This window comes from Gimesia chilikensis, from assembly GCF_007744075.1.
GTDB lineage: Bacteria > Planctomycetota > Planctomycetia > Planctomycetales > Planctomycetaceae > Gimesia > Gimesia chilikensis_A.
Window position 1 is genome coordinate 6214386 of sequence record NZ_CP036266.1, and the last position, 57671, is coordinate 6272056.

The 57671-nt window shown below is 53.4% G+C and carries 43 protein-coding genes and 1 tRNA gene (1 of these 44 only partly in view); 17 read left to right on the plus strand and 27 right to left on the minus strand.

The window, feature by feature from the left end:
* Positions 1-539, plus strand: the 3' portion of a protein-coding gene (locus HG66A1_RS23350) for a DUF368 domain-containing protein (protein WP_145189782.1). 481 nt of this gene lie to the left of the window's left edge; the window shows 539 of its 1020 coding nt (coding positions 482-1020); its start codon lies off the left edge, out of view; the stop codon is at positions 537-539.
* Positions 540-552: 13 nt separating this feature from the next.
* On the opposite strand, the gene HG66A1_RS23355 is transcribed toward HG66A1_RS23350, so the two are convergent.
* The gene (locus tag HG66A1_RS23355) at positions 553-2889 is read right to left on the minus strand and encodes an FG-GAP repeat domain-containing protein (RefSeq protein ID WP_145189785.1); all 2337 of its coding nucleotides are present in this window, start codon (positions 2887-2889) and stop codon (positions 553-555) included.
* 78 nt (positions 2890-2967) lie between these two features.
* Positions 2968-4776, minus strand: coding sequence for a signal peptide peptidase SppA (sppA, locus tag HG66A1_RS23360; protein ID WP_145189788.1), 1809 nt, complete (start codon positions 4774-4776; stop codon positions 2968-2970).
* Between the two features lie 317 nt (positions 4777-5093).
* Between sppA and HG66A1_RS23365 the strand changes: the two genes are divergently transcribed.
* Positions 5094-5906 (plus strand): hypothetical protein, encoded by an 813-nt coding sequence (locus HG66A1_RS23365; RefSeq protein ID WP_145189791.1) that lies wholly within the window; start codon positions 5094-5096, stop codon positions 5904-5906.
* Between the two features lie 296 nt (positions 5907-6202).
* The gene (locus tag HG66A1_RS23370; RefSeq protein ID WP_145189793.1) at positions 6203-7402 is read left to right on the plus strand and encodes a pyridoxal phosphate-dependent aminotransferase; all 1200 of its coding nucleotides are present in this window, start codon (positions 6203-6205) and stop codon (positions 7400-7402) included.
* A 98-nt stretch (positions 7403-7500) separates the two neighbouring features.
* On the opposite strand, the gene HG66A1_RS23375 is transcribed toward HG66A1_RS23370, so the two are convergent.
* The 3 genes from HG66A1_RS23375 to HG66A1_RS23385 form a co-directional block, all read right to left on the minus strand.
* Positions 7501-12360 (minus strand): beta strand repeat-containing protein, encoded by a 4860-nt coding sequence (locus HG66A1_RS23375; protein ID WP_145189796.1) that lies wholly within the window; start codon positions 12358-12360, stop codon positions 7501-7503.
* A 544-nt stretch (positions 12361-12904) separates the two neighbouring features.
* Positions 12905-14275 carry a tetratricopeptide repeat protein gene (locus tag HG66A1_RS23380; protein WP_145189799.1) on the minus strand — a complete coding sequence of 457 codons (1371 nt, stop codon included), beginning with the start codon at positions 14273-14275 and terminating at the stop codon, positions 12905-12907.
* Between the two features lie 67 nt (positions 14276-14342).
* Positions 14343-15116, minus strand: coding sequence for a tetratricopeptide repeat protein (locus HG66A1_RS23385; protein WP_145189802.1), 774 nt, complete (start codon positions 15114-15116; stop codon positions 14343-14345).
* Positions 15117-15342: 226 nt separating this feature from the next.
* Between HG66A1_RS23385 and HG66A1_RS23390 the strand changes: the two genes are divergently transcribed.
* A tRNA-Gln gene (locus tag HG66A1_RS23390) sits at positions 15343-15413 on the plus strand.
* A gap of 156 nt (positions 15414-15569) precedes the next feature.
* Here the strand turns inward: HG66A1_RS23390 and HG66A1_RS23395 are convergent.
* The gene (locus HG66A1_RS23395) at positions 15570-15803 is read right to left on the minus strand and encodes a hypothetical protein (protein ID WP_145189804.1); all 234 of its coding nucleotides are present in this window, start codon (positions 15801-15803) and stop codon (positions 15570-15572) included.
* 243 nt (positions 15804-16046) lie between these two features.
* Between HG66A1_RS23395 and HG66A1_RS23400 the strand changes: the two genes are divergently transcribed.
* A complete protein-coding gene (locus tag HG66A1_RS23400) occupies positions 16047-17582 on the plus strand; it encodes a sulfatase (protein WP_145189807.1) in 1536 nt (511 codons plus the stop codon).
* Positions 17583-17705: 123 nt separating this feature from the next.
* Here the strand turns inward: HG66A1_RS23400 and cysC are convergent, their stop codons facing one another.
* Positions 17706-18320, minus strand: coding sequence for an adenylyl-sulfate kinase (gene cysC, locus HG66A1_RS23405; protein ID WP_145189810.1), 615 nt, complete (start codon positions 18318-18320; stop codon positions 17706-17708).
* Between the two features lie 368 nt (positions 18321-18688).
* On the opposite strand from cysC, the gene hisG reads away from it, so the two are divergent.
* Positions 18689-19567: an ATP phosphoribosyltransferase gene (gene hisG / locus HG66A1_RS23410; protein ID WP_145042916.1), complete on the plus strand. Its 879-nt coding sequence runs from the start codon at positions 18689-18691 to the stop codon at positions 19565-19567.
* A 42-nt stretch (positions 19568-19609) separates the two neighbouring features.
* Positions 19610-20260, plus strand: a complete 651-nt coding sequence (locus tag HG66A1_RS23415; protein ID WP_145189813.1) for a uridylate kinase — start codon at positions 19610-19612, stop codon at positions 20258-20260.
* Here the strand turns inward: HG66A1_RS23415 and HG66A1_RS23420 are convergent.
* The 4 genes from HG66A1_RS23420 to tadA form a co-directional block, all read right to left on the minus strand.
* Positions 20197-21105 carry a phosphatidate cytidylyltransferase gene (locus HG66A1_RS23420; protein WP_145189815.1) on the minus strand — a complete coding sequence of 303 codons (909 nt, stop codon included), beginning with the start codon at positions 21103-21105 and terminating at the stop codon, positions 20197-20199. The genes HG66A1_RS23415 and HG66A1_RS23420 overlap by 64 nt on opposite strands.
* A 6-nt stretch (positions 21106-21111) precedes the next feature.
* Positions 21112-21864: an isoprenyl transferase gene (locus HG66A1_RS23425; protein WP_145189818.1), complete on the minus strand. Its 753-nt coding sequence runs from the start codon at positions 21862-21864 to the stop codon at positions 21112-21114.
* A gap of 240 nt (positions 21865-22104) precedes the next feature.
* Positions 22105-22305 carry a carbon storage regulator gene (locus HG66A1_RS32685; RefSeq protein ID WP_145189820.1) on the minus strand — a complete coding sequence of 67 codons (201 nt, stop codon included), beginning with the start codon at positions 22303-22305 and terminating at the stop codon, positions 22105-22107.
* A gap of 318 nt (positions 22306-22623) precedes the next feature.
* The gene (gene tadA, locus HG66A1_RS23435; protein ID WP_145042926.1) at positions 22624-23139 is read right to left on the minus strand and encodes a tRNA adenosine(34) deaminase TadA; all 516 of its coding nucleotides are present in this window, start codon (positions 23137-23139) and stop codon (positions 22624-22626) included.
* A gap of 210 nt (positions 23140-23349) precedes the next feature.
* On the opposite strand from tadA, the gene HG66A1_RS23440 reads away from it, so the two are divergent.
* The 3 genes from HG66A1_RS23440 to HG66A1_RS23450 all read left to right on the plus strand — a co-directional run bounded on the left by HG66A1_RS23440 (position 23350) and on the right by HG66A1_RS23450 (position 28185).
* Positions 23350-24777, plus strand: coding sequence for a right-handed parallel beta-helix repeat-containing protein (locus tag HG66A1_RS23440; protein WP_145189823.1), 1428 nt, complete (start codon positions 23350-23352; stop codon positions 24775-24777).
* 190 nt (positions 24778-24967) lie between these two features.
* Complete coding sequence (locus HG66A1_RS23445) at positions 24968-26260, plus strand: Gfo/Idh/MocA family protein (protein ID WP_145189826.1); 1293 nt, start codon at positions 24968-24970, stop codon at positions 26258-26260.
* Positions 26261-26658: 398 nt separating this feature from the next.
* A complete protein-coding gene (locus HG66A1_RS23450; RefSeq protein ID WP_197996765.1) occupies positions 26659-28185 on the plus strand; it encodes a hypothetical protein in 1527 nt (508 codons plus the stop codon).
* A gap of 109 nt (positions 28186-28294) precedes the next feature.
* On the opposite strand, the gene HG66A1_RS23455 is transcribed toward HG66A1_RS23450, so the two are convergent.
* The 8 genes from HG66A1_RS23455 to HG66A1_RS23490 all read right to left on the minus strand — a co-directional run bounded on the left by HG66A1_RS23455 (position 28295) and on the right by HG66A1_RS23490 (position 37848).
* Positions 28295-28855, minus strand: a complete 561-nt coding sequence (locus HG66A1_RS23455; protein ID WP_145189829.1) for a hypothetical protein — start codon at positions 28853-28855, stop codon at positions 28295-28297.
* A 239-nt stretch (positions 28856-29094) separates the two neighbouring features.
* Positions 29095-29562: a hypothetical protein gene (locus HG66A1_RS23460; protein WP_145189832.1), complete on the minus strand. Its 468-nt coding sequence runs from the start codon at positions 29560-29562 to the stop codon at positions 29095-29097.
* Positions 29563-30073: 511 nt separating this feature from the next.
* Positions 30074-30676 carry a xanthan lyase gene (locus HG66A1_RS23465; RefSeq protein ID WP_197996766.1) on the minus strand — a complete coding sequence of 201 codons (603 nt, stop codon included), beginning with the start codon at positions 30674-30676 and terminating at the stop codon, positions 30074-30076.
* 289 nt (positions 30677-30965) lie between these two features.
* Complete coding sequence (locus HG66A1_RS23470) at positions 30966-32108, minus strand: SUMF1/EgtB/PvdO family nonheme iron enzyme (protein ID WP_145189835.1); 1143 nt, start codon at positions 32106-32108, stop codon at positions 30966-30968.
* 361 nt (positions 32109-32469) lie between these two features.
* Entirely contained in the window at positions 32470-34317 is a 1848-nt protein-coding gene (locus HG66A1_RS23475) for a polyprenyl synthetase family protein (RefSeq protein ID WP_145189838.1), read from the minus strand.
* An 83-nt stretch (positions 34318-34400) separates the two neighbouring features.
* The gene (locus HG66A1_RS23480) at positions 34401-36260 is read right to left on the minus strand and encodes a prenyltransferase/squalene oxidase repeat-containing protein (RefSeq protein WP_145189841.1); all 1860 of its coding nucleotides are present in this window, start codon (positions 36258-36260) and stop codon (positions 34401-34403) included.
* 45 nt (positions 36261-36305) lie between these two features.
* Positions 36306-37343, minus strand: a complete 1038-nt coding sequence (locus HG66A1_RS23485; RefSeq protein WP_145189844.1) for an ATP-binding protein — start codon at positions 37341-37343, stop codon at positions 36306-36308.
* A 52-nt stretch (positions 37344-37395) separates the two neighbouring features.
* Complete coding sequence (locus HG66A1_RS23490; RefSeq protein ID WP_145042946.1) at positions 37396-37848, minus strand: glycine cleavage system protein H; 453 nt, start codon at positions 37846-37848, stop codon at positions 37396-37398.
* 549 nt (positions 37849-38397) lie between these two features.
* On the opposite strand from HG66A1_RS23490, the gene HG66A1_RS23495 reads away from it, so the two are divergent.
* From HG66A1_RS23495 to HG66A1_RS23505, 3 genes are all read left to right on the plus strand, one after another.
* Positions 38398-39564, plus strand: a complete 1167-nt coding sequence (locus HG66A1_RS23495) for a GntR family transcriptional regulator (protein WP_145189847.1) — start codon at positions 38398-38400, stop codon at positions 39562-39564.
* Between the two features lie 151 nt (positions 39565-39715).
* A complete protein-coding gene (locus tag HG66A1_RS23500; protein WP_145189850.1) occupies positions 39716-40669 on the plus strand; it encodes a DUF1559 domain-containing protein in 954 nt (317 codons plus the stop codon).
* 54 nt (positions 40670-40723) lie between these two features.
* Complete coding sequence (locus HG66A1_RS23505) at positions 40724-41140, plus strand: carboxypeptidase-like regulatory domain-containing protein (protein WP_145189853.1); 417 nt, start codon at positions 40724-40726, stop codon at positions 41138-41140.
* Positions 41141-41325: 185 nt separating this feature from the next.
* Here HG66A1_RS23505 and HG66A1_RS23510 read toward each other — a convergent pair whose 3' ends face one another.
* From HG66A1_RS23510 to HG66A1_RS23530, 5 genes are all read right to left on the minus strand, one after another.
* Positions 41326-42132 carry a DUF817 domain-containing protein gene (locus HG66A1_RS23510; protein ID WP_145193883.1) on the minus strand — a complete coding sequence of 269 codons (807 nt, stop codon included), beginning with the start codon at positions 42130-42132 and terminating at the stop codon, positions 41326-41328.
* Between the two features lie 154 nt (positions 42133-42286).
* Positions 42287-42694 (minus strand): hypothetical protein, encoded by a 408-nt coding sequence (locus HG66A1_RS23515; RefSeq protein ID WP_145189856.1) that lies wholly within the window; start codon positions 42692-42694, stop codon positions 42287-42289.
* 195 nt (positions 42695-42889) lie between these two features.
* Positions 42890-43345 (minus strand): hypothetical protein, encoded by a 456-nt coding sequence (locus HG66A1_RS23520; RefSeq protein WP_145189859.1) that lies wholly within the window; start codon positions 43343-43345, stop codon positions 42890-42892.
* 1256 nt (positions 43346-44601) lie between these two features.
* On the minus strand, positions 44602-46677 hold the full coding sequence (locus HG66A1_RS23525; protein ID WP_145189862.1) for a hypothetical protein: 2076 nt from the start codon (positions 46675-46677) through the stop codon (positions 44602-44604).
* Positions 46678-46944: 267 nt separating this feature from the next.
* The gene (locus HG66A1_RS23530) at positions 46945-48378 is read right to left on the minus strand and encodes a sulfatase-like hydrolase/transferase (RefSeq protein ID WP_145189865.1); all 1434 of its coding nucleotides are present in this window, start codon (positions 48376-48378) and stop codon (positions 46945-46947) included.
* Between the two features lie 146 nt (positions 48379-48524).
* Here HG66A1_RS23530 and HG66A1_RS23535 point away from each other — a divergent pair, with 146 nt between their 5' ends.
* Together HG66A1_RS23535 and HG66A1_RS23540 are read left to right on the plus strand one after the other, a co-directional pair.
* A complete protein-coding gene (locus HG66A1_RS23535; RefSeq protein WP_145189868.1) occupies positions 48525-49658 on the plus strand; it encodes a DUF6263 family protein in 1134 nt (377 codons plus the stop codon).
* Between the two features lie 198 nt (positions 49659-49856).
* Positions 49857-50882, plus strand: a complete 1026-nt coding sequence (locus HG66A1_RS23540; RefSeq protein ID WP_145189871.1) for a hypothetical protein — start codon at positions 49857-49859, stop codon at positions 50880-50882.
* Positions 50883-50909: 27 nt separating this feature from the next.
* Here HG66A1_RS23540 and HG66A1_RS23545 read toward each other — a convergent pair whose 3' ends face one another.
* Positions 50910-51890, minus strand: a complete 981-nt coding sequence (locus tag HG66A1_RS23545; protein WP_145189874.1) for a class I SAM-dependent methyltransferase — start codon at positions 51888-51890, stop codon at positions 50910-50912.
* Between the two features lie 357 nt (positions 51891-52247).
* On the opposite strand from HG66A1_RS23545, the gene HG66A1_RS23550 reads away from it, so the two are divergent.
* Both HG66A1_RS23550 and HG66A1_RS23555 read left to right on the plus strand, forming a co-directional pair.
* Positions 52248-55700: a pyruvate carboxylase gene (locus HG66A1_RS23550; RefSeq protein WP_145189877.1), complete on the plus strand. Its 3453-nt coding sequence runs from the start codon at positions 52248-52250 to the stop codon at positions 55698-55700.
* 257 nt (positions 55701-55957) lie between these two features.
* On the plus strand, positions 55958-56245 hold the full coding sequence (locus tag HG66A1_RS23555; protein WP_145189880.1) for a hypothetical protein: 288 nt from the start codon (positions 55958-55960) through the stop codon (positions 56243-56245).
* Positions 56246-56265: 20 nt separating this feature from the next.
* On the opposite strand, the gene HG66A1_RS23560 is transcribed toward HG66A1_RS23555, so the two are convergent.
* Together HG66A1_RS23560 and HG66A1_RS23565 are read right to left on the minus strand one after the other, a co-directional pair.
* A complete protein-coding gene (locus tag HG66A1_RS23560) occupies positions 56266-56958 on the minus strand; it encodes a hypothetical protein (RefSeq protein WP_145189883.1) in 693 nt (230 codons plus the stop codon).
* Between the two features lie 118 nt (positions 56959-57076).
* A complete protein-coding gene (locus HG66A1_RS23565; RefSeq protein WP_145189886.1) occupies positions 57077-57424 on the minus strand; it encodes a histidine triad nucleotide-binding protein in 348 nt (115 codons plus the stop codon).
* Positions 57425-57671 lie beyond the last annotated feature (247 nt).

Below are 57671 nucleotides of genomic sequence, written 5' to 3' on the forward strand. Positions count from 1 at the left end.
TTAAGCCGCCTGAAGGGAATCTGTATGTTTTCTTCTGTGGCATGATCGCGATCTGTGCGATGATTCTCCCCGGCATCAGCGGCGCGCTGATCCTGATTCTGCTGGGCAAATATCACGATGTGACCGGACTGTTGAAGACGATTCCCAGGGAACTGCTCAAGGGGAACATCGACTGGAACGGCCTGCTGACGGTGCTGGTGTTCGTACTGGGCTGCCTGCTGGGACTGATTCTGTTCAGCAAGGTGCTCCGCTGGCTGCTGCACAACCATCACACACTGACGATGGCCGTGCTGTGCGGGTTGATGGTTGGTTCGCTGAGACGGATCTGGCCGTTCAAGGTGGATGTTACGCCTTACACCAGTGATCAGACTCCGGAAATGGTTCCGTTCAAGCACCGGATTTACGAAAATATCTGGCCGGAATCATTTGGCGGGATGTTCTGGTCATCGATCGCACTCATCGTCGTGGCGGCCCTGCTCGTCTGGGGGCTGGACCGCCTGTCGCAGAAATACGCGATGCACGATTCTTCAGAAATGTAAGCCGACGGGAATTTTACTTCCCATCATCCTGCGGGTAGAGCAGTACGCGGTCGTGGCAGAGCAGAATCAGATCTTTGCGATTGTCGCCCGTCACATCGGCGATGACTGCTTCGCGGGGATCAACGCCGGTTCGGTTGGAGCGGGAAAAGGTTTTCTCTTCGAAGATCTTGAAATTCAGTGCGTGGCGTAAGCCTGGTTTGTCTTTGAAATTCAGAATTTCCACCTGGTGCGTCCGCAGATCGAGAATGACCACGTCGGGAGCACCGTCGCCGTTCAGGTCTCCTGCAACGGAATCGGTAAAGTAGGCCTGGGGCAGTTTCGATTCATACGAGGCGACCTCTTTGAGAGTGGGCGGAGTCTGACCGGAGTACAGAATGCCGAACTGACCGCGACCGAAGAGAACCAGGTCGGGCCGCTGGTCTCCATTCAGATCAGCCACATGAGCTGAGAGCAGCGGAAACTCGCCGATTTCGACTTCCTTCCAGGGACGATAGACGTTGGCTTCTTTACGGAGGATCCGCAGTTTCTGGACACCCAGATCGATGAGCACGATTTCGTCACCGGGCTCTCCGTCGAGATCCATATTCACGGCGCCTTCCACGCGGGCCTTACTTTCGGGGGCATTGAACTGATCAACGACCTGCCATTGATTGTCGGAATTCAGAATCAGTCTGCGGGCGAAGTTGTTCTGAGCGGTGAGGATCCAGTCCCGTTTGGGGCCGCCGATAAAAATGGACTCGGGTTTGATTTCATCGAGGTTAATTCCGCCGGACGGTGTGATTAACTGGGGAGTCTGTTTCGGCGTTAACGTAATCATTTTGGGTGAGCGGGAGAGCCCGTAGAAGGCCATCAGCTCGTAGATGCCGTCGCCGTTGGCATCCAGTTTGACCAGCGACTTGGGGGAATCCAGATTTGGCGGGTCGCTGGGGAATTGATATTCGCCCCAGCTGCCATCCTTGTTCAGACGCAGGGCCTGGAGCTGGTAGCTGTAGCCGCGTTTATCGCCGACCTTCGCGACGTAGATCAGTTCGGGGGACTGATTCCCGTCGAGATCCGCCAGTTCGAATGCCAGCGGTTCGCCTTTAATGGGGAGCACTTTGGGGAATGAGAGCCGTTGTTTGTCCAGGGCACTGACGCCGATGATCTTTTCGCGCTCGCTGAGCACAAAGACTTCGCCTTTGCCGTCGCCGTTAACGTCTTCGACGCGGAGCTGTTCGACTCCGAGCAGACCGGGATAGGTCTGCCCCAGATCCAGGCCGCGGTCTTTGGTCTGCAGGTAGACGAGCATCTGTGCTGTTTCGGGATCGGAAACGACGACATCCGTTAATCCGTCGCCATTGATATCACCGAGGTCAAACCCCCGGTTGCGTCCGGAACCTTCTTCGCCGAACCCATAGAGTGTGAGCCGTTTGGAGATTTCACCATCTTTCGACTGGGCCTTCTCCAACTGCTGGACTTTAAGGCGACCGGTCTGGGAATCGATGGTGAGGATTTCCGAACCTGGTTTGCCGTCAATTTCTGAAAGTGTGACCGAGCGGGGGCTGGAGAGTTCGAAGCGGATTTCCGGTCCCAGGTGGCCATCCTGTTTCTGTAGACGGGCACAGAGGACCTGATCTTTGCCATCGCGCGTGGCGTAGGTGAAGTCGTTGCGGCCATCGCCGTTCAGATCGGCAATGGAAGCCAGGCCCAGCTTGGGTGACGTATTCAGGATGGAACGGGGGGTTGCGAAGTCGCCCTTCTCGTCCTGCAAAATGACATAAGTGTGATTGGTGCCGAGTACGATGAGGTCGGTCCGCTGATCGAAGTTCAGATCTCCGGCAGCGATCGTCCATTGCGTAGGCTGCAGGTCCGCCAGGCGAATTCGTTTCCGATCAGACCAGCCGCCATTCTCTGTCTGGTAGCGGATAATCAGTCGGTCAGGGAGTGCGAGGTATGCCAGATCGTTGCGGCCGTCGCCGTTAAAGTCGCCGACTGTGAGGGCGGAGATAGAGACATCTACGGGCACCTTGACGTGTTTGAAACGGGCATCATCGGGAATGAAGTTCACGCCATCGCTGACCTCTTCACTCATCGGATCTTCGTTGCCGGTGCGCTGCTGCAGGATATCGATGCGGCTGTTACTGTTATCGATCAGCACCAGATCATTCAGCTTGTCACCGTTCATGTCGGCGGCGAGCATATTGGAAGAACGATCGGAGAGCTTGAAGAGTTCCAGCGGCTTGAAACCGTAGTAGTCGGCGAGTCGGGGCTTCTCGTCTGCAGAGACGTATGCGGTCATGCCTCCCAGCAGAACCAGCGTGAATACCACCTGGAATGATTTTCCACCTGCGATTTTGAAGCCCTTAAACATCCTGTCTCCCTGCCTGCTGAATTCTGATTCTATAAGTAAGTTGATTTCGATTCGATCAACTGCTAAGTCTTCTCTTGCTTAATTTACGCGAAGATCGAACGGCATGATAGTCAATGTCTTCTCGCGTGACAGCAGATTGATCAAATCAAACTTTTTCAACTGCTGTGCCAGCTCCGGAGAGAGCAGATTCAGCATGTTTGAGAGCTGACTGGATTGACGGCTCTGAGTATCGGCGGTTCCGAACAGCTGTTCGAAGGGGCTGGTCGGACGCGGGAGAATCAGTTTTTCGAATTTCTCGCCCTCGGGAATCTTGCCGAGTTTACGGGCATAGTCGATGGCTTCTTCCAGGGTTCCCAGTTCATCGACCAGACCGATTTTCAGAGCCATCTCGCCGGTATAGACGCGACCGCGGGCAAGCTTCTCGAGCTGGTCGTATTTCATTTTGCGGCCCTCGGCGGCTTTCTCGGTGAACTGCTTGTAAACCGCATGGAGCAGTTTGGTGACCGCGGCCTTTTCCGATTCGGTGAAGCCGGTCATCGGACTGAAGGTACCGCTGTTCTTACCACGGGAGATCACGCTGGTGGTGATGCCGATCTTTTTATACAGGCCTTCCACGGCCAGTTTGCCTCCCACGACGCCGATAGAACCTGTAAGTGTTCCCGGTTCCGCGAAGATCCGTTCGGCTCCCATGGAGATGTAGTATCCGCCACTGGCGGCGACATCGCCCATGCTGACGACCAGTGGTTTTCCGGATTCTTCCAGGGCCCGCCACATCAGGTCGCTGGCCAGGGCACTTCCGCCCGGGCTGTCGACGCGAACGACGATCGCTTTGACCTGATCATCTTTAGCTGCTTTCTCGACGGCTTTGATGAATGTGTCCGAGCCGAGCACGTTGACTCCGAAGAGTCCTCCCTGTGAGCTGGAACCGGACATAATGGCACCGGTTGCATAGATCACGGCGACGCGCGGTCCGGAACCGATCCGCTGTGAGGAATCGATGCCGGCCAGCAGGTCCATGAGCTTGATCAGCCCCGCAATCCCGGAGAAGTCGGTATCGAGGCGTTTTTTCGCATATTTTTTGATGATTTTGACGTCTTTATTTTTGTCGCCCCCGGTAATCAGCTTGGGCAGCTGATCTTCGTATGCCAGGTGGTCGATTAATCCACGCTCCTTTGCATCCGCTGCCATATAAGGTCCGGCATCGATGGCGGCTTCGACTTTACTATCGGCCAGACCGCGGTCTTTGGAAATCGTGTCGACAATCTGTCCGTAGTAGTTGTCCAGGATCGCTTCCATCTCTTCGCGGAAGGCGGGGCTCATGTCGGTACGGGTATAGGGTTCGGCGGCCGACTTGTATTCACCGACGCGTAATACATCAGGTTTGACATTCAGCCAGTCGAACAGGTTTTTATAGAAGCTGACTTCCGCCCGCAGGCCGAGCAGAATCAGCGAAGCCGATTCGGGCATCACGATTTCATCGCAGGCGGTGGCGAGCAGATAATCCTTGGTCATGCCGGATTCAATCCAGGCGTAGACCTTCTTGTCATTCTTACGGACTTTCTGGATGGCCTGGCGGATTTCATTCAGCTTGGCCCAGCCGACCGATGTCCCTTTGATGTGCAGAATCACCCCGGACAGCGATTTGTCTTCGGATGCTTTTTCCAGCCGCTGTGTCAACTTGGAAAGTGACTCGGTGACATCGCCAAACAGCCCGGGCATCTGGGGGCCTTCGGGATAGTCTCCCTTGATGATGATGTGCGCCCAGTTTTCGCGGATGGGCTTCGATTCCTCTTCCGCGGCGGAGACCACATTCTGGAACAGACAGAAACAACATCCCCAGATCAGCAGGAGGGCAAACCAGCGTTTGTTTGGAAAAGTGGATGACATCAGAAATCTCCAATAGAGGGACGCATGTATTGTCTGTTGAACAGGCATGAGCAGCCGGGAGACCGGATACGCCTCACAAACATTAAAATCGTATTAATGACTATAAGCAGTCTAAGTCGAACAACGTACCACGGTCAAGAAAGAGTTGACTGATGCTCCCGTTATATGAGCTGAATCCGGTCTGGTTGTGAATTTTCGGGCAGGAAAAACTAAAAAGTGTTGTCAGCGGATGGCGCTTTTGTCACACTAAGATCTGTGAATGGCATGGTTCTCTGCCAGACCCGCTCCGATTCCTTAACAACTCTGGTTTACCCGCAATGATGTCTGTCCGAACATTTCTGCTCTCTGTCATCTGTGTTCTTTCCTTTTCCAGTGCGCTGCCCGCACAGGGACTTATCTGGGAACTGCCTCCCGATGGCTCCTGGGTTCGCTTTGAAGGCACTTATGAAAAAGAGATGCCGGGTCCTGAATCGAACGACCTGAATGTCAAGCTGCAGTGGACACGGCACCTGGTAATCAGCTCCGTTGGTTCGGAGATGGCCGAGTTCGCAGGCGAACAGACGGCCTGCCGCTGGCTGGAATTCAAAACCACCACCGGCAAAGCAACCGAGTCCGGCATCGCTCCCGGCGTATCCGGTCCGCGGATCTACAAAGTGCTGATTCCGGAAAAAGCGATCAACGGCGAGCTTGTCGATCAGAGCAAGATTCCGGTCACGTTCCTGCCGATCGTCAAGGGATACCGCAAAGTCGGTGACCGGGCCGTCGAACCACTAAAAACCAACGTGCTGCGGTTCTACCCCATGATCACCATGCTGGAGCATTACACTCAGTGGGATTCGGTCGGCGAACCGGCGATGGTTGATATTCCGACCGGCGCTGTCACCGCCCAGGCTTACAAAGGGACCTTCAGCAGCGAAAGTCCGACGACGCGATCCAAAAACGAAGGTACGATCTGGCGAACGAAACAGATTCCCTTCGGCGTCGCCAAGTGGACCGTGGATGTCACCCGCGATACCAAGGGGGGCACGCAGCCCCGCTCTGAATTCAAGATGACGTCCCGCATCCATGTCGAGATGTCGGCCCACGAAGTCGGACAGAACGCCGAAACCGAGCTGCCCGCTTCGCGCTAAGGGTTATCCAGACCTGTTTATCGGAAAAAAGACACTACCGGTATCTTTGTTCCCGCCTGTCGGCAGTTCTTTCGATCCAAGGCTCGAAATCGCTTTCACTGCGGCTCTGCGGCCTGAGATTCCTGTTCGTTTTGCAAACAGGGGCACCCGAGACTTGACGCTTTCCCCGTCGGTGAAAAGAATCAGGTGTTTACGAACTTTTTCGTTTCCCCGGTGTCGTGTGTGGGGAAAATTGAGATCTGACAGTGTATTCAGATCCACCAACTTTGATGTATTCAGATAAGAAGACCGCTATTATGCCGATGGAGCTCTCCTCAACTGTTCAGAAACTGAAACCATCCGCCACGATTGCCGCTGCTGCGAAGGCCAAGGAACTGAAAAGCACCGGGGTCAAGGTTTATGAGTTCACCCTGGGAGAGCCGGACTTCAACACCCCGGCCCACATTTGTGATGCTGCCAAAGCAGCCATGGACGCCGGCCAGACTCACTACACCCCGGCCGCGGGAACCCTGGAAGTCAAACAGGCGATCTGCGATGCCTACCAGCGGGATTACGGTTTGAGCTTTCAGCCGAGCCAGGTTGTGGTCTCCAACGGCGCCAAACACTCAATCCACAACGTACTGACCGCCTTGTGTGGCCCCGGCGATGAAGTGATCATCCCCACGCCTTACTGGGTCAGTTACAGCGCCCTGGTCGAACTGACAGGCGCGACTCCCGTGATGGTCGAAACCAGCGAAGAGAGTGGCTTCTGCATGAGTGCAGAACAGTTCGCTGCGGCGATCACTCCCAAAACCAAGCTGATGATGCTCAACAACCCCTGCAACCCGACCGGTGCCGCCTACCCGGTCGAGACACTGGAAGCGCTGGCTAAGGTCGCTGTCGAAAAAGATGTTGCGGTGATGTCTGACGAGATCTACGAAAAACTGATCTACGAAGGATCGGAATTCCGCAGCTTAGCGTCCTTCGGTCCCGAAGTCGCAGCACGGACGATTATCGTCAGTGGTGTAAGTAAAGCTTACGCGATGACCGGCTGGCGTATTGGCTGGGCAATCGCTCCGGTGGAAGTCTCCGCTGCGATGACCAAACTGCAGAGCCAGGAAACATCCAACCCGTGCAGTATCAGCCAGGCAGCGACGATTGCCGCGTTGGTGGGAACACAGGACAGCGTGCAAGAGATGCTGGCCGCGTTCAAAGAACGTCGGGCTTACGTGTTGGAACGGCTGCACAAGTTCCCGGACATCAGCTTCGCTGAACCTGGTGGTGCATTCTATGCGTTCTTCAACGTAAGTGCCCACTTCAATAAGCCGCTGGGCGGAGGCAAGGTTGTGAAAGACGCAACCGAATTCTGTACGGCGCTGCTGGAAGAAGCCCATGTGGCACTGGTGACCGGCGATGCCTTTGGTGCCCCCGGTTATGTGCGTCTGTCTTTCGCAACCGACATGCAGACGATTGAAGAAGGCCTGAACCGGATCGAGCAGTTCCTCTCGCCGGCTTAAGCGTTTTCAATTGACACATAAAAAAACACCATCCCGAATTGCTTCAGGATGGTGTTTTAGTTTTTAACAGGTGATGTTGTCAGCACATGCTGTTGATCTTAGTACTGTCCCCAACCGAAGGGCAGTTCGCCGACAATGTTGCCTGGCAGGAGCACCCCGTTGGCGTCCCCTGTGGTGGTGTAGGGATTGCCGTCCAGGATGAAGATCCCCAGGTCTCCCGAACTGTCGAGACGGAAGGTACTGGCTCCGGTACCGGAGTAGAAGAAGTTACCGGCACCTGGATCAATCAGGTTATTGATACGAGCTGCCTGACGTTGAGCGTTACGACGACGTGTGGTCGAGGTGAACGGTCCATCGAATGGCACACTGTTTGTATTCAGACGAGATTTGAAGGTATCAGCGTTGGCGTAGAAGGCACCAGTATTATTCACATCAGATGAGATAATGGTGTTGTTGTCCCACAACAGGTCCAGACGGGCGAGTGGATCTGTCTGGAAGGTGTTGATAACGGTCGGGTCAACAGTGGCTCCCCAGGTACCTGTGGTATTTGCGGGGTCATCCGTTGAGGTAAACGATGCGAAGTAGACATCGTCACCCAGGTTACCCGTGAGGGTGGTATTTGTGACCGACATGATCACACCAGAGGTTACGAAGTTCCCCAGGCCATCGCTGGCAAAGCCACCAGGGTTATTGATATTACCACCTCCGCTGAAGGAGCGAGTCGTACCAACTCGGACGACCAGGCCAGTTGCGTTGAAGCCGCTGTCACGACCGTTGTCGATGATCTGGTTGTTGTCCATATCCATTCTCAGATAAACATCCTGGAAGATACTTCCGTCTGCTGCCAGAGCCGTTGTGGAGGGGTCGGTCTGATTCTGCGTGAGTGAAGCGGTGTAGACCACATACACACCTTCCAGGCGGTTCTCGTTCACGATATTGTTGTTAAACGCGATGTCGATTGAAGAGGCAGATCCCCCCAGACCCGGTCGAGCCAGGACATCGAAACCACGACCTCCGTTGAAGTCGATCACGTTGCCAGTGATACTCAGATCGTAACTCCCTGAGAGCACATTCATGAATTCGATACCATCTCCTCCGTTCCGGGTAATATCGTTGTTGGAAATGGTCGTGTTATTATAGCCGAGCAGATCCATGTCGATACCGATGGCAGCGTTCTCTGCGATGTAGTTGCGGGCGATCGTGAGAGTTCCAGCATCTTCGACAGCGATACCGTCGACTCCGTTGTCCACGATCATGTTACCCAGTGACGAGTCGGCTGCATCCCCGATGACGAGGTTGTCAGTTGCCGCTTCGAGGTGAATACCGTCACCGGCGTTTTCCGCAATGTAGTTGCGGGTCCAGGCCCCGGTAACACCACGTGCATCGCCGGGTGAATTCACCAGCTCGGTGGTCATGATACCGTGCAGACCGTTTCCGGTAATCGTATTACTGTCCATGTTTGCTGAGAGGACTGCATCCGCCTCAACTCGGAGATCAACACCAGAGAGACCGTTATCGGTAACTGAGTTGTTGTTAATGGTATAGGTATCGGTCTTGTTGGCTGCTGAGGCCGTCAGGTCGATACCATTCAGGGTATTGGTAGTGAAGGTATTGTAGGTGATATCAATATTAGTCATGACACCATCTGAGGTGCGAGCCATTTCAAGACCGTTGCCGGTATTGTTGGTAAACAGGTTGCCGTAATCAGCTGTGCTGCCCCCGATGGTGATGTTGTTGATGGTACCAAAATCACCCAGGTTATTACCGGTAACAGTCATCAACAGACCGGATGCAGCACTGTTCTGGAAGACACTCCGCTGAATGGTGCTGTTGGTCAAAGTAGCTGTATCCCGTAAGATAAATCCGACGCCTTCACCAGTGAATTCGCTGTTGAGAGTCGTGTCAAAGGTGGTATCGAAGTTGTGCTGATCGATGTCAACCTGGTTGGTTGTGTTACCGATCAACAGCAGACCGATGTGGGCATCGCCGTTATTCTGGAAGGTGTTGGTCAGGGAGTTGTCTACCGCTCCCAGGTCACCAAATTCCAGAGTCACACCGCCGTTGCCGCCCACAGTCGTGGTACCATCCACGGTACCGCCGACACCGAAGCTGGCTCCATCATCGGCAGGCAGGTTGGGGGCCCGTCCGATGAAGGTATTGCTGGTGATGGTAGCGGTGGTGCGAACATCACTGGTATCAAACAGGATACCGGCGGTACCTGTTGTGGTCCGGTTGAAGTTGTTGGAAGTAATGCTGCCCAGGGTATTGGTAGCTGTGGTGGTTCCCCCCAGAGCATTGCCCCCCAGGAACATACCGGCTCCCGTATTGTTACTGAAATCGTTCGATGAGATTTCCGTTGCCGTGAAAGTACCCCCGGTATTGTTGGTGATACTCATACCGTTACCAGTGTTGCCGGTGAAGGCGTTACTGCCAATCGAGGTCGTTCCGAAACCGGTCAGGTCGATCGAACCGGAAGTGAGTGTCATCGCCAGACCATCTTCCGTGTTACCGGTTGCAGTATTATTGATAATGCTGCCGGTAATCGCACCGTCGTTCGTGGTATTCAGGCTGATACCATGCTGACCGTTACTGTTGAAGATGTTCGAAGTGACATTGATGTTACCGATATTCAGATTGATATTGGATCCTGCTCCATCTGAGGTGGCAACAAAACCATCCAGGGTATTGTTGCTGGCATTGATGTTAGTCATGCCCAGATTGAGTTCTCCGTCACCGTTCAAATCTTCACCCGGATCCAGGACTCCATTCTGATTTAAATCTTCAGAGAGAGCGGAGATCGAACCACCGGCGGTGGCATCGAAGGCGATACCTTTTCCGGTATTATTTGAAGCTGTGATGGTATCGAAGCTGCGGAAGGTGATTGTACCGCCGTTCGAGTTAACATGCAGTCCTGTGTTAGGATTGATGTTATTGTTGAAGGTGTTGTTCGAGAAATCGGTATCGATGTTACCACCGTTTTCCGTAATGATCATCCCGGTACCGTTGTTGTTAGCGGTATTACCGGTGATGCCCAGAGTGGTCACACCGTCAGCTGCCGTTCCCACCCCATCGATGGTGCTGCCGGCATTGGCAATGATTTCGAAACCGGTTCCCGTACCCGGTGGTACGACCCCCAGGTTGTTGGTTGCCGTGTTATCCATGAAGGAGAGTTCGAGTGTACCCGCATTCTGGTTGATGAGAGCCCCATGGAAGGAGTTAGCCCCATCACCCGAGAAGGTGTTGGTAGAAACAATACCGATACCATCAGCCGTGTTGGTGACATTCACACCGCGGTTGTATAGAACGAACGAGTTGTTGTTGATATTGAACCCGCGTGTTCCTGCGGAGTAAATACCATCGTTGTAAGGCAAAGCGCCTCCGGTCCGGGCACCGCTGATGTTGAAGCCGGAAACTTCCCATGCTCCACCCTGACCAATAACCACTGCACCAGCAGCACCGCCGCCGCCAGCAGAATAGCTCAGAGTCGGACGGCTGGCATCCGGATTGTAACCAGGCAGGTTCAGTGTGCTGACCGAACCATCGTTTAAGACGTTAATGGTGTGCTGGACTGCTTCACTCAACAACCGCTGACCGGTCACACCCACGCCTTTATCCAGCAGGGTGATCTGTCCGTCGAGGTTGAGCTCGTTACCATCCTGTACGAAGATGATGTCTGTTTCAGCCGTTGGTGGAGAAGCGTTATAGGCAGCAACAGAACCGAAGGGAGTTTCATAAGTACCATTACCTGCGGCACCATAGTCCGGATCGATGTGCTGTACGATGTACGGCATATTGTCATCCGGATTGATCGCCATTTCGCTGTTGATCTCTTCCTTGACGTGAGCCACAACGCGGTAGTTACGATTCATAGGCTGGTACATACGCTGCTGGAGAGTCTTGGGACGCATCCACTTGTTCGAACGACCATCGGGGATCGTCAGAATGACATTCATCCAGGCATTCGAACCAAAGACAGAGTCCTTGGCATAACTGACACTCATCTGCCACCAGTCATTGATATTGGCTTCCGCCCGGAACTTGGCACCAGCGGCACTCTTATCGTGGTCTGAGTTGTAGTAGTAACCGCCGACAAAACCGTCGATGCCGTACTTACCGAGAACCGGCAGCGGACCACCGATTTCTGCATCAACACCACCGTAGGAAGATTCAGACTTACGTGTGCGGTTCAGGAAGATATAGTTCGACTGGAAGTAGCCGCCACCGTTCAGGTTGTTCGAAATGACAACTTCATTATTATTGATCGGGAAGTATCCGTTGATCCGTCCGGTCAGGTATTGACCGATGACTTCACCACTGACACCAATCTGATGGTAATCCTGGTAGTGGCCGTCATCGTAGTCGTACCAGCCTGCGAGGGTGAAAATCTTATCGAGATTTTCGCTATAGGCACGCCATCCGGCACCGAGGTTCACACCGCCGGCTCCCTGGTCGGTAACCATGGCCCGGACATCCAGGAACAGCATGCTCTGTTCGGGGCGAATGGTGAAGGGAATCAACATGCCGAGGTTGGAGTACCCGTCGTCGTATCCAATCCCGCCGCCGATGCCTTTGTCGAGGCGGAAGATCGGATGAAATTCATCGACGGGCATCGGCTGATAACCGGCGCCGGTGTCAACGAATTCATTGACTTCCATCGTGCGGGGATCAGGATAGCGATAAGGAATGTATCCTTGTGGCACATCCTTGTAGCTGACATCCTTCATGGATGAAAAGCCGGGGACATCATTTCGTTGAACCTGGTTTGCAGGAGTGAAATCATGCCGGAACCCTCCGGACGAGACACTCCCCACAATGGCGGAACCTGCTGGCTCTCCAATCGTGGTCCGTCCCTCAGTTTGATCACTACCATTCTCATCAGGTGCTGCTGCTGATACCAAAGCCAGTAAATACTGAGAGGCTAAAAAGAAGCAGGCCAGGCTGACACGTAATTTGTTCATCGAATGCTCCAACGTCGATGTGTAACTCGTCTCTTACAATTTCAGACGATCAACTTCGTTCCTCTAAGATCTCCCCGATTCTGGAATCAGGAGCTTCATGCCCCCCTTTCAGAACCCGGTCAATCCGAACGATCAGGTAAAAACCTGATACTGTTCTCCCCCCTGGCCCCGGTCGGATGTGAAACTGTTCCGATTATCCGGGTACAAGCGGTTATTCTGATCTTTCGGAATAATCACGTTGTTAAGTTGAGACGAAATATGCTAATCGTAGGGGTGGTCCGAAATGCGGTGAGATCAACGCCCCTGCAGGGGAGAGCATTTTAAGACGTAAGTATTTAAATATATAAAACTTACTGCACGTGATGTGTGTTAATAACAACAGGTGTTTCTGGAGACGGCGATTCCAAAATTAATAGAAATAATTTTGGTGATTTACAAGGAAATCCGACGCGAGAATGTAAACATACGATCACATACCGTAAAGAACGCGTCTGAAAGAGAGACAGATGTGCCAGATTGGGTAAGCACAGCGATTTGTGTCAAATCACTTGAACCAGATGGTATCCGCTTCCCATTTTCTGTTGACGGGGACCAGCGTGGTGAGGGTGCGACCGTTTTTCATTTTGATTTTGGCCTGAATCCCGTCCCCGACCTCTTCGATCGTGACAGAATGGACTAATTCCTCAGGAGTTGCGCTCGCGGCCTGCTCTTGTGCCTCGGCCAGGGACTCTTTGGTAATCCGATCGCGGAGTCGTTCGGTGAAGAAGGGACGCATTGACTCCACATCGCCTGCCTGAATGTATTTGAGTTGCAGGGCGATGATCTCCCGGGATTTGGTGGTTAACTGCTTAACCAGTTCGGCTTTCTGTTCGGGAGTCAGTGGTTGTTTTCCCGGATTCGCGAGAACGACGCGAGCTGATTTTAACTCATCGATCCATTTTTTCCGATCTGCCTCGCTGAGCGGGAGCTTCCGCGTGACGTAAGCGAGCCGATGGATGTCCCGTTTGCCTCGGACAATGCGATTGATCTCGTGTTGTGCGGGCGTCTTGTCGCTGGCCGCCACTTTCCACTCGAAGATGACATCATCTTGACCATCGTCGATCACGGTCCAGGTTTCGACCTCATAAGACTGTTCAATCAGGGATTTCATGCGCTTCATCATGTCGTCTGCCGAGGTTTCTTTACCCAGCTTAAACAGTCGCTGTGTGGAAAAGAGTTGCTGGTACTTCTGAACGGTCTCCTCGGTGGTGACGTACTCGGTCAGGGCACTGGTGCCATTCATCAGCCGATAGCCGACTCGCCAGTCCGGTCCCAGTTCGAACTCCATTGTCTGCAGAGCTTTGGTGTATTCCGCTTCCAACCCCCGCGTATCGATGACCGCGAACAGGCTGGCATTCCTCAATGTCAGCCACATGAATCCGTAAGTCAGACGTGTATCTGCTCCCTGCTCCTGCTTTCTATCCGGAGGTCCCAGCAGTTTCAGCACCTCGACCTCGGGTGTTCCGACATTGAGAACGCCCTGCTTATCGAAAAAGCTCCAGAACTTCAGGAATTGCTGCATGGCATTCTGGTTTTTCAGATCCAGCAACACCGCTTTACGCACTTCAATCCAGGCGAGACTGCCTTGTGAATCTTCGAGGTAGCTGACGCTCAACAGATAATGCAGCATGCTGTTTTCGGGCTGCAGTTTTACGGCTGCCTGGAATTCAGAGATCGCCTTTTTCCAGTGTTTCTGCTTCAGATAGGTCTGCCCCTGCTTTGCGCGTTTGAGTGCTTCGGCTTTCTGTGCCTGCTCTGTCTCGGCTGAGGGTTGATTCTCCTGGTCTTGTGCCGGAAGCCGGGACTGATTCATCAAGCAGACAGAGAACAAGACTGTCCACAGACAAACGATTGAGAGCGGTGAATGCAGATTCATGATGCGCTTTTTCCCTCAGTCTAAGACGCTTTCGGCTGAACGTGAGCCTGCCGGAACAGGCAGAGAGCTATTTTTGATTCTCGGGAGTCGAAATTAATTGTAACTCCAGTCGCCCCGTGTGCCACATGTAATTGGGTCCGAAGCCGGCCCGGGGGCCCCACTGGTTGTCGACCGCCTGCTGCAGGTAGGTGCGTGCTTTCGCTTTACGGCCGTGCAACGATTCATTCAGACCGATATAGAGATTCGCATAAAACAGGCGTTTTTCCCGTTCCTGATCGCTGATCTCAGCCGCGTTGATGGCTTTCAGAATCGCGTCCGGAGTTGTTTTGCCTTCAAACAGGCGATACAGATCGGGAAAGGGTTCACGGTCATCCTTTTCGTACTTCAACAGTCCTTTTTGAGCCGCCTCGGGGCCCTTTGCCTGGAACTGGGAGAAAAACCGCCAAATCCCGTTCTCGCGATCGACGTTATCAAACGAGTGATAGATTTCGAACTGCCGGGCAGCATCGGCGTACTGTTTAGCGTAATAACAGGCAATCCCCCGTCGCCAGTGAGAGGTTTTGATCGAGGGATCGAGTTCGACCATCTTGTCGTAATCTGCGACGGCCTGTTTGAACTGTCCCAGGAAAAAGTAAGCGTCTCCCCGCCGGGAATAGAGGGCCGTCTCCCGGGGCGCTGCTTTGATGCGTTCCGAGAGTTCCTCAATCTGCTGCTCGAGTTCCTGCTGCAACGCGTTCGTCTGTGCTGATTTATCTGCGGACGCTGGTTGGGGATCTGCATGGACCGGCTGGATGAGTCCCGGGAGGCAGAGTATCAGGCTGCAGAGGATCCAAAATCGCATGGAGAATGCTTTCTGTGTCGAACTGGTGACTGTTACTTTATTCAGTGAACCTGCTGATCTCCTATAGTGTCATACTCTGAGCGCAGGTAAAAGAGCTAAGCAGACTGAAAAGAATAGAAAATTCTCGCCCGGATCGACTTGGCGTACAGAGAATTTTTCGTATAATGCCTGTTAGTGCTACAAGTGACGACGCCTGCACAGCTTAGCGAACTCACTCAGAATTTATTGCCTGATAGTGTAACGGTAGCACGAATGACTCTGACTCATTTAGTCTAGGTTCGAATCCTAGTCGGGCAACTTGAAAAGTCCTGAACCAGCAATGGTTTAGGGCTTTTTTTATTGGAATGAGGCAACGAGGCCCAAGCTGAACCTGCAAGCCTCGCCATTGTGCTTTCAACTGCATTCATTTCATACACAGAGCAGAGCCTCTGCTTCTAATCAAGAGTGTCCCCTTCACCGCTGCTGTGAAATGATGATCAGCTTCCACTGAATCGGTCCCAGGTTTTCTGCGTGCTGGTGATGGTTCTGGGGTGGAAAGGGATTGTCTTTGTTGGAAGCGATCTCGTCGCCGCAGGTTTCGCAGCGATAGATGCCGGAGTGGGGGCAGATTTCGCCGGGGTTGTGTAGCGTGTCGAATTCGGGCTGATCCGCGTGTTCGAGATACTCTTTGTACTTATAGAGCGCCATCTGATCTCTCCTTATTTAATAAGTAAGACTGAGATAAAAGGCAGCGGGCAACGTTGGTTGTGACTCTAATTAAAGCTTAACCGCAGAAATCAGACCTGCAAGATCGATTTGACAGTGGAGCGTGCCTCAGATGGTTTCGGGGAAACAGTCCTTGATTGACATTGCTCGATGCATTGTTGAAGATGAACTGTCCCGCTCAGGTTAATTACTCAATTCGAATTCTTTTGGTGAAGAGTCTCTATCATGCTCCGCTCTCTGCTTGCGCTTTGTCTGATACTCACGGCTGGTGTGTACTTTTCTCAGCAAGTCTCAGCCGCTGAACAGCAACCAAATATCCTCTGGATTATCGCTGAGGATATGGGTCCGGAACTCGGCTGCTACGGTACGCCTGAAGTCAAAACGCCTACGCTGGACCGACTGGCCGAACAGGGGATGCAGTTTCAGAATGCGTTTACCGTCACGCCCGTCTGTTCGACGAGCCGTTCGTCTTTCATGACGGGCATGTATGCGATGTCGATTGACGCTCACAATCATCGGTCCCATCGTGACGGCACCAACCCACTGCCCGAAGGCGTTCGCGTCATCACCGACTGGTTGCGTCCTGCTGGCTACACGACTGCGAATATTCGCAACCTGACGAAAGATCGCAAGCTGGCCAAGTTCTACAAAGGGACCGGTAAGACCGACTGGAACTTCACCTACCCTGAAGGCAAGCAGCCCTTTGATCTCAAAGACTGGGACGAACTCAAACAGCATCAACCCTTTTATGCCCAGATCAACTTTTCGGAAACACATCGGGGCGGTGCCTGGAACTCGGCTCATGAGTATCTCGACTACCAGGTCGATCCGGAGAAAGTTCAGATCCCCCCTTACTATCCCGATCACCCGGTGACCCGGGCGGTCTGGGCACAGTATCTGAATACCGTGATGGCCGTCGATAAGAAGGTCGCGTTTATTCTGGATCTGCTCAAGCGGGATCAGCTGGATAAGAATACGATCGTCGTGTTCATGGCCGATCATGGTCGCGCCATGCCCCGCGGCAAACAGTGGCCTTACGACAGCGGCCTGCATATCCCGCTGATCATTTACTGGCCCGAAGGAAATTCGGATCTGCCGGCCCCCGCCCAGTATCATCGAGGTGAGAAGAGCGATCAGTTGATCTCGTCCATTGACCTGAGTGCGACCACGCTGGCCCTGGCGGGCATTGAGAAACCATCCCGCATGCAGGGACAGGTTTTTCTGGGTAGCCAGACCGAGAAGCCGCGCAGCTACCTGTTTGGCGGACGGGACCGCGGCGACGAAACCGTGTTCCACATCCGCACGGTTCGTGACAAGCAGTTCCGTTATCTGAGAAACAAGTATCCCGAACGGCCGTTCCTGCAGATCAATCGTTATAAGGAAACCCAGTACCCAATCATCGGACTGCTGCGGGATCTGCATGCGAAAGGGGAGTTAAGCGGTCCGCCGGCTGTGCTGATGGCGGAGACACGTCCCCGCGAGGAACTGTATGACATCCGCAACGATCCCTGGGAGATCAACAACCTGGCTGAGAATCCCGCTTACGCCGAGACAAAACAGCGACTGTCTGCCGCTTTGGACCACTGGATGGAGGAAATCGACGATAAAGGTCGCACTCCTGAAGATCCAGCGATCCCTGAGTTCTGGGACGAACGGGCGATTCGCGTCTATTCCAAAAACCTCAAGGAGCGCCCCAAGGACTGGTTCAAGTCGGCTCCGGGACTGGGGCCTTATAAACTCAAAGAGAAAGCAGACAAGTAAATCAGCCGGAGTTGTCTGGCACAGCGCAATAAAAAAACTCAGGCAGCGAGCTGCAAGCCTGAGTTTTTTTCATTCACACATTTGTGTTATGAGCGATCACAACACAAGTTGTGTGCTGATCGATTACGGATAGGTCAGGTATCCGTTGGATTCGAGGTAGGCGACGACTTCATCAGCCAGCTCGTCGATGCCTTTTCCGTCAGAATCGAGAATCAGTTCTGCTTTTTCCGGTTCTTCGTAAGGAGCGTCGATACCGGTGAAGCCTTTGATTTCTCCAGCCCGTGCCTTCTTGTAGAGGCCTTTAGGATCGCGGCCTTCGCAGGTTTCCAGAGAAGCTTTGACGAAGATCTCGATGAATTCGCCATCACCCAGAATTTCGCGGACCTGATCACGGTCTTCGCGGTAGGGAGAAATGAAGGCGGTCATGACGAGGATACCAGCGTCGGTGTACAGTTTGGAAACTTCGCCGATACGACGGATGTTTTCGGTACGGTCTTCAGGAGAAAAGCCCAGGTTCTTGTTCAGCCCCATGCGGACGTTGTCGCCATCCAGCACGAAGGTGTGTTTGCCTTGCTCGAACAGTTTGTGATCGACGGTGTTGGCGATCGTGCTTTTGCCGGATCCGCTCAAACCGGTGAACCAGAGAACGGCACCCTTGTGTCCGTTCTGCTGACAGCGTTTTTCTTTAGATACGTGGTGTTCGTGCCAAGTCACGTTGGTGGCTTTTTGCTCGGCCATCGAGGAATTTCTCCTTACTCGTTCAAAAATATCTTTGGAAACAGGGTTTATCTGCAGATCTCTGCGGTGAAAACAGTGCAGAAATCGACTATTGTGAGTTGATGATTGCACGATCCTAGAGAATGTCCCCTGCCGATGGAAGCCCACAGATTGGGAATTTCTGCGAACATTCTCGTTCCGGACTACTGGAACTGCTGTTTTTGAGCTGTTAGAGTACGCGCAGGGAATGATTGCCGGCGAGCTCCGCAGTGGCAGGGTACATCAGTACCTTGCGTGTTCTGCCTGCATTCCAGTGACGGACCATACCTATAAATTGTTATTTGCCTATACCTTACGCTTCAACCATCGAACTCAGAAACACAGGAATCATGTCCGACAAGGTCTTAAAACTCGGTATTCCCGCGGGAAGTTTACAGGAATCGACGGCGGAATTATTCAAACGCGCCGGATACGTCATCAAATTTTCTTCCCGGTCCTACTACCCGACGATCGACGATGATGAAATCGAGTGTCTGCTGATCCGGGCCCAGGAAATGGCCCGCTACGTCGACCAGGGAATTCTGGATGCCGGCATCACCGGTCACGACTGGATCCTCGAGACAGGAGCAGACGTTCAGGAAATCTGCGAACTGCAGTTCTCCAAAGTCAGCCGTCGCCCCGTTCGCTGGGTACTCTGCGTTCCCGAAGATTCCCCCGTGCAATCCGTCAAAGACCTGGAAGGCAAGCGAATCGCCACCGAAGTCGTCGGTATGACCGAACGCTACCTCGAACAACACGGCGTGACCGCGAAAGTTGAGTTCTCCTGGGGTGCGACTGAAGTCAAGCCTCCCAAACTGGCCGATGCGATTGTGGAAGTCACCGAAACCGGTTCTTCCCTGCGGGCCAATAACCTGCGGATCGTGGAAGAGCTGATGCAGAGCACGACCCGCTTCATCGCCAACAAGCAGGCTTACGAAGATCCCTGGAAGCGCGAGAAACTCGAAAACATCGCGATGATGCTCGAGTCCTGTCTGGCTGCGGAAGGCAAAGTCTGCCTGATGATGAACGTGGTTCGTACCGATCTGGAGAAGGTACTCAACCTGCTGCCCGCACTGCAGAAGCCGACCGTTTCTTCATTGTCCGACCCCGACTGGGTGGCCATTAACACCATCATGGAAGAATCGGTCGTACGCTCGATCGTACCGAAACTGAAATCCGCCGGTGCCTGCGGTATCGTGGAATACCAGATTTCCAAAATCATCGACTGATTCCAACCCGGAGAATAGTCCCGGCTCAAACAGGAACACAGCATGCCTGTCACCGTCATCAAAGTCGGAGGGAGCCTGTTCGATCTGCCGGACCTGGGGAACAGGCTGTCCCACGTGCTGGGACAGCTGGATGGTTCCCGCCCGCTGATCATTTCCGGAGGGGGACGTACCGCCGACCTGATCAGGGACTGGGATCGGATTCACAGCCTGGGTGAAGAGCGTGCGCACTGGCTGGCGATCCAATCGCTGACGCTTAACGAACGCCTGCTGAATCAGCTGCTGCCGGAGTCGGAATGGGTCGACTCGCACGCCGCTACGGAAGCAGCCTGGCGGGCGAACCGCATTCCGATTCTCTCGGCTTACGCCTACCTGGCGCGGCCTGCGGCTCCGTCACTGGAACAGGCGGAACTACCGGCTGCATGGGAGGTGACCAGCGATTCGATTGCAGCCTGGATCACACTCACCTGGCCGGCTCAGGAACTGGTGTTACTGAAATCAGTTGATCTGCCTGAAGTGGAAACCGCTGCTGAGCTCGCTGCCCTCGGGTTCGTCGACGCTTACTTTCCCCAGCTGGTGGATAGTCTGCCCTGCCTGCGCTGGTGTAACCTGCGATCCTCGGAGGAGACGCTTCAACTGGCGACAGTCACCAGGGGCAAGAGCTTCCAGAGTAGAAACGCGACCGGTCCTGCATAAAGCGGACTGTCGAGCAGATCGAGCAGGCCGCCGAAGCCGGGCAGCAGTTCCGCAGAATCTTTTTTGCCGACATCCCGCTTGATCAGCGATTCACACAGGTCCCCCACGAGACCGACAACGCCGATGATCGCCCCGAACAGAATGGACCAGTACCACGCGGGAGCACTCCAGCTGTCGTTAAACAGGGGAGGGGTGAACTGCAGCCAGAGCCAGGCGCCGAGTGAAGCCCCAAAGATCGCACCAAAGCCGCCCATCCAGGTTTTCCCCGGACTCAGACGGGGCACAAGTTTTTTCTTACCCCAGAGACGACCAAACGTATAACCGCCGACATCACCCAGCTTGGCACTGATGATCAAGGCGCCCAGAGCGAGGTAACCAGTCTGGGGACCAGCGACCCAGCGGAGTTCGGCCAGCATCGCGAGCAGAAAGCCGACGTACGAAACGCCCAACAGTTCGGCTCCCAGAATTTCCATTGTCTGGCCCGGTTCCTGAAAGCGAATTGCATTCTTCAGAAACAACAGCAGAACGGAAATCGCATAGGTCACCGACAAGAGTGCGAGTGAAAGCGTCTGCGGATCATTCGCGCCGGTCTGCAGCGAAGGAACCAGCCAGGGTAACCAGGCCGCATTACAGATCAGCAGCGAGAGCAGACAGACCAGCGGATATCCCGGTTTCAGATTGCGGACCGTCAGCAGTTGCGTGATCTCCCAGGTTCCCCGGAGAATCAAGAGCCAGCAGAGTCCCAGTAACCAGGGGGCACTACTCCCCGCACGTTGATCGAGATAAAACAGACCGAACAACAGGGGAATCAGAGTTGCGGAAACCAGAAGCCGCCAGCCCAGCATGCTGCGTTATCCTTTCAAACCGCCGAAGCGACGGTCGCGGGCTGCGAAGTCACGGAGTGCCTGCCAGAAATCGTTGACGGAAAAATCAGGCCAGTAGGTTTCAGTCACCCAGAGTTCGGCATAACTGATCTGCCAGAGCAGAAAATTACTGACGCGCATTTCGCCGGCAGTCCGAATTACCAGATCCGGATCGGGCATGCCAGCGGTGTAAAGATGCGAAGAGATCACGTCTTCGTCGATCTCTTCGGCTTTGAGTCCGCCCTGCTCGACTTCACTCACAATCGACTTCACGGCGTCCACGATTTCAGAGCGGCTGCCGTAATTGAGAGCGAGACAGAGTTGCATGCCGGTATTATTTCGACTCTCGTCGATTGTTTTGTCGACTTCCGCCAGTACATCTTTTGGCAGGTCTGAACGACGGCCAATGGTGGAGAAGCGAATGTTCTGCCGCATGATTTCTTCACGTTCGCCGATCACGAATTTTTTCAACAGCTGCATCAGCAGGTTGAGTTCGAGTGCGGGACGCTTCCAGTTCTCACTGCTGAGACAATAGAGTGTGAGCTGTTCGATGCCCAGCCGCGTCGATTCTTCTACGACGGTGCGCACGCTGTTGACGCCCTGGCGATGTCCTTCGATGCGGGGAAAACCACGACGTGAGGCCCAGCGACCGTTACCATCCATGATGATCGCGATATGCCGGGGCAGTTGGCGGGATTCCAGCCCCAGCGATTCCCCATCCTGTTCCGATATGGCGGGCACAATTTGCCTCACAATGTCTGATGATTGATTGAGTTTGACTTCTGGCCTGCTCGGGCAGACGGCTTGACAAGCGTGAGCAGAATCAGATCTGCCCTGTCTGTTTATTTTGAGCAATTTCGGCAAAAACGCCAAGGCTGCGCGGGGAGAAAGCACAGCATCTTTAAAGAATGAACCGTAGTTCCGGTTTCGTACAGATGTTCCGGGGTGAATTCCCTCCTGAAATCATCTCTGCGAAAAGAATCAGCCGCTGATCTGGACCGATTCGAGTTCTTCAGCTTCGAGGACGGGATCCAGGTAAACGGTTTCTTCCCAGTAAGCGGGTTCGGCGCCCGGAGATTCAATCGACAATTTGACGCGATCCTCAAGCACTTCTAAAACTTTAACTACTGTATGTTCCCCAATGAGGATACTCTCATTCGCTTCACGAGAGATAATATGCATTCGCTCGCCTCAAAGAAATTTCAGAATTGAATCTGTGAATTGTGAAAAGTTATTGTGTCGCTCATTTTGACGAAGTGCAATCAGAAGGACAAGCTGAAAGCATTCAAAAAATAAAACGATTTTTAAGGAGGTTTCTTTTGGTCGAATATCACTTGACAAAATTGCTTTCAGAATATCTCCGCTTAATTTCATTAGCACATCATCGACATGTCAACGATGTAGCAGCATCACTGTGACAAGCAGTCGTACCCAAAAAGAATTCATCAAATCCACATGCATGTGACCAGCGCGTTTTTAAAAATAGTATCGGATCGAAAACTATTTTTTTCCCTGCGCGCGTTTGTTGCGAAAGAACTCCTGCAGGATTGTACGACACTCATCCTGCATCACGCCACTGATGACAACACTCTGATGATTCAACCGTGGATCATTGGTGATCTCAAACAGTGAATGACACGCACCTGCTTTTTCATCGCGCGTCCCATAGATCACGAGGGGAATGCGTGACTGGATAATCGCCCCTGCACACATCGGACAGGGTTCCAGCGTGACGTATAACACACAGTCACTCAGACGCCAGGTACCCAGCGACTCCGCGGCCTGGGTAATCGCGATCATCTCGGCATGCGCTGTGGGGTCGCTCAATGTTTCCCGCTGATTGTGTGCGGCTGCAATAATCCGATCCTGATGAACAATCACTGCACCGACGGGAACTTCATCTTCTTCGAACGCTGCCCGGGCTTCGTCATACGCAAAACGCATCCAGCGGGTATGCAGCTGCAGCAGTTCGCGGTCGCCGGGGGTAAATTCGGGTTCGTCGGGTCGATCAATCATCACAGTCACGCTTTTGAATAAGAAGGAGTTACCGTCTGCTGCTCAACATAATCCAGTCCCCGCGGAAAAGGAAGGGGGGCTCCGAGTGAATCTTGCCGGAAAGGAGTATTCTTGTCGACTCTGTTTGAGATTCAGGCGGGAATCCGCTTACAATATTACCGTCACTCTTACTATTGAAACCTCTCCCGTGAATCATCAAGGTGAACTCCCATGCGCAGCATCGTGATCTGTGTTTCAACGCTGCTGGTCCTCAGCTGTCTGTTGATTATGGCTCCCAAGACTCAGTCTCAGAATCAGACCAGCGAGAAACCGCCGGCACTCGACACCACCGTCAAAGCCTTTGGCGCAATTGGGGACGGCGCAGCCGATGACAGTGATGCCATCCAGCGGGCCGTCGATTCAAAACAGGGTCAGATCGTCTTTCCGAAAGGGATCTACCGTCTGACGAAGACCATCACCGTCGACCTCGACAAACTGGGACCGACCTCTATCAGTTCTGACGGCACCGCCACGATTATCATGGCTGGTCCCGGTCCCGCGTTTCGTTTCATCGGCACGCATGAGGGAACCGCCAGCCCGCACACGGTGAAAGAAAATGTCTGGCAGAATCAGCGGTCTCCCATGGTCGACGGACTGGAGATTGTGGGCGATCATGCGGAAGCCTGTGGCATTGAAGCGACGGGCACCATGCAGATCACACTCACGCGATTGACGATCCGTCGCGCGCTGCATGCGATTCACTTTACCAAACGTAACCGGAACGTGATCGTTTCCAATTGCCACCTGTATGAGAACCGGGGCGCGGGCGTGTACTACGATCACGTGAGCATCCATCAGTCGAATATCATCGGCTGTCATATTTCTTATAACGCGGGCGGGGGCGTGGTTGTTGACAAAGGTGACATCCGCAACATTCAGATTGGCACCTGTGACATTGAAGGCAACATGGGTGATGAAAACTCGAAACCGACGGCGAATGTGCTGATTGATTCCGAAGGGGCGATGGTCGGAGAGATCGCGATTGTGGGTTGCACGATTCAACACGATCACAATGCTCCCGGTTCTGCCAACATCCGGATTAATGAAAATGCCCGCATTCGCCCGCACTCCAAAGAACATCGAGACGGAAATATCACCATCGCCGACAATGTGCTTTCGGATGTGCAGACCAATATCGAAATCACCAGTGCCCGCGGTGTCACAGTGACCGGCAACACGATGTGGAAGGGTTACACGCACAATATCCGCGTCGACGACTGCAACAACATTCTGATCTCGAACAATGTGCTCGACCGGAATCCCCGCTATCACTATGGCGACGGAAGTACGGCCCAGGTCGGTATGCTGTTTACGAACTGTGACGGCTGCACGATCAGCGGCAACCATATCAACGGGACCGGCGATGAGCGGGTCGCCTTTGAAGTACGCGATTCGCGTCGGATGAATATCGTGGGGTGTTCGATTCTCGATTATTCCACCACGGGACTACTGCTGAAGAACGTCTCCGACAGTCGCGTGTCAGACTGCCTGATTTCTACCGATCTACCCGATAGCGAGAACGCCCAGGCGCTCGAGATCATCGGTGGTAAGGACAATCAAATCGTGAACAACCTTTATAAAAAGGTATCACCAAAGTAGAGTCCCTGGTTCACTAGCCACGCCCCCCTCGTCGCATCAAAATGAGAGTATAACTCCGATCTGAATCTAATTGACTCAGGTCCGGGTGCTGCTATGATAAGCGGTCCCGCTGGATAACGATCAGGGCGATTTCCTGCAGGAAATCGCCGGTCATTCATATTATTTTTTCCGTCGCTCGAGGAGTCTGTTCATGTCGCAAATGTCACGTCGTCACTTTCTGAAAAAATCGGTTTACAGCGGTCTCTTCATGGGCCTGACTGCCAAGAGCTATCGTTCTACTTTCGCGGCAGTTCCCCCCAGCGAACGTGTGCGGATTGGCATGATCGGCGTTGGTAACCAGGGTGGCCCGCGGAACAACATGAAGTACTTCCTCAACAACATCGAAGCCCTGTGTGACCTGGATCAGAACTACCTCGCCGAAGCAGACGCCTTCCTGAAGAAGAACGCCAACAAGTCGGCCGTGAAGACAGACGATTATCGGCGACTGCTCGATTCCAAAGACATTGACGCTGTTGTTGTGACCGTGCCTGACCAGTGGCACGCCAAGATGACGGTCGAAGCCTGCCGTGCCGGCAAAGACGTCTACTGTGAAAAACCGCTGACACTCGTGGTTGATGAAGGTCCCGTGATGATTGACGCGGCACGGAAACACAACCGAGTCGTCCAGACCGGAACCATGCAGCGCAGCGGCAAGGAATTCAAACTGGCCGTCGATCTGGTGCAGTCGGGTCTCCTGGGTAAGATTCACACCGTGAACGTCACCCTGCCCGGTCCCAACTGGATCGCACGGGCCGGCAAGCCGGTTCCCGACAGTGCACCGCCACAGGGATTTGACTTTGACCGCTGGCTGGGGCCGGCACCAGAGCGTCCTTACAACAAAAACCGGGTGCACTACCTGTTCCGTTTCTTCTGGGATTACAGTGGCGGCCAGCAGACCAACTTTGGTGCCCACCACCTGGATATCGCACAGTGGGGACTGGGGATGGATGAAAGCGGCCCCGTGAGTGCAGAAGGATCGGCGACTTTCAATCCCGATGGCTGGTACGAAACTCCCGATACTACCAACATCAAATACACGTATGACAATGGTGTCGTCATGAACTGTCGCCAGGTTCCCGGCACCCCGAGTAAAAAACAGGGAACCGAGTTCGTGGGCGAAAAGGGAAGCCTCTTCGTCTATCGTGGCGGCATCATTGCGAATCCACCTGCGCTGTTAAAAGAAGTCGATGTGCCTAAGATTGTGAACCGTGATGCGAACATCGCGCACGTCAACAATTTTATTGAGTGCATCAAGACCCGCGAAAAACCGGCTGCTGACATCAGCATCGGACATCGTTCCGCCACAGTCTGTCACCTCGGCAATATCGCCGTGCGGACCGGTAAGAAGATCCAGTGGGATCCAAAACAGGAAACTATCGTAGGCGATGCTGACGCCGCCAAATGGCTTTCGAAGGAATACCGTAAACCTTACGAACTGGTGTAAGGTTGTTAAACTCGCGACTGGCAATCATCCCAGAGTAATTTCATCCGGTAGGGGCGACCCTGTGTGGTCGCCCGCCGTGATTGACTTTCGATGGGGCCAGTTATTCGCATCGTTACCCTGCTTCCTATGCACGGGTGAATTGAGATCGACTCTCGCAAGGCGGGTTGGCACACAGGCCAACCCCTACATTGATTTACCCTACATTGATTTATTTGAGGCAATCGGGTGGCACCGTTGGCTTGTCCAACGGTGTTCGCTCTCTCATTTCATTTCGTTTGAGAAATTTCTCTGCCTCGCGAATTTCTTAACTTTCTTCAGTAGCGGCCCGATTTTGATTCTGCTTACAATGAGGAAAACGTTCCTCCTGTTTTCTCACCTGATCAAGATCGAGTTTTCTCATGAAAATGCGCTTCCTGTTTTGCACTGCTGTCACCCTCACTGTCCTGATGCTTACCGCTGCCGATACCAGCGCGGCTGAAGCGCCGCAGGTGAAAGTCGGTTTCGCCGAGCGTGACATCACGCCGGAGATCGGCATGGAACAGCCGGGCGGTTACGGGAAATCGTTTCATCGTTCGTTTCACGATCCCTGTAAAACGCGGGCGGCTGTGTTTGACAACGGAACCAACGTGGTTGCGGTCGTCAGCCTGGATGCGCTGTTTATCCGCAGAGTCACCGTGGATGAAATCCGCGAACGGGTCGAAGCCAAATGCAAGATTCCGGCGAACTCGATTCTGCTGCACGCGACACACTCACACTCTTCCGGTCCGATGGGCATGATTCTGCCCGGCGAATACGATCATGCTTCGAAATTCGTACAGGAACTGGCGTATGAGAAATCATCGACGGCTGACACTGCCTACCTGGAAACGGTCGTCGATCAGAGTGTGGAGGCGATCTGCGAAGCGTACAACAAACGGAGTGCGTCTGAATGTGGAGCGGGAGTGGGGATTGAAGAACAGGTGGCCTTCAACCGCCGGTTCTTCATGCGGAACGGATTGACCTTTACGCACCCGCGGCCCGGGAACCCGGATATTGTAAAACCGGCCGGTCCCGTCGATCCGGAAGTTGGCGTGATCGGAGTCTGGGATGAACAGGGACAGCTCAAAGGGTGTATCGTGAACTTCGTGTGTCACGCCACAACCAACCCGGGCGGAATCTCAGCCAATTACATCTATTATGTGGAACAGGTGATTCGCGGCGTGTTCGGGAAAGACGTGACGCTCGTCTTTCTGGCGGGAGCCTCGGGCGATGTGACGCAGGTGGACAACCTTTCGAAATATCAGCGGCGGCCCAGTGAAGAGTCGGCCCGGTTTGTGGGCGGCCGGATTGGAGCCGAGGCAGTGAAAGTGCTGCTCTCAATGCCGCGAGGTAATTTCAAAACGATTGCCAGCAAAGTCAAAATGCTGGAGATTCCCCGCCGCAAGCCGACGCCCGGACATGTGGCCGAAGCGGTAGAAGTTGTAAAAGCGGGGCCGGCGAAGTCGAACGCGACCGACTGGGTGTTCGCGAAAGAGACCGTCCTGCTGGATGCCCGATTACAAAAAGAGCCGGTGGCGAAAGTGGAGGTGCAGGCGATCCAGATTGGCCCGGTGGTCCTGCTGACCGATCCCGCGGAATTCTTCTGCCAGTTGGGTCTGGATATCAAAGCGGGCAGTCCATTTCCGATCACGTTCCCGGTCTCACTGGCGAACGGCTGCGTCGGTTATGTGCCCACGAAAGAAGCCTTCGACAAGAACGGCGGCGGCTACGAAACCCGGCTGACCAGTTACAGCAACCTGGTCACCACGGCGGGTCCCCAGATGGTTGAAGCAGCGGTGGAATTGTCGAAACAGTTGACGCCGGACGAACAGCCCGAGCGTCCTGCGGCACCGGCGTTTAATAATAACCCCTGGGCTTACGGTAGCCTGGCACCGCAGGTGGATTAGACCGCGAAATCCTTGAAACTTATTTCTGCTACCACGAAAAGGCGGAACTACTGTTGCTATTCGATAGTTAAAATAACTCTCATTAAACCGGTTTTAGATCATCCTGAAGTTATGGTACAGAATCCCAGATTTCTTCAAAAGTCAGTCCGGTGAAACCTGATTGTTCATAACGATATTTGAATTCATCATCCTGATCTTTGAGATCCGAAAATAAAAGAATTTCTGATCTGCTCGTCTCAGGTATTTTGAACAAACTGGATTCGAAGAACCGGTCAGGATGAAAAACATAGTCTTTCAATCTCAGCCGCTTTCCTGAATGTGATGAATACTTCCATTCAGAGCGGTCTTGATCCAGAGCATTAGGGCATTCAAGAACATTCAATCCATATAGGGTTTCCCCTTCTAGATCTATGGGCAGAATCTGACCTGCCATTTCGAGTAAATCATCCATTTGTTCGTAAACGGAATGATCGAAGACCAACAATCCTGGACAGAGATAGAAAAAGTTTCCCCGGACCAATTTAGGGTTTTGCACGTAGCATACAACAGGAGACCAGTCTGGTTTTTTAGCGACATCAAAGGTTAGTCGATCCGTAGACCAGATCTCTTGATCAACGGGGGCAATACTCTGAAAAATATTGACGTCTTCACGAACATAAAACACTTTCACCAATATTACCTTCAACTGTCATAAGCGATTATAAGTCCTGGATGATTGCAGTAGATTGTTACATCCAAGGGCCGGTTAGATTGTTTATACTTTCACCAAGTCAACGCCTCATACACAATCACTCGAAAGAGTAATTTTTAGCTACCACGAAAAGCACGAAAAGGTTTCTTCGCCGAGATAGAGAAACGGGGAGGCACTTGCATTCAGCAACAATCCCGGGCGTATGGCAGACTGGCAGCTCAAGTGGATTGACTGTTTTTGTTGTTAAGGGGGCCTCGTAACAGTCCTTGTGCCAGTACTATCACGGCACCTGCCAGGATCAGGTATCCAAGAGGTTTCCCAAACTGAAGAACAAAGATCATGCTTTGGGTATCTTCGAGTTGATTTGCCAGTTCGATCGTTTGCTTTGAATTGGTCCGTATTTTGGGAACCAGAGGGATCAGGACACGAGAGCCGCGTGGCACATTTCGATATTGAACCGGGATTTCGTGAGACGGTTTGGCAAGTTCCCCCATCCTGATGTTGCTTAACTTGCCCTCAAATTCTTTTTCTTCCGCCTGCAACGAATTGATTGTTGCCATCGATCCGAGGATGCAGCCCCCACCCGCGATACCTAAAATAATGACCCACTTCCAATTGATCGAATTCAAGACCGTATTGGTAACCGCAGGTTTTACGGTGTTCATGTCACTTTCGAAATCACTCATCCAGGCCCCCTCTCTTTGTTGCATTTTCTGACTCACTCAAACGCCAACGCAAGTCACTCACAAACATACACGTTTTAGCATGCAGTAGCAATGACGAATTGAGGGTCGGTGTCTTTGCCAGAGATTTTGTCTGTATCGAAGCGAAAGGTGCTCAGGGCGTCGATCAACCCGCGGGTGGTATCGGAAACAATCAGATATTGCCGCAGGCAACAGGAGGTGGATGTGTGAGCGGATGATGGAGCAGGCCCTTGCTTCATTCAACTTAATGCGCTGCGGAAGCTCTGTTTCAGAATGGTTGAGTGAGCTGTGACCTCCTGCTCGCTGCGCTCGGCTCGAATTGCATTCGAGCCCACCCCGGATGTTTTCTCTGGTACCATCGAAAGCGGAAGCAGGTTGTATGTCTCCAGGCGGGCGGCCACACAGGGCCGCGCCCTACGTCTGTTTTAGAACTCGCGGATTCCCCGAATTGCATTCATCCGACTCGGTGAATACCACGAAAGACGCGAAACGTTTATTCGCCGACATAGATGAACTGAACTGCGTCGGCGATGACGTATTTGCCGTCGGTGCCTGCGTTGGAGATTTTCACCCAGCCTGATTTGCCTTTGACGAAGTGGTAGGTGCCCAGGGTGCGGAAGAGTTTGTTGTGCGGGGGGATCTGCTGCTGGTTGATGCGGATTGTTTTTTCGCCGGCGGCGTGGTGGATCGTGACCGGGGTGTTGGTGGATCTGCGGATGTTGTAGCAGTGCGACATCCGGACTTCGTAGCGGCCGGACTTAGGCAGATCGGGAGTGAAGATGACCGCTTTCTCCCCCTTCCCTTTTTTCTGATCGTGCAGATAGCCGAGACCAACGTAGGGGGGCGTGTGCGTGGAATACTGCCAGGTGCCGACGAGCCTGGCCTGGGTTTCATCGACGACGATGCCTTTCAGTTTTGTGGGATCGGGCACGATGAAGGGGACGAGTTCAGGTTTATCGACTTCGCCGGGAGCGTGGGTGTTGGCGACTGCTTCGGGGTGGGGTTTGAGTTGGGGCGTGGGTTCGCTGGAATGGAGGTGTGTTTGTGAAATCGAGAGGCAGGCCAGCAGGTTCGCGAGAATGCTTGTGGGTTTCATGAGTGCTGTTTTCTGTGAGCGGAATGGCTCTAGCCACCGGTAAGTAGGTTCATCGCTGGAGAGTTTACCGGCGGCAGTTCGTATTTCTTAATTTAAACGGGCCATACCAAAGTCGTTTCAACCGGGGCTAAGGCCCTGCGGCTAATGGCGTACCCCCTGCTCTGTGTGAGAGCCTGGGGTTGATTGATCAGTTCAACGTTTTTCTTTTACCGGCGGCTCGCGCTGTGCCGCTCAGGGTCTGGTGATTATAAAAAAGAGATTGTAACACCAGAAGCTGGCTCTGTGTGGATTATTTCTGGCGAGGATTGATGACGAGCCTGATTCGGTGAGGCTTTTCTGAATCTACTGGACTCTGGATCTTTGATGGATAGTACTCACGTCCGGAGAGACTACCTCCGCGGAGGACGATAATTTTCACTGATACCCGCAGCAACCAGTTAAAAAACCCAAAACTGGAGGGAAGCTCTGCTTTCTTTTCCCGCTCCAGTTGATCCCTGCTCCATTTGGCTTTACGGGGACCTGTTGGATCTTTGAAGTCATTCTCGCGTTGGAAGTAATCGTAAGCATAAAAATCGGAGCAATATTCCCAGTGATTGCCTACCATGTGATGAACTGTCAGTTTGTTGGCTGACGCGAGTCGCGCAGCAATTTCCCATTGTGCTTCCGTGGGCAGATCGACTCCTTTCCACTCAGCATAAGTGACTGCATTGTCGTTTGAAGCATGATCATAGGGAGCCTGCCCTCGTTGCGGATCCTTCAGATGCGCTGAAACAGTTTCCTGCACCCTGGTGATGGTCTGTTTCTGCCTGGGTGAGAGCCTGATACTCTGAAGCCCTTCTTCCAGCGTTTGCTCTTTTTCTGATTCGGGGTTCTCATCGTTGATCACACTTTTCAAAAACTCTGCATAGGCTGCATCAAAGTCTCTTGCTAAATCTGGATTTAATTCCAGCATTCCTCTCCATATGCCGCGCTCATCCTCGTAAGTCATCATAAATTCCAGTAACCGAAATTTGACCTGTAGTTCTTCGGGAAACTGGCGGACCTGACTATCTATCTTTTCATCATGCCAATCTGCCTGCTGCATGTGTTTCCACAATTCCGGCCCAAGCTGGGAGCGGGTCACGCACGTTTCAGAGATATAATAAGAGCTCATTTGCACCTGGATTTCTTTGGAATCCCAAACCTGATCTGAGCCGATCATGTAGGTGCCTGCGGGAACCAGTGCATACCACATTCCGGATGCGGGATTCTGTACTCGATTTGGTAAGCCCTCTGTTTTGCCTGCTTTCACGTCGACTTTGATCGGAAACGGAAAGCGGTCGGGTTTCCCGGGAGCCTTTGATTCCTCTGCCAGGAGGACTGGAGCCGGCACCGTGAGGATGCCAAGCATCAGCAGGAGAAACCACAGCTTGTAGAGCGAAGCGGTTTGCATGAGAACTGTTTCCTGTGCTTGCGAAGGCGTTGGAGACCGAACGATCAAATCAACGTTTTCACTGGTTACCGGCGGCAGTTCGTGTTTCTAAATTTGAATGGGCCATACCAAAGTCGTTTCAACCGGGGCTAAGGCCCTGCGGCTAATGGTGTAACCCCTGCCCTGTGTGAGAGCCTGGGGGTGGTTGATCAGTTCAACGTTTTCTTTTTTACCGGGTTACCGGCGGCTGGCGTTTTGCCGCTCAGGGTGAGGCGCGATTACTGACTCGTTGCTCTTCTTCCCTGTGATTTCCTGCTTGCTGCGCTCGGCCCGAATTCTATTCGGGCCTACCCGCGAAATCGTGTCTTTGAAACCTAGGGATCTAGGCGATTGGTTGTGGCATCAGAACCGGGAGATCGGGTTTGACCTCGGGGGTTTCTTCGGCCAGTACTGTTTCGCAGAAGAATTTCAACAGCTGTTTCAGGTCTTCGTTCTGGACACTCTCGGCCAGTTCTTCGGCCCGGTCGCGTGACTTGTCGACCAGGACTTCGGCTTTCGTGAAGACATCGCAGGCTTCGTAGATTTTCCGTAGCCGGTTGATGCGTGCGTAGTCCGAAGGACCGCCGCCGTTGAGAATCTCTTTGAGTTCGGCATTCTGCTGATCGTCGCCGGCCTGCAGGGCCAGGGCGAGTAACAGTGTGGGCCGCATCGCCAGGGCGTCCTGACCGGAGATGAGCTTGTTGTTGTCATCGCCGCGCCAGTCTTTGAGGTCGTTCAGAATCTGGAAGCCGACGCCGATCTGACGTGAGAAGGAAGAGATCAGTTCTTCGTACTCGCCAGCGGAGCCGGTCATCCGCACGCCGGCATAGAGGGCGGCTTCGAATGCGGGGGACGTTTTGAGAGCGTAGATCTGTAAGGCATCCAGCGGGGAGAGTTCGAAGGTCTCGCTTTCCTGCCAGGCCATTTCAGCCCCCTGCCCTTCACAGAGCTTGAGATGTGCGGCGGCCATTTTTTCGACCAGATCTGCAGCGGCTTCAGCACCGATGTCGGCCCGGGCTTCGTTGAGCAGCCGGTAACCGATGCCGATCAGGTAGTCGCCGATGTTGATGGCCATGCCGGTGCCGTGCTGACGGTGCAGGGTTTCCTGACCGTAACGGTACTGGTCATCGTCTTCGATGTCGTCGTGAATCAGTGACGCTTTGTGGAAGACCTCGATGGCCATCGCGGCTTTCTGCACGCCCAGCGGATAAGTCTGACTGCTGTCTGCTGCCTCGTCCTGTTGTGCCTTGATCAGAGCATCGTAGGCAGCCAGGGTGATGAAGGGCCGGAAGCGTTTGCCGCCATGCTTGAGCCATTCGTAAGCGATAGCTTCGGTCTTGCCCAGCGGGGTGCGGGCGGCGGCTTCGGTTTTCGTACGGAGCGGCGGCAGAATTTCGTCGAAGTGTTCTTCGAACAGCGAGTTGGCGGCCCGCATGGTGGGCAGATAGCTGCGGGTCAGCGGCTGTTCGAGTGGTTCATATTTCTCGAGGACTTCCCAGATCCAGGGCTCGTCCATCTTGGTGTTTTTACAGTCGCCTGAATGCAGGGGGACAGCGTAAGAAGGTACGCCGGCGATGAGGACTTTGTCGATCGACTTTTCCAGCACGTTGAGACAGGCCACCCCGAGGATGCCGTCCACGTAACCGCCGACGATAATCTTGAGGACCACGGGGGAACCTTCGGCGACGAGCACCTTGTAGCCCAGCTTTTCGGCTTTGACTTTGTAGTCAGCGATAGAGCAGGCGCCACATTTTTCGCAGTCGAGGCCGAACTCATCGTATTCCGCGGGACAGCCTTCGGCGTGTTTCAGGCAGTGCGGCAGGAGGAGCAGGCGGCGTTCGAAGGGAATCGCGAGGAACTGGCGTTTCCAGAAGAAGTTGCCGATCAGCACCATCATGAAGCCGAGGAATTTTTCGGGCTGTTCCATTTCCGCCAGCAGTTCGCGCGACCAGTCTTCCAGCATCGCTTTGGTGAAGGGATTGGAGCAGTCGAGACGTTGCACGTACTTCTCGGCTTCTGCTTTCATCTCTTCGCGCAGCGCAAGGGTTTCCGGCACCGCCTTGAGATGGCTGGTACTGCGGCGTTTTCTTTTGACCGGTTTGGGATCTTCGGAAGCACGGCCCTCAGCTTGATCGTGAGCGGGGACGCGTTTGTCTTCGGAACTTTCCTGGTCTAAAGGCGCAATGGACACGGAAGACTCCTCTATGGTTAGTATCTCATTCGAGTGGTAACACAATGAATGTAGAAAATCAGGCTTGAGAACGCAGGTGGGACCTATTTTTCCTTTACGGACATTATAGGGGAATCTGCTCCTTCAAGCGACAATCTAAATTTCTCATCCGGACATTTTTTAAAAACCGTTTCCGCCCTTTGTAAGGCAGAAACAGAGAAGATAACTGGATAAAGTTGTTCGAAATACCAGAGTTTGGCAAAGTAAAACCCGATGGGTGTGGTCTCTGTATAGGTGCCTGCTTCGACGCGATCGAGCAGCCAGCCCAGCCCCTGTTGCAGGCAGGGATTCTCCAGCGAAAGTCCCACGGACAGCAGAGCATCGACGGCGAGCGCTGTCTCTTCCACGCTGGACGGTGCGCCTTCCGCGCCGCCCCAGCCACCATCGGAATTCTGTACGCTTTGCATAAACTGGATGGCCTGTTCCGCCTGGGGCATTGCACGACGTTCTTCGTCTGCATAGGCAGCCAGCACGCGTGCCGTCCCGTAGACCGGGTTCTCGTCATCATCGACATGCTGATTCCCGAACCAGAGGGGTAGCCAGGAACCGTCGGGCCTCTGTTGGGCGGCGAGGTATTTATAGCCGCGTTCGATGGCCTGGGTTGACCGAGTGCGTAGAGTGCTCTCTTCGGCTGTTGCATCCGTTTTGAGCCAGGCATCCAGCGCCCGCAGAACGTGTGCCGAGATGTCTGCAGCACTTTGATCGAAGGGGAGCGTCCCCCAGCCGCGACAGAAAGTAGGCCAGCCGCCGTTGGAGTTCTGCAGATCGAGCAGCCAGTTGACGCCGTTCCGCAGAGAGGTCCGCAATTCGGGTGAGGCCTCTTCGGCATCGTCTGTCTGCAGGTTCAACAGAGCGAGGATAGCGCCGGGGGTATCGTCGGCATCGGGTACGCCGCCGGGCAGATCGGTCCAGGCCCAGCCTCCGGGTTCGGCTGCAGTGTAGGGATGAAGTTCGGTGTATTGCTGTTGAATCAGCCATTCGCGAATCGGCGTTTTTTCGAATTCCGACAGCGTGCCTTCCAGGGCGTTGACGGATAGCGTCGTCGTCCAGGTGGCGAGGTTGGTGTCGATGGGCCAGCTGCCGTCGGGGCGTACGGAGTCGAGCAGGAACGCGAGTCCTTTCTGTACGACCGGATGATCGACGAGTCCCATGCCGGCCAGACTCATGGTGACGAAACTGGTCAGCGGGGCAGCTTCGAGGAAGCCGCCGTTTTCGGGTTGAATTTCGATCAGTTTTTTCAGACTGCGTTTAACAGACAGCTTACGGATCAGCCGCAGAATCGGATTGCGGGGCTTACAGAAGTGGTGCCTGACCTGACCGATGGCGATCAGTGCGGGCAGAGCGTAGCTGACCACGGGAAGCTTGACGGTTTTGTAAAAGCGATGCGGCAGACAGGAGAGTTCAAACGGAAGCGCGGGAATGGTTTTCCATTTGACGAGTCCGGCCAGGGCGCAGTGTGTGAGGATCGGCACGGAAAACGTTTTGTCTTTGCCGTAGCGTTCCACGACGGCTTTAACGCCTCCCACCCGGTCGATGTATTGACGGGCGTTGACAACGTGGGAGACATAGTGCTCTGTATTTTTCGTCGCATGAAAGGCGGCATGACAGAGCATCGTGGTGGAGATATTGCTGAAGCTCTTGACGGTGTCACCCCAGCCGCCATCGGGGTTCTGGTGCCGGGACAGCCAGCGGATGCCCTGTTCGATGTAAACGTTGAGCGAATCATCGTCGGCGGGGCGTTGTCGACGGATCATCTCAAGGGCCATGATGGCGGTGGCTGTCGAGAGAGCTGAGGTCGAAAGTTCTCCTTCCCAGTGGCCGGCGGCATTACGGGCACTCAGCAGATAGTCGCGAACCCGCTGCGAGGCTGCCTGCACGCGTTGGTAGGAGATGGTCTCACTCATTCAGGTCTGTTCCTGCCGGGAGTTTCGTATGGGAAAGGAGAACGTTTAAATATCGAGTGCATCCAGGTTGTCCATCAAGTCCTCCAGCTCTTCATCGGTGGCCTTGGAGACTTTGGAAGACTTGCGGAGGCCGACTCCCATGCCCACGGCATCGCGTCCGTCCGCCACCAGTTCTGCATCACGTTCCCGGGCCGCCATCTCGAGTGCATCAGGGGCCCCAAACAGTTTGGAAAGATCAATTTTCAGGCCAGCGACTTCACCATCCGCGCCGGCGATGCCCGGCGTTTTATGACCGGGGAAGATAATCGCATTCTCGGGACAGACACGACTGCAGGCCGGACATCCCTTTTTGCAGCTGTCCTGCTCTTCAACCAGGATCTGTCCCCCCTGGTCGACGCCGTAAACGCCAAACAGGCAGAAGTCGATGCACTCCATACAGTTCGTGCAGAGGCCGTAATCGATGACCGGATACCAGCGGCGTTTGGTCGGTTCCAGTTTGACGTCTTCTGTTGTTTCCGCGCCGTTGTTTTTGTCGGCGTTGATGATGTCCAGCGGTTTGAGATACTTTTCCAGTTGTGCCGGCTGAGGGGCGGACTGCAGCATGTCCATCAAGGGGACGGTCTGCACCTGGGATTCGCCGGCGATACGTTTGATTTCCTGGACGTAGTCTTCCGGCTTTGAACTCACGCGGAGGTCGATCGAGTAGATGTGTCGATCGGGGATTGTTTTGTTGCGTTCGGGATTTTCGAAAGGTGCGTTCTGCTTCTGTTCCTCTTCTTCGTCTTCGTCCACTTCTTCTCTGAGCAGGACGTGCCCTTCCTTGCCGCGGACTCCCTGGCGATCCAGGATCCAGTGACAGGCACGGGGATACAGCCAGGAGAGGATCACCAGATCCCCCCGCAGTGCCTGCAGGAAGAGGGTGCCGGTATGGTCGGCGGAAAGATCGTAGAGATGGGGAACCAGCGAGACTTCGATCTCGGGTTCCATCAACAGTGTGGCGGCGAGAGTCTCTTCGAGCTCACGTTTGGCGGGATTTTTCCCCTGAGCCTGAGAGATCACCACTGTTAATTTTTTGTCAGCCATACTGAAAACCTTTTCAACGCGAAACGATACTCAATCCACATCAAATCGTTTCTCAGTTGAGTTGTCCTTTGATGATCCGCTGTGTCTGTTCCCACACACTGTCTAATAGTTGCAGATACTCGGGTGGGGTCAACCACTGGGCATCTGACTCCATCTCAAACAGCCAGCCTTTGTCGTAATTGTCTGACTGATTGATGGCCGAGGGATCGTTCAACAGTGCTTCGTTAAATTCCAGGATCTTGCCTTCCGAGGGGGAAAACAGGTCAGACAGTGCCTTGGAACTTTCGATCTCCCCGATTTTCTGCTTTTCCCGCACCACAGTAAACGGATCGATAAACCAGTCCAGGAAATAGACATCCTGCAACAACCGAACCGAGTAAGCCGTAAATCCGACGCGGTAATGGTCCTCCTGCGGCAGTAACCACAGGTGTGACTTACTATAAACACGGTCCTGAGGAATTCGGGCCTCGAAATTCCCCATCATAAAGACAAGATCGTCAGGCATGGTTGGATTGTGCTGTGAGCATCGTTGGAACAAGGCTCAGGGGAACAGGGGATTATCCCAAAACGGATACGGGCAGGATTTTTCGCAATATACACTACCTAAATAGTAGAAACAGTTTGTGCGCGGGATGCAAGCAGGATTCCCTCGCGAATGACGGGAACCAAAAATTTTATCACCGCCGGTCCGTAAAACTTTCACGCGGGGCTGGTTGTATCGACGGGCCGTCAGCCGAGGATGCAGATCACAGGTGTGAACTCCTGGCTGTGCTGAACCAGCTGAATCCCGGGATTTCGAGTGCCGGAAGCACTCCACAAGCATATCGTATGCCTATTGTACCTACCTATCTCCTGAAAGACACTGATTTTCCGCTGTTCCTCTGACAACTGGTAGCCTGCCTTACTCCCGCTCCTGGCAAAACATTCGTTGGTTTTTCTAAATATTTTGTTTGACAGCTGATTTTTCGAGGGTAATATCGAAACCAGTCAACAGGTATGGCATTGTACGTACCTTTCATCTCATGACTGATACTGAACTTGAGGAAATCTAACCTTGTTCTCCGCGCATGACGTCTTAGACACGACAACTCCCACCGGGCTCTCAGAAGCAGATGCCACGCGGACCAAGTACGAGCGGATCGGGGAACATCTCAAGCGACAGATACGGGAAGGCCAGATTCTGCCCGGAACGGCCCTGCCTTCTGAACAACAGTTAGCCAGCCTGTTCGACAGCGCGCGGAGCACGGTGCGACAGGCAATGGGGCTGCTGGAACGCGAGGGCCTGGTGAGCCGGGTCCAGGGCAAAGGAACCTTTGTCAGTGACCAGGCCCGTCAACGACTCTCCTGCGGACTGGACATTCTGGCGCTGGTGATTCCCGAAGTCCTGTCCGGCTTCTACCCGTCGCTACAGCACAGCTTCGAAGAGTCGGCGAGCCAGACCCAGAATCAGATGCTGGTCTGCTGCACGCGGAACAACGTCGATAAACAGGGCAACGTCATCCTACAACTTATCGATAACCAGGTCGGGGGCGTGGCGATCGTGCCCGCCAGTACGCCCCCGACTCCTGGTTATCAAATCCGTCAGCTGCAGAAAGCGGGAATTCCCGTGGTACTCTGCCATCGTCCGGTGGAAGGTATTACTGCGCCGCTGCTGGGACTCCCCTTTCGCGAAATTGGCCGACTGGCAGGAGACGCGCTGGTGGAACAGGGACACCGCCGTTGCGGGTTCTTCGCCCCGCACCGTACACGGACAACCGATTTATATCTGGAGGGATTCCAGCAGGCCCTGGCCGACGTCGGCTGCACACTAGCAGAGGAACACAGTTATTTTGGTGCCCCCGGCGTGATCGACATGCAGGAACTGGATGCGGAGATCGCGTCCACACTGCAGCAGATGCTGGAACGGCCCGATCGTCCGACGGCCATCTTCACATCGTTCGATTCGATGGCCGAACGGATTTATCTACACCTGACCAAAATGGGACTGCGGATGCCGGAAGATATCTCGCTGATTGGCGTGGGCGACCAGGTCCGTCACAGCGTACTGCAACAACAGATCGCTTCGGTCACCGTGGATGAAACCCGCCTGGGACATCGGGCGGCAGAGCTTTTAAACCAGATGCGAACCGGAGGCATGGCCATCGAAACCACACTGACAGAAGTCATGCCTGTCGAAGTTTACCAGGGGACGACCCTGGGACCTGTAAATACGAACGTTTGAAACTCCAGAGATTCCGAAAGGGATTCAGCGCCTATCGAAGTGAGTTTGACCTGTCCAAGGTAGATCGTCGCCGGACATTGACACGTCCAGAATCAGCGCCCCGCTCTGTCGGGCCGGCGTCGCTTTTCCATCTGTTTGTGAGGGCTAAAAAATGCAAAGCAACGTCTTGAAACGTCGTGGATTCACTCTGATTGAACTGCTTGTGGTCATCGCGATTATCGCGATCCTGATCGCCCTGCTACTGCCGGCGGTCCAGCAGGCACGCGAAGCGGCCCGCCGCAGTCAGTGTAAAAACAATCTCAAGCAGATGGGACTGGCGACTCACAATTATCACGATGCCCATGGTGTCTTCCCCATCAGTCACGGGGATACCGGCAATTCGTTCGGCTGGCGATCGATGATTCTGCCCTATATCGATCAGGCGCCGCTCTACAACCAGATTAATTTCAGCGGGAACATTGTCGATGCGGGTAACCTGACCGTGGCCCAGACTCCCCTGGCCGTCTACCGTTGTCCCAGCGATCCGACGCCAGATCGCGTGAGTGGAGGCAACCTGGTCTGGTCAAACTGGTGCTTTCCCGCAAGTTGTCCTTCCAGTTCCCGGAATAACATTGCCGTCACCACTTATAAAGGGGTTGACGGACGAGGCTATGACCAGACGGCGAGCGCGTCACCCATTCCCCAGGGGATGTTCGACCGCCGCATGGGACTGCGGGCCAGTGGTGGCGGGGGTTCGATTGTGACTCCCAACCGGACGATGAAAATGCGTGACGTGCTGGACGGCACTTCGAACGTGCTGTTTGTGGGCGAAAACTCTCCTGGCTTTCATGCCTGGTCTTCCTGGGCGGCCTGGCATTCTCCGATGACCACCGCCTATCCGATCAATCATCCGTTTCGCGTCTGGCCGAGTGCTCAGACCCGCATCAGTTCGGGAGCTCATGGCTGGATCGACGGCTTTGCCTCTTCCAGTTATCACGTCGGCGGTGCGCACTTCATGATGGTGGATGGAAGCGTGCATTTCTTCAGTGAAAACATGGACTTCCAGACGTATCAGCAGCTGGGGAATCCGCAAGACGGTTTGCCTACAGGCGGGTTCACTTACTGATCGACACTCTCATCTCTGATTTATTCGCTGTTCGGAACGAGCCAGGAGTACGCCATGATTCCGTTTTGCCGCCTGACCATGACAGGCTCTTTGTTGCTGACTTTGCTGATCGCGGTCGGCTGTGGTGGGAAACAGGAAGACCTGCCGGAAACCGTCGCGGTTTCCGGGATGGTGACCTACAAGGGAGCACCCGTTCCCGAAGCCACGATCATGCTCTACCCGGTTGAGGGACGTAAGCCGGCTTCGGGTCGAACGGATGCGGATGGAAAGTTCACGCTGACCACGTTCAATAAAGACGATGGTGCCCTGCCTGGCGAACATCAGGTGACGGTGAATGCTTTTCAGTCGACGCCTGAGGGGGTTTCCATGAAAAGTTCCATCCCGATCAAGTATTCGAACCCGAGCAGTTCGCCTTTGAAGGTGACTGTTGCTGAAGGGGATGCGGATCTGAAGCTGGAACTATCGGATTGAGGGTTTGAGGGCTGGTCGCCTGTCTCACAGTCAGTTTCCTGCTCGCTGCGCTCGGCCCGAATTTTATTCGGGCCGACCCTGTTTTTCTGTGTGGAATGGGGTTAGATCGTGTTATTGAATGCAGCCGTCTTCCTTATTTACCGGCGGTAGCGCCTTGCCGCTCAGTCTTTTTGGCTTGCTGGAATTTAGTTCGCTGTTTGCTCTTCTTCCAGGAGTGCGGGGGGCATGATTGTCGGGCGGTTGACGAGGGAGACCAGGACGAAGCTGAGCAGCATCAGTAGATACCAGGCGACGAGCTTGGTGATGGAGACGAGTTGCCAGTGGTGCTGTTGCGTGGGGTAAACCCAGACATTGGCAAACGTTGAAATGTTCTCGGCAAACCAGATAAAGAGCGCGACGAGCAGCCACCCGACGACCAGGGGCATGTGCCGGTGGATGCGGTCCATGCGAAAATAGATCTGCACGCGGCCGAACATGACCAGGCTGGCGATAATCAGCAGCCAGCGGATGTCGGTGACGTAATGGTGTGAAAAAAAGTTGATGTAAATCAGCGTCACCAGCGCGACCGTGGTCCAGAGCGGCGGATAGCTGGAATAGCGAAAGTCAAAGATCCGCCAGACGCGGGCGATGTAACTTCCGACCGCGCTGTACATGAAGCCGGCAAACAGGGGGACATTGCCGATGCCGATCACGAACGGTTCGGGATACTGCCAGGACTTAATGCCATCGGAGGTTTTGAAGAGTTCCATGATGGTCGCGACGATGTGAAAGATCAGAATCACGACCGCCTCTTTGGGTGACTCCAGACGAAAGGCGAGCAGGAAGATCTGGAAACCGACGGCGGCCAGGAAGAGGAAATCGTAACGGTAGAGCGATTCGAAAGGGTACCAGAAGCGGGTGATGATGATCATCGCCAGCAGGAACCCGCCGAAGACACAGGCCGAGGCCTGTTTGATACCGAAGAGCCAGAATTCATACAGGAATGTTTTCAGTGGTGTTACCTCGGGATGTTTTGGGCTCGCGGGATGGTACTGCGATTTTTTTGGGTTACTACCACGAAAGGCACGAAAGACACGAAATTTTTCTGCTGAGGTCTGATGAAGAAATGCGGGAGTAACAGGGGTGGGATAACCTGTTTTCAGGTATTCATTCCTCGCTACAAGCGAGTGAGCTAAGAAAATTCCCCGTTCTACTATCCGCGGAAGCTGTCGCAAGCGTTATCGGACAGACAGTGTCTCCATATGGTGGCAGGACAATCACAGGACGTCCGTAATAGACGGAATCGGGATCTTCATCGAGTTCCCACTGGCCTCCTTTGATTTTGATTATGGTTTCTCCGATATAACAGGCCAGAAGATTCAGGATCTGACTTTCGGACTTCTTCAATAAATCGTCGGTGTCCTGATAATGGCTGAGAATCCACTCCTCCAGGGCATCGAGGCTTTCAGGGGAATAGTCATACTCCTGATCGCTCTCATTCATGAAAGACTGGAATTCCTGCAGAAAGTCTGGCAGGTAGTCGAGCCAATCCTGAAACTGTTGCCTCTCAGACATTTTTGATTCCTTACTCGCAAATCACTCTTGCTGGAAATTGGTTCCCTACAGCTTAATGATTGGCAGACACAGAGGTAAGTTTCTTTTCCACAGAACGCTTGATTCACATTGGCTCAATTTGAATATGGTTGGGGTTACTACCACGAAAGGCACGAAAGACACGAAAAATTTTCTGCTGGGAAATTCAATTGTACTTTACGTCGGCTCGATTCTGCTGAAATACTCTCGAACATGTAAATCTACGAATGGCGAATGCCCCATGTAGAGCCAGAAGGTATCTGCACTTTCGAAAGTAATGATATTGATAAAATCTGCTTCCCCCAGATGGGATTTCCACGCACTTGACAGAAGTGCGATTTGCGAATCCGTCTGGTCCAGCACGTTGATGGGCTCCTCGAATGTCCAGCTTTCCAGGACGCGTTCCTTACCTTCTTTCCTGAATCTGATTTCAGGCATCGTAAACACAGCTCGCGTCTCTTCGTAGCGGATCGTCATCTTGCCCATGAACAGTTCGAGTCCGATCATATTCTCTTCGGTCAGTTTACATTCGGCGTCGATATGCCGTTTCGTTCGTGGCCAATCGGATTGCCAGGTTCCCGTAAGGTTCGAGGCGAAGTCGATTGATTCTTCTGTCTCGCGATCCTGTTTCATCGATCTGCTGCTTCCTCTGAATATCTGATAAGACTCGATCTATAAATGGTTTTGTTTACTACCACGAAAGACACGAAAGACACGAAATTTTTCTGTTCCCGTTTGACTCGTGTTCTGTGGACTAACGATCTCAACTGCTGAAAACAGGTTCCCTACAGCTTAACGATTTTCAGGTACGGGGGTGGAGTTCGTTTTCGTAAAATTTCTGATTGGTCTGGATTCTATTGGCAGGCTACAGGAAATCGTCAGGGGCAGTGTGTGAACTCATGAAGGTCGGCTTTAACGGCTGAGATCCTGTGATTGCCTTGTTGTTCTTTCGTGAACGCAGCACTGTCAGTTTCCTGCTCGCTGCGCTCGGTCCGAATTTTATTCGGGCTCACCCTGTTTTTTTCTTTGTGAGCGGGATGGGGTTAGGCCGTGGCTCTGGTTGTCGTCGTTGACCTTTTTACCGGCGGCCAGGTAGCGTTTCTTAATTCGGATGATATATAGCAAAGACGTTTCAACCGGGGCTAATGCCCTGCGGCTAATTTGGCTTTTCTGCTGTTGAAGTCCTGCAAACAAGTAACTACCTACCCTCGTCTACGGTGAACACTTACAAGTCTAACACTGTCGACCTCATGATCACGCTGAAAACAATTAGAGAAACGCTACCGACGCCTTGCCCCTCCGGGTTGGTATTTGGTTTGTGGTTCCCTTGGGAGGTGAAACGGATGGAATATTTCCAGGCGGGCAGGCACGCAGGCTCTGCCCCTACATGGTCTGTTGAGTGCTGTTCGTAATTTCGAAAAGGGCAGTTGGGGGTCAAGACAAAATTTTGTCCTGATGTGGCCCGATTTTGTCATGGTCTGTCCCTGATTTTGTCCTCGTCTGACCGGTTTGTGTCCTGGTTTGCCCTGAACATGGAGGGACGAACTTTGCGAACGGGTGTGTTCTGCTCCAGTAAACAGTCAGTGAAAAGCGATGCGGATTCAGCTGTTGTTTCAGCACTGGTGCAGGATGTTTCGGTGCAGATCACCTGTCTCGCGCGCGAGCCAGATGCGAAACAGGATACGTTTCGGCAGAAGCGATTCCAGTTCAATCTGTTCCCTTTCAGAGACAGAAGTGAACTGAAAACCGGGGAGTGGTTGCGGAGGATATTATTGAGGGACTATTTGAAAGCGGATCGGGCGGGGCGCAATAAAAAAGGGGAACAGGTACGCGACCTGTTCCCCGATCGGAACTGGGGTTGGCTCCAAGCCAGCCCCCGCACACTTCCGTTACTCAGCCGTGAGTGCAGCCGTCTGTGGTGCAATCACCAGATCGATGGGATTAGAAACCGCTTCGTCGCCCCGCACCACGATCATTGTGGCTTCTGCAGCATCGACGAGTGGCAGATCCGGAACCTGAATCCGAACACCCAGATCGTACCAGCCGTAGATCTCAGCTTCGAAGTTCATTCCGTTCATCGAGATCAGCACTTTGCCGGGCTCCGGTCCCAGACCTTCGCCTGCCAGGTTGATCAGGGCACCGCTCACGACGACGTCGGAATCAGACGAGAACAGGGCAGGATCGACGGGCAGAACATCAACACGCGGCATCACAGCACCGTTGTTTTCCTCGAAGGCTTCGGGGATTTCGCGGTGCGAATCGATCAGCACGTGCAGTTGTTCGAAGGGAACCTGGTTTCCTTCTGCATCGGTCGACATCATGCTGGCTTCGAATGGCAGACGGATGTCGACAGACTGAATCTGACCAGCGGCGATGTTATCAACCCGCGTACCTGCTTCAGGAACACCTGCGACCGCATCACGAGTGTTGGAGGCCAGCAGCATGACATTGAAGGGAGCGTTGATATCGACGTCGCTGTTATTGCGGAACCAGACGCGGTAGCGGGGACCGAGTTCCTGTTCCGGGTGACCGGAGTCAACAAAGCGGACAGCCAGCATCTGCAGGTCGAGACCCGCGTCAATCACGATGGGTTCCACGTCCACCCAGGTACCACAGGTGACGATGGGCAGTGGCTGCCAGACGGGGCAGTCATACCAGACCCAGGGACCACAGGGATCATAGATAATCGGACGACAGAGCAGTGGACGAGGATCGCAGATCGGGTGACACCAGTCCCACCAGCACCAGTCAACCCAGGCACTCCAGTGCGGGCTCCAGCAGTAGCTGGGGTAGAACCCGGAACCGGCGTAGAAGAAGCCGAAGTGAGTGTTGACGAAGGAATTGTTCATTTTGCCGAACAGGCTGCGGTTCCGCCATCCGCCGTGCTTGAGCAGATTCTGATTCAGTTTCAACTGACGGGCGACGTCACCTTTTTTGTGCAGTTCAAACTGTTTCTTGAGGTGCCAGTTCTTGTTCTGCTTGCTGTTAATCAACGCATTCAGCTGACCGGCTTTCAGTTTCTTATCAAGGTTGCCGTTGATCGGCTTGATGTTTTTGCCTTTGAAGAAATCTTTATCCAGGGGAACGCCGTTCTTACCCAGCCAGTTTTTCGAAGGGCCTTTGGGACCAAACTTATGGCCTTTTCCCTTGATCAGATCTTTGTGTTTAGACAGATCAATTTTACCGGGGTACGTTGTTTTCCCCGAGTTCTTACCGGGCTTGCCGAGCAGATCGTCGCGAGAGATACCTTTGACGGGAGGGATACGATTTCCCTTACCGGGTTTGAAAACATCTTTGCCTGGTTTAAAGACGTTGTTGTCTTTGCGGTCCGGTCGGGGACGGACAACGTTGTTACCGGGCTTGGGAACAAACTTGCCATGATCTGGTTTGCGATCGGGAATCTTCAGGCCGGGCACTTTGCGGTCCGGGATCTTCCGGTCTGGAATTTTGATCTCAGGACGTTTGCGATCCGGAACTTTAAAATTGGGATTTTTGAAATCCGGTCGTTTGCGATCGGGAACGCGTGGCTGCAGGTCTTTGGTGCCGAGATTCAGACCACTGCTCTTACCGAACTGCGGCATTTTGAAATCGGGCCGCTGAGATTTCGGTGCAACCTTGAAGGAAGGGCGGGATTTTTGAGCCCCACGATCAAAGGACTGCGGTGTTGATTTGCCAGCACTCTTTTTGAAATCGCGAGTAACGCGACCTGGACGACTTTGAGAAGACGATTTGGGCTGACTACTCTGTTTTTGACTTGAACTTTTAAAACGACTTGAGGAACTCTGTGAACGAATTGAGCGACTGGAACTGCCTTTGTCACTACGGCTGGAACTGCTGCTGTTGTCGCTGCGTCGGGATGACTTGTCGGCTGCGAAAGCCGGGGCACCACAGATGCCGCCTGCCAATGCCAGCGAAAGCAGGATTCGAAACGGCCGTCGTAAGCTACGTTTTTTTCTCTGGATCATCTTGACTCTCCCCCTTAAGGCTAAATCTTAAAAGCCCGCGTTGTGATGTGAACGACATTTGGGAAGAGCGTAAAATATGCCAATTATGACGATTTGACGTGGTGACCTGACAAACAAAGCCACAAGCCATATGTATCAAGCAACTTATAACATTTTCCCAACAGGGAAAGCAGTCAAGGATTTTCTTGTAAATTCCACAAAGCGAACCGGAGCGCCATCAGAATGAGAACACCCCCAAATCAAATTCGCAGCAGCAGACCGGTTGAATCAGGAAGATTTTGCCGAAGCGAGCGACTTGTCGTTCTGAGACTTCCGCCAGTCGTTCAGGCGACGGAGCAGAGCATCGCGGGTCTGTTGATGAGCGGGGTCCGCGGAGAGGTCGTGCATCTCCAGCGGGTCGTTCTGAAGATCGAAGAGCTGGACCCGATCGAGGTGCGGATAGAGGATCAGCTTCCAGCGGTCGGTGCGGATCATGCGCTGGAAGTCGCGGAAGTAGCCATAGATTTCCTCGTAGATCTCATCCTGCTTCCCTGTGAGGACCGGCTTCAGACTTTTACCTTCGACCGTTTTGGGAATGGGGATGCCTGCGAGGTCACAACTGGTGGGATAGAGATCGCGGAGATAGCACTGCGCGGCCGAGCGCTGATCGGCGGGGACACCGGGACCGACGATGATCAGCGGAACGTTGATCGTGTGTTCGTACATGTTCTGTTTGCCCCGCAGTCCGTGGCTGCCGACAGCGAGGCCGTGATCGCTGGAGTAAATCAGAATGGTATTGTCCCACTGCCCCGATTTTTTCAGGGCTTCAACAATCCGTCCGACTTGCGAGTCCAGATGCGAAATCACCGAGTAATACAGGGAGAGATCGTTCTGCACGACCTTTCTGGTGCGAGGCCAGGGCAGCAGTTTTTCATCGCGACCGTCGAAGTTCCCGTGATCAAAGGGGTGCTCGGGCAGGAAGTTTTTGGGAACGGGTATTTCATCGGGGTTGTAGTATTGTTCGTAGCCGATGGGCATGAGCAGCGGATCGTGGGGGGCGGTGAAGCAGACGTGGAGGAAGTAGGGTTTGTTGTGTTTGCGTTCGATGAATTCGATGGCAGCGTCAGCAAAGTGTTCGCTGATATTGGAGGTCAGCCCGACCCCTTTCTCCGGGAAGAAGTGACGCTCGTCATCCTGAAAGATCCAGCCACGGTAGCCGGTTACCAGCAGACCGTTGCCATCGTAGGAGGGAACCGCCCAGCGACCTCCGCCGCCGGTAAACAGGCCCAGTGTCTCATCGTAGCCCCGGATCACCGGCTTGCCGTCATTGTGCCACTTCCCGACATACCAGGAGTTGTAGCCTGCTTTGTGCATGGTTTCGGACCAGGTGGGGAGATCGGATTTGATTGGCTTGCCGAAGTCCATCGAACCGTTATGGAATCCACCAACACCGGTGAGGATTTCCGCACGACTGGGGGTACAGATCGGATTGGCACAAGTCGCCCGGGTGAAACTGGTTCCCTGTTTAACGAGTTGATCCAGGTTGGGGGTCTTGATGACCGGGTTTCCGAGGGCGGCGATGGTATCGGGACGCTGATCGTCCGAGAGCAGCAGGATCACATTGGGTCGCCGGGGCGTTTCAGGCTGCGCATCAGCAGCGAACAAGAGGGAGCAGGAGAGCGTAAACAGTGTTGTTAAACCAACTAAAATCGCAGATCGCATTCTCTTCCCCTCTCAGGCCCCCGGGTCGAGGCGCCGGTTTGAATTCGTCTTTCACTAAATCCGTATTACTGATAACTTTTGTGCCGGAAATACCTCAGAAAAAGCACATTCATTAGTTTTCTTTATCTATTCTGGACAATGTCGCCATGCAGGGCAAGCGTTATATCAGCTGGATGATCGGAATTGTGATTCTTGCCGGGACCGGCTGGTCATTTTTGAACAAGCAGCAGAACGAATCGTCGGAAAAGGTGGAAGACGTCAAACCTCCCGGAGCGGTCGCGGAACAGACTCAGCAACCGCCTGTGGAAGTCGCGCCGGTTTCACTGCGTGAGGAAAAGGTAGAGGTGCTGGAGCTGAAACTGGCCGTCAATCAGCGTTTTCCGATGATCAAGACGGTGGAGCAGACGCTGTCGCAGGCCTCGGCAGCCGGGGTTGTGCAGAGTAAATCGAAACTGGAGCTGATTCTGGCGCTGACGGTGGAGGAGCTTCAGGAAGACGGTCGCAAGCGTTTGCGCGTGCAGTATTCGGGTGTGAAATATTCACATGACATCGCGGGTGAGAAAGTCTCGTTCGATTCCAATCGCAGTTCGGGCCCTGCACCACCGGAGGTCCAGGCTTACCAGGGACTCGTGCAGAACGGGTTCTCCTTCTGGATTGGACCGGATAACAAAATCATCGAGCTGGTCGGCTTTGATCAGTTTATGCAGCGCTGTCTGCAGAACACGCCGGTCAGTCAGCGGGAAACCGTGCTGGCGAAGATCTCCGAGACCTCGGGGGACGACGGGGTGGCGAACTTCATCGACGACAGTATTGGTCTGCTGCCTTATAACATCAACAAGGAGCATCAAGGGGGCGCGGTGCGTGTGGGTGAGAGCTGGACGAAAACCCGGCGACTGACGCAGCCGATTCCGATGGTCCTGAAGACTGAGTACACGCTGCGGGAGCTCAACGACAAGATTGCCCGGATCAATATCGCCGGTGACATCGCAGCTTCAAAGATCAGCAGCCCGATCAACCAGCATGGAAAATCGGTGCAGCTGTTTATCCGGGGCGGGAAATCGTTTGGCAGCTGTCTGATCGACCGCCAGACGGGGCTGCCGCTGGAATCCAGGATCGAACGCTTCCTGGAGACGACCGTCAAACTGGAGAGCGGCAAACAATTCGAACAGCAGAAACAGATCGTGACGACGATCCGAGCCTTTCCGCATCAGGAAGAACGCCCGCTGGGTCCCTCGGCAAAGATTACGCCGCGGAGTAATCCAAAGCCGGCTGCGAATTGATTGACGTATTTTTTGCTACCACGAAAGGCACGAAAGGGGGATTCGACTTATGTGGCATTATACCGCTTTGACTCCAGTGCCAAATGCAAAATCAAACTGGAGTCTGTGAAATTTGAGGTTGCCGTAGTAACTGGTTGACCAGAGAGTAAGATAAAGGATGACACTTTTCTCTTTTATCTCATCAATGAAGCCAGTTTCATGTCGGCATTGCGTTCTCAAATCTGGTCTCTGATCCGAGGGATTAAGAACCTCGGAGGAACTCTTTCACTGGCTGCCGGGGTTGCGTTACTGGCCCCTGTTCTATTCGCTGTGACAATCATGTTCGTCATGATTTTTTATACGGGAGCCAAAAGCTATATCCTGGATCAGCCCCTTGACCCTTTCCAGACTTTTGAATTGCCTCATGGTAGATCGCTTACACTCTATGCAGAATATGAATGGTTCTATGAACCTCCCGGGTATCTCTATTTCGATGTAGTCGAAGATGGAAAAGCACTCGTTGAAGAGAGAGATTTCTGGGGTGTAGGACCGGAACGGATTCCGGAACTAGAATACAAAGCCGTCACTTCTAATGACGGCAATCTGGTCGCGATCCTCTATCAAACAAATGTCGTGATACTGCACGATTTCAAAGCTAACCGAACGTGGCCTGGCCCCGAAGGAAAAAAGTGGAACGAAACCGATTTCACCTGGAATGATTATGTTCTGCTGCGGGAATTGCTCGATCAATTCGAAGCAGAAGGCAAGACGCTCTATTGCAGTCTGTTGGGGGAAAACAAGTTTAGAATCGTTTGTTCCTCTGATTACCAGTTCCATATCCGACGTGAATGGGAAAAGCGAAAGGGAGTGCCGGGCTTCCAACTGCGAGTCCGTCTGTTCAAAGAAGAGACAGAACTCGCAACGCTGTTCGTTACAGAGTATCACCCGATTGAAACTGACAAAACAAACAAGGAACAGAGTCTGCAGAACCTGTTTGATCAAAGCCGACATTGGACTGACTGGAATTCCAACTGGAAAGCAGGCTGGCTGGATGCTAATACGTTTGCGGCCTGGAATCAGGATCAGGGAGCACGGGCCTGGCAAGTGGATGCTGAGGGCAATTACACGGAACTGTCTGCGCCGCTGGAAGGCAAACTGCTGACAAAGATCCAGAGACTCCCTCAGAGCCCCTGGCTATATCCGACAGCGCCTGAAGTCAAACAGACAAGTAACAAGAACGAGTGATACTGTGTGACACCAGACGGTCAGCAGTCACGCAGCTGAACGCAGTGATTCGGGAGCTTCGTCTTCCTGTTCTGCAGCGAACTGTTGGCATTCCTGAATGACGTCTGCCACGAACTGTTTGGCTGACAGGTGCTCCTTGAGGTAGCTGGAGACCTTTTTCACGCGCGATGTGAAGTAATAAGGCCGCAGGTGATACTTCAGGGGAGTGGCGGCGTTGATGACCTGCATCGTTTCCCGGTAATTATCCGGATCGATGGTGAGTTCGGTTGAATCGCTGCAGGAGAAGAGCATCTGCAGGTTGGGATCTTCCTGAGTGCCGAACTGCTGCACCAGTTGGAAGCCACAGCTCTCGGCCAGCATTTTGAGGCTGGAGGGAGTGAAGTTATGAATGTGAGCGTAATGGAACATTTTGCTGCGACGGGCAAAGGGAGCCGCGATGTTCGGACATTCGACGTAGAACAGTCCGTTGTCGGAGAGCATGCCGCGAATGTATTCGAGGGCTTTGCGAGGCGAGTTAAAGTGCTCGATCACGTGGACGAGCAGAATCAGCTCGTGGCTCTTGTCGCGGGGCTGTTCGAAGAGATCTCCGCGGACGACGTTGGTCAGAAGTTGCTGCTGCGAATAATTCTGGAAACCTTCGCCCGGTTCAATTCCCCGCGAAGCGTGTCCATTCAGTTCAAAGACTTTGACGGTACAGCCAATGCCTGCACCGACTTCGAAGACTTCCATATCAGGTTCGATGTGGGGCTGCAGCTGACTGAAAATTCGTTCGCCGTTATTCCAGGCTCGCATGACGCGGCGATCGGAAGGAGTCATTTCGCCGTGGTAGCTCTGACGATACTCGGTGGCGTAATAGCGGGCGAGCTCTTCGTCGCTGGGAATCTGACCATGGGCGACCAGGCCACAGGATTTGCAGATCACGCTTTCCAGAGGCTGGTTGTGTCGGTCCCGGGTTCCAATCTGTTCAAACTCGGTTCCTGCACAGAGATCGCATTGCTTTTGTCCCATTTGATTCACCACCGTTTTTCGCCTGTAATTCGAAGAATTCTACTGTCTGGGCCCCTTGAATTTCAGCGGAGCCGTAATAGAACGGGTCAGATTGGCGTGAACACTAATCAGAGAAGCAAAACAGGTCAAGATGAATCAATCCAAGGCGGTTTCCGCAGGGAAGTTAGTAAAATTCATCTCATCGTTACGATTGTGAGTGCGCATCGGACTTTCGCTGCTGCCAGACGGGGGCAGTGTGTTGAGTTTCCGGGCTCAGACAGGTACTCTGGGAACCGCTGGCCAGCGGGCAAATCACGCCTGGGGCCATTTTCAAACCAGACCATCAAACATAAAGTATACAAAGAACCAGGATAGCTCATGTCTGAGGGTAAGATTAAAAAGCTGCTCGTTGCCAACCGAAGCGAAATCGCGATTCGCATTTTCCGCAGTACACACGAACTGGGGATTCGCACGGTCGGCATCTATACCCACGAAGATCGATACGCCCTGCACCGGACCAAGGCAGACGAAGCCTACCAGATTGGTAAGCCGGGCCATCCTGTGAAATCCTACCTGGATATCGACGCCATCATCACACTGGCGAAGCTGAAGAAAATCGACGCCATCCATCCTGGCTACGGTTTCCTCTCCGAAAACGCGGAATTCGCCCAGGCCTGTAAAGACGCTGGCATTATTTTCGTCGGCCCCCAGGTTGAGACTCTGAAATCGCTGGGAGACAAGATCTCGGCCCGTAAAATTGCCGAGCAGGCAGGTGTTCCCGTTCTCGGCGGTAGTGGTGAAGCGATTACCGATCCCGCAGAAGGACTCAAAACCGCTCAGAGCATCGGCTTCCCGATCATTCTGAAAGCAGCCCATGGCGGTGGTGGTCGTGGTATGCGTGTCGTACAGACTGAGAAAGAATTTGAAGCTGCCTATGAACAGGCCCGCAGTGAATCGCTGGCGGCCTTCGGCAGTCCCGATGTATTCGTCGAAAAGTTCATCTCCCGTGCCCGTCATATTGAAGTCCAGTTGCTGGGCGACAAGCACGGCGGCCTGGTTCATCTTTACGAACGTGACTGTTCGGTACAGCGTCGTCACCAGAAGGTCGTGGAAATTGCCCCGGCTCCAAACCTGGATGCCTCGGTTCGCGAAGCCCTCTGTAATGCCGCCTTGAAAATTGGTCGGAGCGTAAATTACGAGTCGGCAGGAACCGTCGAATTCCTGCTGGATGACGACACGAACCAGTTCTACTTCATCGAAGTGAATCCTCGTATCCAGGTCGAACATACGGTGACAGAACAGGTCACCGGTGTTGATATCGTCAAATCACAGATCCTGCTCGCCCAGGGTGCCCAGCTCTCAGATACCGGAATCGGCATCAACTCGCAGGAAGAGATCAAGACACACGGTTTTGCGCTGCAGTGCCGCGTGACGACCGAAGATCCTGCGAACAAGTTCATGCCCGACTATGGACGCGTTGCACACTATCGCTCGGCCAGCGGTATGGGCGTCCGCCTCGATGCGGGTACCGCGTTCTCCGGGGCGATGGTCTTCCCTTACTACGACTCACTGCTGGTTAAAGTGACCACCTGGGCGCGGACCTTCAAAGATGCGTCCGCCCGTACGGAACGCTGTCTGCAGGAATTCCGAATTCGTGGCGTGAAAACCAACATTCCGTTCCTGTTGAAACTGGTCACGCACCCGACCTTCATCAAGGGTGAGTGTATTACCCGGTTCATCGATGAGACGCCGGAACTGTTCAAGTTCCCCAAACGTCACGACCGGGCCACCAAACTGCTGACCTACCTGTCAGAGACGATCGTGAACGGCAACTCGCTGGTCAAAGACCGTGCGAAAGCAAAGCGACGGATGCCGGCTCCTGTGCCCTCATATAATAAAAAGCAGATCGATCCACCGGATGGCATGCGACAGAAGCTGCTCGAACTGGGAGCAGAGAAATTCAGCAAATGGATCCTGGATCAGAAACAGCTGCTGCTGACGGATACATCCTTCCGCGATGCCCATCAGTCGCTGTACGCCACACGTTTCCGTACACACGACATGCTGCAGATCGCGGAAGTTTACGCCCATAACTGCCCACAGCTGTTCTCGCTGGAAATGTGGGGTGGAGCGACCTTCGATACCTCCATGCGGTTCCTGAAAGAATCACCCTGGCAGCGTCTGGCTGATATGCGGGAACGGGTGCCGAACATTCTGTTCCAGATGTTGATCCGTGCTTCGAGTGCCGTTGGTTATACCAACTACCCGGACAACGTGGTCCGCGCATTTGTGAAAGAAGCTGCCGCTGCAGGCATCGATGTGTTCCGCGTGTTTGACGCGTTGAACTGGGTGCCCAACATGAAGGTGGCGATGGAAGAAGTGCAGAAGAGCGGCGCCATCTGTGAAGCCAGCATCTGTTACACCGGCGATATTCTGGATCCGTCCAAATCGAAATACGATCTGAAGTATTACGTGAAGATGGCCAAGGAACTGGAAAACATGGGTGCCCACATCCTGGCGATCAAAGATATGGCCGGTTTGTGTAAACCGTATGCAGCCGAACTGCTGGTTAAAACCTTGAAGCAGGAAATCGGTATTCCCATTCACTTCCATACCCACGACACGATTGGCGGACAGGCCGCTTCCATTCTGAAAGCCGCCGAGGCAGGACTGGATATCGCCGACGGTGCAGTCCCGTCGATGTCCGGTGGAACATCGCAGCCGAACCTGACCACGGTGATTGAATCCCTGCGATTCGCAGAACATCAGCCGGAAGTCAATGTCGAACACCTCGACGAAATCTCCGAGTACTGGCGTGCCGTCCGTGACTTCTATACGGCCTTTGAAAGCCCCGTACTACCAGCCGGTGCGAATCTCTACGATCACCAGATGCCCGGTGGTCAGTACACGAACCTGCTGCAACAGGCACAATCGCTGGGACTGGGAGACCGCTGGTCTGAAGTCTGTCATGTCTATGCGGAAGTCAACCAGCTGCTGGGCGATATCGTGAAGGTGACTCCCACATCCAAGGCAGTCGGCGACATGGCACTGTTCCTCGTTGCCAACGATCTGACCTGTGATGATGTTGTTAATGGCGAACGTGATCTGGCATTCCCCGAATCAGTACTGGACCTGGTCAGTGGTCGCATGGGGCAGACCCCCGGAGGTTTCCCCGATGCCGTCCAGAAACGAATTCTGCGAGGAGAAGAGCCTCTCACCGAACGTCCGGGCAGTATTTTACCTCCTGCCGACTTTGAAGATGCTGCTAAGACAGTGCAGGAGATGATCAACCGCACGCCTACCGATCAGGAAGTCGTGTCTTACCTGCTGTACCCCAAAGTCTTCGAAGATTTCGCAGCGCATCAGAAAGCGTATTACGATACCAGTGGCCTGCCGACGTACGCGTTCTTTAACGGACTGGAACCGGAAGAGGAAATCGCCGTCGATATCGCTCCCGGTAAAACCCTCATCATCAAGTTCCTGGCTGTTGGTAAGCCACAGACAGATGGTTGCAGAACGGTCTTCTTCGAACTCAACGGTCAGCCGCGTGAAGTGGTGATCGTAGATAAATCGTTGAAACCGCAAGACGATACCCGTCGCAAAGCAGATCCATCTGATCAGAAGCAAATCGGTTCAGTGATGCCAGGTGTTGTGGTCTCCTTGACCATCAAGGTCGGCAGTAAGGTCAAAGCCGGCGATCAGCTGCTGATGCTGGAAGCCATGAAGATGCAAACCAGCGTCATTTCTGAACAGGATGGGGTCGTCAAAGAGATTCTGATCGAGCCTGGTACTCAGGTGGAATCGGGAGACCTGCTGATCGTGCTGGAATAAATAACAGGAAACTCAACTCATCCCATTTTACCCAGATGAACCATAGTTTTAAATTTTGAGTTAAAGACACCAAAATCAGGATTCATTTTTTAATGATCCATTAGAGATAGTGAATCCGAGCTTCCTCATTCGCCGATAGATCAGATAACAGTACTTATTTGACCATTGTTATCCTGGTCTGAAATGAATTCCCAAAACAGCACATAAAGCGCGGTACACACGATCACCGGGCTTAAAGCAACTGGAGTAATCGGCGAATGACTGGAGAGCGTCAATCCATTCAACCTCCGCACTTTGTAATCTCAAGCGAGGGAGAAATCCTCGGCGAAGACACTCCTGAAAATCAGGAAATGGTCCGTCGAGTCGTCGCCTGCGTGAATGCCTGCGATGGCATTACGACCGAAGAGCTGGAGAGCGGAATTATTTCTGATATGCGTAAGGTGATTGCTCAAACTGCACCACTGTTGCAGGAACGCAGCCAGATGACCGAGCTGCTGCGGAGAGAGATCCGCGCTGAGATGAACGCTCGTAAGAACAAAAAGTAACGCCGCTTATATCAGTTCGCTCAATTCGAACTGCGTCTGAAATACCCGCTGATCCGGACTTTCACTTTCCCTTTGGATTGATGTCCCGGAGGCAGATTCAGACCGATCATCAGCACGCCATCATCTTTAGGCGTGAATTCGACTTTCTCTCCGATCTTGAAGGGCTTCCCCATTTTGGGTTTCCCTTTTTCCTGTGAGAGAACAACCCCCATCAACGCTCCTACGGGTACGCCGGGAGCCAGTTCTTTCATAGGGTTTTTCTCAGGCAGCCCTTCGACGCCTGTCTTGATGTCTGTAATCAGATCATAGGTCCCGGTGGCCTGAATCCGAATTGATCTCCCCTTCGCGACCAGACCGGCAGGGCCACTCCAGTTACGAGCCGCATCGATTTCAAAATCAGCGGAATTCGACGAGATCATTTTTTCATCGAGCTGATCGATCATCGCTTTCACGCCTGGGACATCTTTTTTAATGCTGAGAATCGACTCCAGCATCTCTTTGGATTTCTCATAATCGCCGGCATCAGAATATTTACGGGCGATATCAGCAGACTGGCGAATAAACGAATCGCGGAGTTTATCAGCCTGTATATTGAGCTGTTTCACATTCCCTTTCTTGGAACTCCCCTGAGCCAGGACATCTTGCGCTGGAAACGCGATTCCCATAAAGCCGATCAGAAACAGTACCTTTCGAAAGTTTTTTGATTTCAACACGATCTCAATCCCCTGCTCATATGATGTTTTGTCTGATACTCTCATTATGACTGACAGCAGTCAGGGTTCGCAATTCGTTTCTCGCCGGCACCGGGGCTCAAATTCCCGGGAAGTCCGGTTATCCGGGTGGCCACTGTAAGGAGCGACCTCCGAGTAGATGTAAATGGAGATGATCGACCGTCTGACCTCCGGCTTTACCAGTATTGACGATTGTACGATACCCTTCATCCAGCCCCAGCATTTCTGCCAGCTTTCCAACTGTCAGAAACAGATGGCCGGCCAGTTCCATGTCTTCAGGCTCGAGGTGAGAAATCGATACGATCTCCTTCTTGGGGATCACCAGCACATGCACGGGAGCCTGTGGATTGACATCCTTGAACGCCAGACACAGCTCGTCTTCGTAGATAATGTCAGCCGGAATCTCCCGGTCGATAATTTTCTTGAAAATCGTTTTCTCGCCACTCATCTAACCTGCATCCTTCGTCTCGTATTCGACACTATTTTCAATTTCCTGGTGAATTCCAGCAAAACCAGATCTGTTCCAGCAATTCATGCTGACAGACCTTCTCGGGCGCCTGACACTGATTATACAGAAACGGTATCCGCTGCACATCATCAGCCGGGCTGCGTTCAGAATCATTACATCATCGAGCCCCCCTGGCTGGGACACGTTTCTGAGCTTAACAATTCAGAACGCGCTGCCAAGTTTCACA

What these genes read in the sequence shown, in the direction of transcription:
- HG66A1_RS23355 (WP_145189785.1), bottom strand. Translation starts at nt 2,889, where the DNA reads ATGTTTAAGGGCTTCAAAATCGCAGGTGGAAAATCATTCCAGGTGGTA.
- sppA (WP_145189788.1), bottom strand. Translation starts at nt 4,776, where the DNA reads ATGTCATCCACTTTTCCAAACAAACGCTGGTTTGCCCTCCTGCTGATC.
- HG66A1_RS23365 (WP_145189791.1), top strand. Translation starts at nt 5,094, where the DNA reads ATGATGTCTGTCCGAACATTTCTGCTCTCTGTCATCTGTGTTCTTTCC.
- HG66A1_RS23370 (WP_145189793.1), top strand. Translation starts at nt 6,203, where the DNA reads ATGCCGATGGAGCTCTCCTCAACTGTTCAGAAACTGAAACCATCCGCC.
- HG66A1_RS23375 (WP_145189796.1), bottom strand. Translation starts at nt 12,360, where the DNA reads ATGAACAAATTACGTGTCAGCCTGGCCTGCTTCTTTTTAGCCTCTCAG.
- HG66A1_RS23380 (WP_145189799.1), bottom strand. Translation starts at nt 14,275, where the DNA reads ATGAATCTGCATTCACCGCTCTCAATCGTTTGTCTGTGGACAGTCTTG.
- HG66A1_RS23385 (WP_145189802.1), bottom strand. Translation starts at nt 15,116, where the DNA reads ATGCGATTTTGGATCCTCTGCAGCCTGATACTCTGCCTCCCGGGACTC.
- HG66A1_RS23395 (WP_145189804.1), bottom strand. Translation starts at nt 15,803, where the DNA reads ATGGCGCTCTATAAGTACAAAGAGTATCTCGAACACGCGGATCAGCCC.
- HG66A1_RS23400 (WP_145189807.1), top strand. Translation starts at nt 16,047, where the DNA reads ATGCTCCGCTCTCTGCTTGCGCTTTGTCTGATACTCACGGCTGGTGTG.
- cysC (WP_145189810.1), bottom strand. Translation starts at nt 18,320, where the DNA reads ATGGCCGAGCAAAAAGCCACCAACGTGACTTGGCACGAACACCACGTA.
- hisG (WP_145042916.1), top strand. Translation starts at nt 18,689, where the DNA reads ATGTCCGACAAGGTCTTAAAACTCGGTATTCCCGCGGGAAGTTTACAG.
- HG66A1_RS23415 (WP_145189813.1), top strand. Translation starts at nt 19,610, where the DNA reads ATGCCTGTCACCGTCATCAAAGTCGGAGGGAGCCTGTTCGATCTGCCG.
- HG66A1_RS23420 (WP_145189815.1), bottom strand. Translation starts at nt 21,105, where the DNA reads ATGCTGGGCTGGCGGCTTCTGGTTTCCGCAACTCTGATTCCCCTGTTG.
- HG66A1_RS32685 (WP_145189820.1), bottom strand. Translation starts at nt 22,305, where the DNA reads ATGCATATTATCTCTCGTGAAGCGAATGAGAGTATCCTCATTGGGGAA.
- tadA (WP_145042926.1), bottom strand. Translation starts at nt 23,139, where the DNA reads ATGATTGATCGACCCGACGAACCCGAATTTACCCCCGGCGACCGCGAA.
- HG66A1_RS23440 (WP_145189823.1), top strand. Translation starts at nt 23,350, where the DNA reads ATGCGCAGCATCGTGATCTGTGTTTCAACGCTGCTGGTCCTCAGCTGT.
- HG66A1_RS23445 (WP_145189826.1), top strand. Translation starts at nt 24,968, where the DNA reads ATGTCGCAAATGTCACGTCGTCACTTTCTGAAAAAATCGGTTTACAGC.
- HG66A1_RS23450 (WP_197996765.1), top strand. Translation starts at nt 26,659, where the DNA reads ATGAAAATGCGCTTCCTGTTTTGCACTGCTGTCACCCTCACTGTCCTG.
- HG66A1_RS23460 (WP_145189832.1), bottom strand. Translation starts at nt 29,562, where the DNA reads ATGAGTGATTTCGAAAGTGACATGAACACCGTAAAACCTGCGGTTACC.
- HG66A1_RS23465 (WP_197996766.1), bottom strand. Translation starts at nt 30,676, where the DNA reads ATGAAACCCACAAGCATTCTCGCGAACCTGCTGGCCTGCCTCTCGATT.
- HG66A1_RS23470 (WP_145189835.1), bottom strand. Translation starts at nt 32,108, where the DNA reads ATGCAAACCGCTTCGCTCTACAAGCTGTGGTTTCTCCTGCTGATGCTT.
- HG66A1_RS23480 (WP_145189841.1), bottom strand. Translation starts at nt 36,260, where the DNA reads ATGAGTGAGACCATCTCCTACCAACGCGTGCAGGCAGCCTCGCAGCGG.
- HG66A1_RS23485 (WP_145189844.1), bottom strand. Translation starts at nt 37,343, where the DNA reads ATGGCTGACAAAAAATTAACAGTGGTGATCTCTCAGGCTCAGGGGAAA.
- HG66A1_RS23490 (WP_145042946.1), bottom strand. Translation starts at nt 37,848, where the DNA reads ATGCCTGACGATCTTGTCTTTATGATGGGGAATTTCGAGGCCCGAATT.
- HG66A1_RS23500 (WP_145189850.1), top strand. Translation starts at nt 39,716, where the DNA reads ATGCAAAGCAACGTCTTGAAACGTCGTGGATTCACTCTGATTGAACTG.
- HG66A1_RS23505 (WP_145189853.1), top strand. Translation starts at nt 40,724, where the DNA reads ATGATTCCGTTTTGCCGCCTGACCATGACAGGCTCTTTGTTGCTGACT.
- HG66A1_RS23515 (WP_145189856.1), bottom strand. Translation starts at nt 42,694, where the DNA reads ATGTCTGAGAGGCAACAGTTTCAGGATTGGCTCGACTACCTGCCAGAC.
- HG66A1_RS23520 (WP_145189859.1), bottom strand. Translation starts at nt 43,345, where the DNA reads ATGAAACAGGATCGCGAGACAGAAGAATCAATCGACTTCGCCTCGAAC.
- HG66A1_RS23525 (WP_145189862.1), bottom strand. Translation starts at nt 46,677, where the DNA reads ATGATCCAGAGAAAAAAACGTAGCTTACGACGGCCGTTTCGAATCCTG.
- HG66A1_RS23530 (WP_145189865.1), bottom strand. Translation starts at nt 48,378, where the DNA reads ATGCGATCTGCGATTTTAGTTGGTTTAACAACACTGTTTACGCTCTCC.
- HG66A1_RS23535 (WP_145189868.1), top strand. Translation starts at nt 48,525, where the DNA reads ATGCAGGGCAAGCGTTATATCAGCTGGATGATCGGAATTGTGATTCTT.
- HG66A1_RS23540 (WP_145189871.1), top strand. Translation starts at nt 49,857, where the DNA reads ATGTCGGCATTGCGTTCTCAAATCTGGTCTCTGATCCGAGGGATTAAG.
- HG66A1_RS23545 (WP_145189874.1), bottom strand. Translation starts at nt 51,890, where the DNA reads ATGGGACAAAAGCAATGCGATCTCTGTGCAGGAACCGAGTTTGAACAG.
- HG66A1_RS23550 (WP_145189877.1), top strand. Translation starts at nt 52,248, where the DNA reads ATGTCTGAGGGTAAGATTAAAAAGCTGCTCGTTGCCAACCGAAGCGAA.
- HG66A1_RS23555 (WP_145189880.1), top strand. Translation starts at nt 55,958, where the DNA reads ATGACTGGAGAGCGTCAATCCATTCAACCTCCGCACTTTGTAATCTCA.
- HG66A1_RS23565 (WP_145189886.1), bottom strand. Translation starts at nt 57,424, where the DNA reads ATGAGTGGCGAGAAAACGATTTTCAAGAAAATTATCGACCGGGAGATT.